Source organism: Janthinobacterium sp. ROICE36, assembly GCF_002869965.1.
Lineage (GTDB): Bacteria > Pseudomonadota > Gammaproteobacteria > Burkholderiales > Burkholderiaceae_D > Janthinobacterium.
In genome coordinates, this window is record NZ_PEBS01000014.1 from 1 (window position 1) to 56990 (window position 56990).

The 56990-nt window shown below is 63.1% G+C and carries 46 protein-coding genes, 5 tRNA genes and 1 pseudogene (1 of these 52 running past the window's edge); 32 read left to right on the forward strand and 20 right to left on the reverse strand.

The window, feature by feature from the left end:
- Positions 1-103: 103 nt before the first annotated feature.
- The gene (locus CSZ94_RS27575) at positions 104-472 is read right to left on the reverse strand and encodes a hypothetical protein (protein ID WP_146009766.1); all 369 of its coding nucleotides are present in this window, start codon (positions 470-472) and stop codon (positions 104-106) included.
- 473 nt (positions 473-945) lie between these two features.
- On the opposite strand from CSZ94_RS27575, the gene CSZ94_RS07995 reads away from it, so the two are divergent.
- The 10 genes from CSZ94_RS07995 (at position 946) to aqpZ (ending at position 6962) form a co-directional block, all read left to right on the forward strand.
- Positions 946-1021: transfer RNA gene (locus CSZ94_RS07995), tRNA-Glu, on the forward strand.
- A 120-nt stretch (positions 1022-1141) separates the two neighbouring features.
- Positions 1142-1217: transfer RNA gene (locus CSZ94_RS08000), tRNA-Glu, on the forward strand.
- Positions 1218-1272: 55 nt separating this feature from the next.
- Positions 1273-1348: transfer RNA gene (locus CSZ94_RS08005), tRNA-Glu, on the forward strand.
- Positions 1349-1449: 101 nt separating this feature from the next.
- Positions 1450-2619: an elongation factor P maturation arginine rhamnosyltransferase EarP gene (earP, locus tag CSZ94_RS08010; RefSeq protein WP_102121090.1), complete on the forward strand. Its 1170-nt coding sequence runs from the start codon at positions 1450-1452 to the stop codon at positions 2617-2619.
- 135 nt (positions 2620-2754) lie between these two features.
- Positions 2755-3330: an elongation factor P gene (locus CSZ94_RS08015; protein ID WP_100876390.1), complete on the forward strand. Its 576-nt coding sequence runs from the start codon at positions 2755-2757 to the stop codon at positions 3328-3330.
- A gap of 203 nt (positions 3331-3533) precedes the next feature.
- The gene (locus tag CSZ94_RS08020; protein WP_258000838.1) at positions 3534-4676 is read left to right on the forward strand and encodes an amidase family protein; all 1143 of its coding nucleotides are present in this window, start codon (positions 3534-3536) and stop codon (positions 4674-4676) included.
- Between the two features lie 31 nt (positions 4677-4707).
- Positions 4708-5118: a hypothetical protein gene (locus CSZ94_RS08025; protein WP_146009767.1), complete on the forward strand. Its 411-nt coding sequence runs from the start codon at positions 4708-4710 to the stop codon at positions 5116-5118.
- Positions 5119-5183: 65 nt separating this feature from the next.
- Positions 5184-5642, forward strand: coding sequence for an Ivy family c-type lysozyme inhibitor (locus CSZ94_RS08030; protein WP_180977396.1), 459 nt, complete (start codon positions 5184-5186; stop codon positions 5640-5642).
- Positions 5642-6052 carry a GNAT family N-acetyltransferase gene (locus tag CSZ94_RS08035; protein WP_102121033.1) on the forward strand — a complete coding sequence of 137 codons (411 nt, stop codon included), beginning with the start codon at positions 5642-5644 and terminating at the stop codon, positions 6050-6052. The genes CSZ94_RS08030 and CSZ94_RS08035 overlap by 1 nt, the downstream gene beginning before the upstream one ends.
- 220 nt (positions 6053-6272) lie before the next feature.
- Positions 6273-6962 (forward strand): aquaporin Z, encoded by a 690-nt coding sequence (aqpZ, locus tag CSZ94_RS08040; protein ID WP_102121034.1) that lies wholly within the window; start codon positions 6273-6275, stop codon positions 6960-6962.
- Positions 6963-7006: 44 nt separating this feature from the next.
- On the opposite strand, the gene CSZ94_RS08045 is transcribed toward aqpZ, so the two are convergent.
- A complete protein-coding gene (locus CSZ94_RS08045; protein WP_102121035.1) occupies positions 7007-7837 on the reverse strand; it encodes an AraC family transcriptional regulator in 831 nt (276 codons plus the stop codon).
- Positions 7838-7975: 138 nt separating this feature from the next.
- Between CSZ94_RS08045 and CSZ94_RS08050 the strand changes: the two genes are divergently transcribed.
- The 4 genes from CSZ94_RS08050 (at position 7976) to CSZ94_RS08065 (ending at position 11564) form a co-directional block, all read left to right on the forward strand.
- Positions 7976-9217 (forward strand): MFS transporter, encoded by a 1242-nt coding sequence (locus CSZ94_RS08050; protein WP_102121036.1) that lies wholly within the window; start codon positions 7976-7978, stop codon positions 9215-9217.
- A gap of 235 nt (positions 9218-9452) precedes the next feature.
- Positions 9453-10829, forward strand: coding sequence for a cysteine--tRNA ligase (cysS, locus tag CSZ94_RS08055; RefSeq protein WP_102121037.1), 1377 nt, complete (start codon positions 9453-9455; stop codon positions 10827-10829).
- Positions 10826-11326 carry a hypothetical protein gene (locus CSZ94_RS08060; RefSeq protein ID WP_146009768.1) on the forward strand — a complete coding sequence of 167 codons (501 nt, stop codon included), beginning with the start codon at positions 10826-10828 and terminating at the stop codon, positions 11324-11326. Before cysS ends, CSZ94_RS08060 begins: the two co-directional genes overlap by 4 nt.
- Entirely contained in the window at positions 11319-11564 is a 246-nt protein-coding gene (locus CSZ94_RS08065; RefSeq protein ID WP_102121039.1) for a hypothetical protein, read from the forward strand. Before CSZ94_RS08060 ends, CSZ94_RS08065 begins: the two co-directional genes overlap by 8 nt.
- Here CSZ94_RS08065 and dbpA read toward each other — a convergent pair.
- From dbpA to CSZ94_RS08095, 6 genes are all read right to left on the reverse strand, one after another.
- Complete coding sequence (dbpA, locus tag CSZ94_RS08070; protein ID WP_102121040.1) at positions 11551-12978, reverse strand: ATP-dependent RNA helicase DbpA; 1428 nt, start codon at positions 12976-12978, stop codon at positions 11551-11553. The two genes, CSZ94_RS08065 and dbpA, sit on opposite strands and share 14 nt — an antisense overlap.
- 112 nt (positions 12979-13090) lie before the next feature.
- Complete coding sequence (locus CSZ94_RS08075) at positions 13091-13327, reverse strand: hypothetical protein (protein WP_102121041.1); 237 nt, start codon at positions 13325-13327, stop codon at positions 13091-13093.
- Positions 13328-13532: 205 nt separating this feature from the next.
- Positions 13533-15197, reverse strand: coding sequence for an acid phosphatase (locus CSZ94_RS08080; RefSeq protein ID WP_102121042.1), 1665 nt, complete (start codon positions 15195-15197; stop codon positions 13533-13535).
- A 123-nt stretch (positions 15198-15320) separates the two neighbouring features.
- Positions 15321-17810 carry a TonB-dependent siderophore receptor gene (locus CSZ94_RS08085; protein ID WP_180977397.1) on the reverse strand — a complete coding sequence of 830 codons (2490 nt, stop codon included), beginning with the start codon at positions 17808-17810 and terminating at the stop codon, positions 15321-15323.
- A gap of 101 nt (positions 17811-17911) precedes the next feature.
- On the reverse strand, positions 17912-18916 hold the full coding sequence (locus CSZ94_RS08090) for a FecR domain-containing protein (RefSeq protein ID WP_146009769.1): 1005 nt from the start codon (positions 18914-18916) through the stop codon (positions 17912-17914).
- Between the two features lies 1 nt (position 18917).
- Complete coding sequence (locus CSZ94_RS08095; protein WP_102121044.1) at positions 18918-19436, reverse strand: sigma-70 family RNA polymerase sigma factor; 519 nt, start codon at positions 19434-19436, stop codon at positions 18918-18920.
- A gap of 319 nt (positions 19437-19755) precedes the next feature.
- Here CSZ94_RS08095 and CSZ94_RS08100 point away from each other — a divergent pair, with 319 nt between their 5' ends.
- Positions 19756-20316, forward strand: a complete 561-nt coding sequence (locus CSZ94_RS08100) for a hypothetical protein (RefSeq protein WP_146009770.1) — start codon at positions 19756-19758, stop codon at positions 20314-20316.
- A gap of 65 nt (positions 20317-20381) precedes the next feature.
- Here the strand turns inward: CSZ94_RS08100 and CSZ94_RS08105 are convergent.
- From CSZ94_RS08105 to CSZ94_RS08125, 5 genes are all read right to left on the reverse strand, one after another.
- Positions 20382-20458, reverse strand: a tRNA-Met gene (locus CSZ94_RS08105).
- Between the two features lie 134 nt (positions 20459-20592).
- Positions 20593-20669, reverse strand: a tRNA-Met gene (locus tag CSZ94_RS08110).
- Positions 20670-20725: 56 nt separating this feature from the next.
- Positions 20726-21904: a methyltransferase gene (locus CSZ94_RS08115; RefSeq protein WP_180977398.1), complete on the reverse strand. Its 1179-nt coding sequence runs from the start codon at positions 21902-21904 to the stop codon at positions 20726-20728.
- A gap of 58 nt (positions 21905-21962) precedes the next feature.
- Positions 21963-22811, reverse strand: a complete 849-nt coding sequence (locus CSZ94_RS08120; RefSeq protein ID WP_102121047.1) for a hypothetical protein — start codon at positions 22809-22811, stop codon at positions 21963-21965.
- A gap of 60 nt (positions 22812-22871) precedes the next feature.
- Positions 22872-23081, reverse strand: coding sequence for a hypothetical protein (locus tag CSZ94_RS08125; protein ID WP_102121048.1), 210 nt, complete (start codon positions 23079-23081; stop codon positions 22872-22874).
- A gap of 178 nt (positions 23082-23259) precedes the next feature.
- Here CSZ94_RS08125 and CSZ94_RS27955 point away from each other — a divergent pair, with 178 nt between their 5' ends.
- A complete protein-coding gene (locus tag CSZ94_RS27955; protein ID WP_180977399.1) occupies positions 23260-23427 on the forward strand; it encodes a hypothetical protein in 168 nt (55 codons plus the stop codon).
- On the opposite strand, the gene CSZ94_RS08130 is transcribed toward CSZ94_RS27955, so the two are convergent.
- From CSZ94_RS08130 to CSZ94_RS08140, 3 genes are all read right to left on the reverse strand, one after another.
- Positions 23424-27182: an AAA family ATPase gene (locus tag CSZ94_RS08130; RefSeq protein WP_102121049.1), complete on the reverse strand. Its 3759-nt coding sequence runs from the start codon at positions 27180-27182 to the stop codon at positions 23424-23426. The genes CSZ94_RS27955 and CSZ94_RS08130 overlap by 4 nt on opposite strands.
- Positions 27183-27198: 16 nt before the next feature.
- Positions 27199-28425, reverse strand: coding sequence for an exonuclease SbcCD subunit D C-terminal domain-containing protein (locus CSZ94_RS08135; protein WP_102121050.1), 1227 nt, complete (start codon positions 28423-28425; stop codon positions 27199-27201).
- Positions 28426-28492: 67 nt separating this feature from the next.
- The gene (locus tag CSZ94_RS08140) at positions 28493-31513 is read right to left on the reverse strand and encodes a PAS domain-containing protein (protein WP_258000840.1); all 3021 of its coding nucleotides are present in this window, start codon (positions 31511-31513) and stop codon (positions 28493-28495) included.
- Between the two features lie 281 nt (positions 31514-31794).
- On the opposite strand from CSZ94_RS08140, the gene CSZ94_RS08145 reads away from it, so the two are divergent.
- Both CSZ94_RS08145 and CSZ94_RS08150 read left to right on the forward strand, forming a co-directional pair.
- A complete protein-coding gene (locus tag CSZ94_RS08145) occupies positions 31795-32166 on the forward strand; it encodes a YajD family HNH nuclease (RefSeq protein ID WP_010396763.1) in 372 nt (123 codons plus the stop codon).
- A gap of 22 nt (positions 32167-32188) precedes the next feature.
- Complete coding sequence (locus CSZ94_RS08150) at positions 32189-32857, forward strand: response regulator (protein ID WP_102121052.1); 669 nt, start codon at positions 32189-32191, stop codon at positions 32855-32857.
- Positions 32858-32894: 37 nt separating this feature from the next.
- Here CSZ94_RS08150 and CSZ94_RS08155 read toward each other — a convergent pair whose 3' ends face one another.
- Positions 32895-35048 carry a TonB-dependent receptor domain-containing protein gene (locus tag CSZ94_RS08155; protein ID WP_102121053.1) on the reverse strand — a complete coding sequence of 718 codons (2154 nt, stop codon included), beginning with the start codon at positions 35046-35048 and terminating at the stop codon, positions 32895-32897.
- A 298-nt stretch (positions 35049-35346) separates the two neighbouring features.
- Here CSZ94_RS08155 and CSZ94_RS08160 point away from each other — a divergent pair.
- From CSZ94_RS08160 to CSZ94_RS08195, 8 genes and pseudogenes are all read left to right on the forward strand, one after another.
- A pseudogene (locus tag CSZ94_RS08160) lies at positions 35347-36629 on the forward strand (winged helix-turn-helix domain-containing protein).
- Complete coding sequence (locus CSZ94_RS08165; RefSeq protein WP_102121054.1) at positions 36626-37618, forward strand: DUF2804 domain-containing protein; 993 nt, start codon at positions 36626-36628, stop codon at positions 37616-37618. The pseudogene CSZ94_RS08160 and the gene CSZ94_RS08165 overlap by 4 nt, the downstream one beginning before the upstream one ends.
- Positions 37619-37727: 109 nt before the next feature.
- Positions 37728-40424, forward strand: a complete 2697-nt coding sequence (locus tag CSZ94_RS08170; RefSeq protein ID WP_180977400.1) for a bifunctional acetate--CoA ligase family protein/GNAT family N-acetyltransferase — start codon at positions 37728-37730, stop codon at positions 40422-40424.
- Positions 40425-40529: 105 nt separating this feature from the next.
- On the forward strand, positions 40530-41192 hold the full coding sequence (locus tag CSZ94_RS08175) for a hypothetical protein (protein WP_146009771.1): 663 nt from the start codon (positions 40530-40532) through the stop codon (positions 41190-41192).
- A 192-nt stretch (positions 41193-41384) separates the two neighbouring features.
- On the forward strand, positions 41385-43970 hold the full coding sequence (locus CSZ94_RS08180; RefSeq protein ID WP_102121093.1) for a DUF349 domain-containing protein: 2586 nt from the start codon (positions 41385-41387) through the stop codon (positions 43968-43970).
- Positions 43967-44434 carry a molybdopterin synthase catalytic subunit MoaE gene (gene moaE / locus CSZ94_RS08185; RefSeq protein ID WP_102121056.1) on the forward strand — a complete coding sequence of 156 codons (468 nt, stop codon included), beginning with the start codon at positions 43967-43969 and terminating at the stop codon, positions 44432-44434. The genes CSZ94_RS08180 and moaE overlap by 4 nt, the downstream gene beginning before the upstream one ends.
- A 121-nt stretch (positions 44435-44555) precedes the next feature.
- Positions 44556-47162: an ATP-dependent chaperone ClpB gene (clpB, locus tag CSZ94_RS08190; RefSeq protein WP_102121057.1), complete on the forward strand. Its 2607-nt coding sequence runs from the start codon at positions 44556-44558 to the stop codon at positions 47160-47162.
- 109 nt (positions 47163-47271) lie between these two features.
- Positions 47272-48387 (forward strand): polyamine ABC transporter substrate-binding protein, encoded by a 1116-nt coding sequence (locus CSZ94_RS08195; RefSeq protein ID WP_102121058.1) that lies wholly within the window; start codon positions 47272-47274, stop codon positions 48385-48387.
- 91 nt (positions 48388-48478) lie between these two features.
- Here the strand turns inward: CSZ94_RS08195 and CSZ94_RS28540 are convergent, their stop codons facing one another.
- The 3 genes from CSZ94_RS28540 to ppk1 form a co-directional block, all read right to left on the reverse strand.
- Positions 48479-48604 (reverse strand): hypothetical protein, encoded by a 126-nt coding sequence (locus CSZ94_RS28540; protein WP_254926692.1) that lies wholly within the window; start codon positions 48602-48604, stop codon positions 48479-48481.
- A 200-nt stretch (positions 48605-48804) separates the two neighbouring features.
- Positions 48805-49263: a phosphohistidine phosphatase SixA gene (gene sixA, locus CSZ94_RS08200; protein ID WP_102121059.1), complete on the reverse strand. Its 459-nt coding sequence runs from the start codon at positions 49261-49263 to the stop codon at positions 48805-48807.
- A 25-nt stretch (positions 49264-49288) separates the two neighbouring features.
- Entirely contained in the window at positions 49289-51382 is a 2094-nt protein-coding gene (gene ppk1 / locus CSZ94_RS08205; protein WP_102121060.1) for a polyphosphate kinase 1, read from the reverse strand.
- A gap of 286 nt (positions 51383-51668) precedes the next feature.
- On the opposite strand from ppk1, the gene pstS reads away from it, so the two are divergent.
- From pstS to CSZ94_RS08235, 6 genes are all read left to right on the forward strand, one after another.
- Complete coding sequence (pstS, locus tag CSZ94_RS08210) at positions 51669-52703, forward strand: phosphate ABC transporter substrate-binding protein PstS (RefSeq protein ID WP_374703568.1); 1035 nt, start codon at positions 51669-51671, stop codon at positions 52701-52703.
- A gap of 208 nt (positions 52704-52911) precedes the next feature.
- Complete coding sequence (pstC, locus tag CSZ94_RS08215; protein WP_180977401.1) at positions 52912-53883, forward strand: phosphate ABC transporter permease subunit PstC; 972 nt, start codon at positions 52912-52914, stop codon at positions 53881-53883.
- Positions 53880-54776 carry a phosphate ABC transporter permease PstA gene (gene pstA, locus CSZ94_RS08220; protein ID WP_102121063.1) on the forward strand — a complete coding sequence of 299 codons (897 nt, stop codon included), beginning with the start codon at positions 53880-53882 and terminating at the stop codon, positions 54774-54776. Before pstC ends, pstA begins: the two co-directional genes overlap by 4 nt.
- Before the next feature lie 38 nt (positions 54777-54814).
- Entirely contained in the window at positions 54815-55597 is a 783-nt protein-coding gene (gene pstB, locus CSZ94_RS08225) for a phosphate ABC transporter ATP-binding protein PstB (RefSeq protein ID WP_373629715.1), read from the forward strand.
- A gap of 48 nt (positions 55598-55645) precedes the next feature.
- A complete protein-coding gene (phoU, locus tag CSZ94_RS08230; RefSeq protein ID WP_034778131.1) occupies positions 55646-56356 on the forward strand; it encodes a phosphate signaling complex protein PhoU in 711 nt (236 codons plus the stop codon).
- 5 nt (positions 56357-56361) lie between these two features.
- Positions 56362-56990, forward strand: partial view of a response regulator gene (locus CSZ94_RS08235; RefSeq protein ID WP_034755074.1) — the 5' portion only. Its footprint extends 61 nt past the window's final position; only the first 629 of its 690 coding nucleotides appear in the window; its start codon is at positions 56362-56364; its stop codon lies off the right edge, out of view.

Below are 56990 nucleotides of genomic sequence, written 5' to 3' on the forward strand. Positions count from 1 at the left end.
TAGCAAGAAGTGGACGATGCCAATACGGGACTGGAAAGCGGCACTGAACCGCTTCGCCATCCAGTTTGAAGACCGGGTACCGCAGACTTAAACGAAAAACCGTTTACACAGAATTCAGTACACCCCCGATGTAGCCTCCATTGGGGTTTATAAATCTATATCCCCTGGAGCCTGGCTGAATTTTTGCCACATCTTGGATGGAGTGATTGTCAGCGTCACGTGCCTGTTTTAGGTAGCGGAGGAGCATATCTTTTTTTCGCAAGCCATGGTATGTGCCCTGCCATGGTTCGAACTTGTTTCGCATTGGTTGGCAGCTTCGTTCTACCTTTTGCCATATCTTCTCTAGGCAATTTAGAAATCCGCGCCAGTCCGACTCGAACTCATCCATTGTTTTTGCGTTTTGCATTGAAACAATTGCTCTCGATGCGGCTGCTAGTTCCGCGCGAGGGTGTTTCAGCGGGTCGTTGGTCATTTGCCTGATTCCTGGTTATTTGATGGGCTGGATCGGTAACGTAGAAAACTGTATTTGGAATTTATATGCAGTAGGCAATGGTGTTAGCTTTGTGTTGGCGGCGTTTCAGTGATGATGGTGGGTATTGTGAGCCTTCTGAGTCTTATGAATTTTGTTTTAAGGCTTTGCATGTGCATCGTCAGACAGTGTTGATGCTTGCCCATCCCGCATAAGTGCTCCGGTCTGTCAAAAAAGAGGATGCCAGGATTGCTATTGTAGCAATGGATTCTCAGTTGTGAGTGGGTTTGTGAAGTGGTATCTCTGTTCTGTTGCCATTGTTCCTTGTTAGAGTGGCAATGATTGAAGTAAGGTGGAAAATAAGAAGGCCAGCAGTTGATTTCGTGAATCGCTTCGTGTTAAACTTCGCGCACGCTTTTTTGAGGGGCTAAGCAAAGCCTTCAACGAAGAGTCCGCTGAGAGTAAAGCCAGCACAGGTCCCCATCGTCTAGAGGCCTAGGACATCACCCTTTCACGGTGAGTACAGGGGTTCGAATCCCCTTGGGGACGCCAGGATTTAGTTGTAAAGTAAGTGCAGTGCTGAATGGGCCTGACAAGTCAGGCTTTTTTTGTTTCTGAAATTGCTGCGGTACCGGGTCAGGATGCAAAGTGGTGCATTCAGGACAGATTTCTGTCCCCATCGTCTAGAGGCCTAGGACATCACCCTTTCACGGTGAGTACAGGGGTTCGAATCCCCTTGGGGACGCCAGATTCGCGTAGTAACAGGTCGGGATGCAGGGTAGCGCATTCAGGACAGATTTTCTGTCCCCATCGTCTAGAGGCCTAGGACATCACCCTTTCACGGTGAGTACAGGGGTTCGAATCCCCTTGGGGACGCCAGACCGGCTGAATCAGCCAACAACAAAGCCGCCTGGTAACAGCGCGGCTTTTTTGTTATTTTGCGGCACGCCAACGTTTTTCCCTTCATTTTTTGCCTGCTCATGCCATTATCTAGCGATCGTGCACCATCTCTGGCTATCTTCTGTAAAGTCGTCGACAACTTCGGTGATATCGGCATTTGCTGGCGCCTGGCGCGGCAGTTGAACGGCGAGCACGCCGTGGCCGTGACCTTATGGGTCGACGATTTGCTGAGTTTTCAGCGCATTTGCCCCGCCATCGACGTGGATGCCGAGGCGCAGCAAGTGTCCGGCGTCATGATCCGTCACTGGCGCAGCCAGGATGGCGTGTTTTCAACTGCCGATATCGCCGATATCGTCATCGAGTTTTTTGCCTGTGACATTCCGCCTGGCTACATCGCCGCCATGGCGCAGTGCGCGCCGCAGCCGGTGTGGCTGAACCTGGAAGGCTTGACGGCGGAAGAGTGGGTCGAGGGCTGCCATGCATTGACGTCGCCGCGCCATGGCATGATCAAGCATTTCTTCTTTCCCGGCTTCACCAATAAAACGGGCGGCTTGCTGCGCGAAGCGGCGCTCGACGAGCAGCGGCTGGCGTTCCAGGCTGATGCGGCTGCCATGGGGGCATTCCTGGGGCGGTTCGGCGTGACGGCGGCGGAAATGTCTGCTTTGAAAGTATCGCTGTTCTGCTACCCGTCCGCGCCCGTCGCCGAGTTGTTTGGCGCGTGGCAGACGGGTAGCGAGCCCGTGACGTGCCTGGTGCCGGAAGGCGTCGCGTTCGATGCCGTTCAAGCGTTTATCGGCGACGATACAGCGATGGCTGGTGCGGCGCGCACGCGTGGCGTGCTGACCGTGCGCGTGCTGCCTTTCGTGCCGCAAGACGATTACGACCGCCTGCTGTGGGCCTGCGATGTCAATCTCGTGCGCGGCGAGGATTCCTTCGTGCGGGCGCAATGGGCCGGCCGGCCTTTTCTCTGGCATATCTACTTGCAGGATGAAAACTTGCACCACCTGAAATTGCGCGCCTTCTTGCAGCGCTATGCGGCAGACGCGGATGGGCCGATAGCCGGCCTGGTGCAGGCAGCGCTGGCCTGGAATGGCGCCAGCGCGGACGCTTTGCCGTGGACGCAGCTGTGGCCCGCCTTGCAGGCCGATCTGCCGCGCATCAGCGCGCGCGCGCAGGCCTGGCAGCGGCAGATGCAGTCCAATGGCGATCTGGCAAGTAACTTGCTGGCATTCGCAGGCGCGACGAGATAGGCGCTTGCCAAAAATTAAGGTAAAATGCCCGGTTATTTCTAACGTATTTTTAACCGATCAAACGCAAGCTTGCGGCGCTGATGGCGCACAGGCGGCAGATGGTCTTCATGCAACCCACTTTTTACGTACATTCCTATGAAACCCGCAAAAGAAATTCGTGTTGGCAATATCATCATGGTCGACAGCAAGCCTATGATCGTGTTGCGTTCTGATGTCAACGGTTCGAGCCGCACGGGCTTCACCTATAAATGGAAGATGAAAAATCTTCTGACGAACACCCCGATGGAAAACGTGTTCCGCGGCGACGACAAGTTTGACGTTGTTGTTCTGGATAAAAAGCCAGTGACGTATTCGTACTTCGCCGACCCGCTGTTCGTCTTCATGGACACCGAGTACAACCAGTATGAAATCGAAGAAGAGAACCTGGGCGATGCACTGCATTACCTGAAGGATGGCATGGAATGCGAAGCCATTTTCTACGACGGCAAAGCCATCTCCGTTGAACTGCCTACGACCATCGCCCGTCAAGTGGTGTACTCGGAGCCTGCAGTCAAGGGCAACACTTCGGGCAACGTCCTGAAAGAAGCCAAGATCGAAAACGCCATCGACGCGCACCGCCACATCGTGCAAGTGCCGCTGTTCGTGGCACAGGACGACGTCATCGAAATCGACACCCGTACCAACGAATACAAGCGTGTCGTACGCAACTGATAGATCGTCACGCTGCGCTGCTCGCACGGCCCGGCAAACGCCGGCCTGGCTTGCCCCAGTGCTTGACCATCAAGAAACGCTGCCTTCGGGCGGCGTTTTTTTTGCTTAAAAAATTCCCTTCAACAACAATTGTGTTGCAAGGACTGCTATGCTGTGGATAGAGCATTATTACGGTAGAAACATTGAAGTTTCTTGGAGATACCATGCAGCGCAGTCAGATGTTACGCAATGGCGCGCCTCGGGGCGTGACGCGTCCCGTATTGGCCCGTGCCACGGCGCCAGCCAGCCCCATGGCCCATTTGCTCGATGCCGGCGTCTTGCCGCAACAGCAGATGATGCAGGCAGGCAAACTCAGTTCGCATGCGCTGACGTCGCAGTACCTGGGGCGCATCCGTTCCCTGTGCAGCATCGGCGCGCGCGCCTATCCCGGCATTGAAATCAATCCAGATGCGCTGAAAATTGCCCTGGAAATGGATCGAGAAAGGCAAGTGCACAAGGTGCGCGGCCCCTTGCATGGCATCCCCGTCGTCTTGCGCGACAATATCGCCACGGGCGACCGCATGAAGACGCGCACGCAGGCGCCGTTGGCCACGCATGCCAGCTGTGATTCCTTTGTCGCGGCGCGCTTGCGCGCGGCCGGCGCCGTCATCATCGGCAAAAGCAATTTGCGCCAATGGGCCGCCGTCAGCGTGCCGCATGCCAGTGCCAGCTGGGCCGGCCTGACCATCCTGGCCGTGGACAGCGCGGCGGACGGCTCCATTGTCGCGCCCGCCTCGACGTGCGGCCTGGTTGCCATCAAACCCACGGGCAGGGTTGCCAGTGGGCAGGGCAGCGAGCCAGCCACGGCAGGACCGATGGCGCCCAGCGTGCGCGAGGCTGCCTGGCTGCTCGCGGCCCTGACCGGCGAGCGCCTGGCCGATGGCATGGTGCTCGATGTTGCCGGCTTGCATGGGCGCCGCATCGGCGTGGCGCGCCACCTGTTCGGCCAGTGTGCCGGGACCGATGCCGTGATCGAGCAGGCATTGCTGGTGCTGCGCGAACAGGGTGCGGAGCTGATCGAGCCGCCGCCCGCGTCCGAGCCTGGCGGCATCGCAGCGTTGCTGTGCTTGCATGGGCTCGATGCGCTGGTGGGGCCCACATGCCATGGGGTAGCGCAGGGGCAGTCCACCTTGCCGCATATCACGGTGCCCGCCGGCATGGTTGGGGGCTTGCCCATCGGTTTGTCCTTCATCGGCCCTGCCCACGGCGAAATGCCGCTCATTGCGATGGCCTATGCCTATGAGCAGGCGACCTTGCACCGGCGCACACCCGCATTGCCGTCCAGCATCACGCAGGCGCTGCGTTGACCATGATGATACTTTTTTCTTTCGATAAACTATGCTTGCAACCTTGCTGTTGAGTGCGGCCGTGGCCGCCACCCCGACTCCTTTTGATGCCGCGCAACTGTCCGGCAGCTGGTCCGACAGCGTGAATACCAGTAGTGTTTGCGAAGAAGCGCGGCATTTTACGCGCATGCAGCTGTCTGACGACCATCAGCGGCTGGCGATCTTCAATGACCGCACCTGGAAAAGCAAGCTGGGTGAAACCAACCGCTTTGCCGCGATGGTGGTGGCAGAGACGGAGCGCAGCCTGACTTTGCGCTATGACAATGAAACTCGCCTCAATGACGCTGGCAAGCTGGTGGAATGGCAGTTGATCATCGTCGCGCCCGGCGTGTACCGCTGGCGCGAGACGGGCTGGCCGGAAGGCAAGGTCAACGGGGTCGTCGGCATCCGTTGCTCTCCTTGATGCCGGTGTGCAAGCACGCCATTCTGCTATGCTGCCGCCATTACTGAATGCTTTTAGGAGATTGCATGTCCGCACGTTTGCTCTTCCCCCTGTTCCTGGCCGCCGCCGTGGCGCTGGCCGCCATGCCGGCGCAAGCGCGAACGCCCAGGCTGTCGCTCATTGAACAGGCGCAAAGCTGCGACGGTGGCCACACCTGCCCGTATTTCCCCGACGTCTACAAGGCGGACTACGCCTTTCGCAAGGCCTTCAATGTGGGCTTGAAAAAGGCCGGCCTGAAGCGCCAGCGCTGGGTGCCCGATGGCGTGGCCAGCCCGCTCAAGCCCGTCGAGATCGACGGCAAGGCGCGCCTGCTCAGCAGTGTTTGCGAACCGCACAATTGCGGCCACCACTACACCATCCTGTACGACCCGGTCGCGCGCAGCATGACGGGCGTGTATATGGGCAGCGATGCCAAGGGCGGCTTGCGCACCGTGTACTTCGGCGAGCCCAGCATCGCCGAAGCCGACCTGCTGTTCAAGAACTGATGCGCGCGCCACTGCACATTTCCAGCGAGCGCGACGAACTGGACGTGCCCATGATCCACCGCTACCTGAGCGAGCAGTCGTACTGGAAGCGCGGCGTGGCGATGGAAACGGTGCACAAGGGAATCGCCAACGCGCTGTGTTTCGGCGGCTATGTGGATGACCAACAAGTGGCGTTCGCCAGGGGCGTCACCGATTACACGGATTTTGCCTACCTGCGCGACGTGTTTGTGCTGCCGCAATACCAGGGGCGCGGCTATGGCAAGCAGTTGCTGGCCGCCGTACTCGGCGATGCACGCTTGCGCGATGTCGGCTGGATGCTGGCGACCGATGACGCGCATGCGCTGTATGCGAGCTTTGGTTTTGCAGCTCTGGAGGGGCCGCAAAAATACATGCGCCGCCCCGCGCCGTAGAAATTGTCAAAAAAACCTTTTAGTGTCAAGAGAACTATTTATATATTTGCACGTAATAGTGTTGCATTGATAATGAAGCCATGTCATTATTCGCGCTCTGCAGATTGTGCTGCGTTGCTGGTGCTGTACTTTGCCGTCGCCCCTGGACGAAGGCAAAGGTGGTGAGCGGTCCGATTGGTCGTCCCTGGCACGTTTTCTTGTCACTGAAAAGGAATACATCATGAAACAATATGGAGCCGAGTTCCTCGGCACGTTCTGGTTGGTGCTGGGCGGTTGCGGCAGCGCCGTACTCGCCGCTGCCTTTCCTGGCCTTGGCATCGGTTTTGCGGGCGTGGCACTGGCGTTTGGCTTGACGGTGCTGACCATGGCCTACGCCATCGGCCATATCTCGGGTTGCCATTTGAATCCTGCAGTGTCGATCGGCCTGTGGGCCGGTGGCCGCTTTCCCGCCAATCAACTGTTGCCATACATCATCGCGCAAGTGCTGGGCGCCATCGTGGCCGGCGGCGTGCTGTACGTGATCGCCAGCGGGCAGGCCGGTTTCGATGTCAGCAAGGGCTTTGCCTCGAACGGCTATGGCGCGCATTCGCCGGGCGGATATTCGATGCTGTCGGCGCTGGTGATTGAAATCGTGCTGACGATGTTCTTCCTGATCGTCATCCTGGGTGCCACCGACAAGCGCGCCCCGGCCGGTTTTGCCCCGCTGCCTATCGGCCTGGCGCTGACCCTGATTCACCTGATCAGCATCCCCGTCACCAATACCTCCGTCAATCCGGCCCGCAGCACGGGCGTGGCCTTGTATGTGGGCGACTGGGCCACCAGCCAATTGTGGCTGTTCTGGCTGGCACCCATCATCGGTGCCTTGCTGGGCGCGCTGGCTTATCGCTTGATTGCTGGCGAAAAAGAGTAAGTTTGAGCATGTAAAGAAAGCAGCCTGCGGGCTGCTTTCTTCGTTTACTCGGCGGCGCGCCACTCACTCAGGTAGTGCTGCGGCGTGCGGCCCAAGATGCGGCGGAACATGGCGCTGAAGGCGCTGGGGCTGGCGTAGCCCAGCGCATAGGCGATGGTCGCCACGCCTTCGCCCCGGTCCAGCCGGCAGAATGCTTCGGCCAAGTGGACTTGCTGCAGCCATTGGCGGTAGTGCAAGCCCGTTTCCTTGGGAAATAAACGGATCAGGGTGCGCGCGCTGGCGCCCGCATCCTGCGCCCAGTCCTCGATGCTGCGCCGGCTGCCGGGGGCGCTCATGATGGCCGAGCAGACGGCCACCAGGCGGCGGTCGCGGGGCCAGGGTATGGCGATGGGCACGGTATCGGCCGCCGCCAGTTCCGACAGGATCAGGTGCGCCAGCCAGTCGCCGCGCCCCGCCAGCGCATATTCGATCGGTTCGGCCAGCAAGGCCAGGATCAGCTCGCGCAGCAGGCGGCTCACTTCCAGCACCTTGCAATCGGCGCCATACGGGACCGCCACTTGCGCATCGATATACACGGTGCGCATGCTCAGTTCGCTCAAGATATGGACTTCATGCACGACGCCCACGGGGATCAGCAGGGCGCGCCGGGGCGGCAAGATCCACACGCCATGCTCGGTGGAGACGCGCATCACGCCTTGTGTCGCATACAGCAGTTGTGCCCGCACATGGCTGTGCGGCGCCGTGTAGTCACCCGCCGCATATTGCCTGGACATGGCCGTCACGGGCCGCAGCACGTGCTGGTAATCGTGCGAGCTGGTGCTGCGGCTGAAGGGTACGCCGTCGGGGTGGGTCTGGGCGGGTTGGTGGGTGTACATGTGGGCCGTTGGATTGTGACTTAATTGTCACTTAGTTGTCACTTAGGCGACGATTATTGGAAGTCATCAGTTCAGTGACCATACTATACTGGCTTCTTTGCCGGGCCGCCCGCCGTGCCCGATTATTGCGGATGACACATGCACACAAGCACACCTGCCCCAGCACTGGCCAAGTCCGTGCCGGCGGCCCCCTCGCTTCATCGTTCCCAACAACAATCTGGCCTGGCCATGCACATCCTGGGCGCCGTCGCCTTCGTGCATTTGCTCAATGACTTGATCCAGGCCTTGTTGCCGTCGATTTATCCGATGCTGAAAGCCGAGTTTTCACTCAGTTTTACCCAGGTCGGCCTCATTACCCTGACGTTCCAGTGCACGGCATCGCTGCTGCAGCCCTGGATCGGCTTGTACACGGACCGCCGTCCGCTGCCATTCCTGTTGCCCATCGGCATGTGTTTTACGCTCGCCGGCGTGCTGATGCTGTCCATCGTCTCGACTTTCCCGACCCTCTTGATCGCCTCAGGCCTGATCGGTGTCGGTTCCTCGACCTTCCACCCGGAAGCGTCGCGCGTGGCGCGCATGGCCTCGGGCGGGCGCTACGGTTTTGCCCAGTCGCTGTTCCAGGTGGGCGGCAATGTGGGCTCTGCGCTGGGGCCGCTGCTGGCGGCCGCCGTCATCGTGAACCGCGGCCAGGGCAATATCGCCTGGTTCAGTCTGCTGGCCGTGCTGGCCATCGGCGTGCTGTACAAGGTCAGCCACTGGTACAGCGGCCATCTGGCCAGCTTCAAGCCGAAGGCGGGCGGCCATGGGCCTAACTTGTCGCGCAACAAGGTGTTGCAAGCGCTGGGCGTGCTGGCCCTGCTGGTGTTCTCGAAGTACATTTACATGGCCAGCTTGTCGAGCTATTACACCTTTTACCTGATCGACAAGTTCCACCTGTCCATCGGCGCGGCGCAGTTGTACCTGTTCCTGTTCCTCGCCGCCGTGGCCGCCGGCACCTTCATGGGCGGCCCCATCGGCGACCGCATCGGCCGCAAGCGTGTGATCTGGATTTCCATCCTGGGCGCCGCACCGTTCACCCTGCTGCTGCCGTATGTCGACCTGTTCTGGACGGCCGTATTGACGGTGATCATCGGTTTTGTCATTTCCTCCGCTTTTTCTGCCATCGTCGTCTTTGCGCAGGAATTGGTGCCGGGCAAGGTGGGCATGATCGCGGGGATATTCTTTGGCCTGATGTTCGGCGTGTCCGGCATCGCGGCCGCCGCCATGGGCCACCTGGCTGACGTGTCGGGCATCGCCTATGTGTATACAATCTGCTCTTTCCTGCCGTTGCTGGGTATCCTGACGGTGCTGCTGCCGCATATCGAGCAGGCGAAAAAATAAGCGTGCTGCGCGGGAGGGCTTGACGGCCTGCCCGCGCGCGTGCGATATTTGTCCCATGAGCACTTTCATCCTCCCTCCAGTTTTTGCATCCGGCGCCGCTGCTGCGCTGTGTCCGTGCGCCTGGCCCCGTGAGGATGCGGCTACGCGCCGGTAACGTTTTACTCCTCATTCGATGGCCACAGTGTTGAAAAACCTGTGGCCATTTTCTTTTTCCGCAGCGCTAATGAAAGTCCGCATGACACTCCATTTGTACGATACGTATAGCCGCAGCCTGCGGCCCTTCGAACCCATCGCTCCGGGCCAGGCGGGCCTGTACGTCTGCGGCCCCACCGTCTACGATTACGCGCACATCGGCAACCTGCGCACCTATCTGTTCGTCGACGGCTTGCGCCGCGCGCTTGAATTCAACGGCTTGCAGGTACGCCATGTGATGAATATCACGGACGTGGGCCACTTGACGTCGGATGCGGACAGCGGTGACGACAAGGTCGAAGCGCGCAGCCGGCGCAGCGGCGAGTCGGCCTGGGACATCGCCGCCGCCTTCACGCGCGCGTTTGAAGACGATTTGCGCCAGCTCAATATCCTGCCGCCCACCGTCTGGTGCCGCGCCACCGACCATATCGCGGAACAGATCGCGTTCATCGGCGACCTGGAAGCCAAGGGCGATACCTACCGCACGGACGACGGCATCTATTTCGACACCACGCGCCAGGACGATTATGGCAAGCTGGCGCGCCTGAAGCGCGATGGCCTGCAGGCGGGCAAGCGGGTGGATCTGGGCGAGAAGCGCGATATCTGCGACTTCGCACTGTGGAAGTTCAGCGGCGTGCCGGGCCAGCGCCAGATGGAGTGGGACAGCCCCTGGGGCCTGGGTTTTCCAGGGTGGCACATCGAATGCTCGGCCATGGCGGAAAAGCACCTGGGCACGTATTTCGACATCCATTGCGGCGGCGAAGACCACGTGGCTGTCCACCACAGCAACGAGATCGCGCAAACGCAGGCACGCCACGGCACGCGCCTGGCCAATTTCTGGCTGCACGGCGCTTTCCTCAAGACGCAGGATGCGAAGATGTCGAAATCCTCGGCTGATTTTTTGCGCCTGCAAAGCCTGGTGGAGCAGGGCCTCGATCCGCTCGCCTACCGCTACCTGTGCCTGGGCGCCCATTACCGCAGCAGCCTCAATTTTACGGACGACGCCCTGCGCGCCGCCGCCAGCGGCCTGGCGCGCCTGCGCGTGGCAGTGCAAGGCCTGGGTGAGGCGGACAGCGATGCCGATCCGGCGTGGCTGGCGCGTTTTACGGCGTGCATCAACGATGACCTCAATTATCCGCGCGCGCTGGCCGTGGCCTGGGAACTGCTGAAAAGCGGGCTGGCGGATGGCGTGAAAAAGGCGACCCTGGCCCGCTTCGATGCAGCGTTGGGACTCGATCTGCTGGCCTGGCAACCGGCGCAGGTGGACGTGCCGCAGCAGGTGCAGGCCTGGATGGCAGAAAGGGCGCTGGCCCGCGCGCAGCGGCAGTGGGCCGAGGCTGACCGCTTGCGCGCACTGGCGCGTGCGGCCGGCTATGACATCGACGATACGCCGCAGGGCCAGCAGGCGCGCGCCTTGTGAGTGCCTTATGCGTGCCGGCGGGGCATAATGTCCGCCTGATGAACGCGGGAGATGCCGTGAAGCGTAGCGTGCTGTTATTGAGTTTTTGTCTTGCCTTCTCGTCTGCCCAGGCGGCCAGTAAGTGTCCCGGCTTCCCCGTCCTGGCTACGTCGGGCGAGGCGCTGCAGGCGCAAGTGCGCGCGCTGCCGCCCATCGGCATCGACCGCGAGCGGCAGGCGTGCGCGCCTGCGACCATCATCGATTTCGCCTACAGCGGCGGCACCTTGTGCCGCTTTGGCGCTGAGGTCGATGCCGCGACGGCCGCCGTCACGCGCCTGGCTGATGGTGGTGCGCTGGTCGAATATCTGTACCTGTTTGCGCATGGCGGCTACTATATCTCGCTGGGCAAGCCGACCGAAGGCGATCCTGCTGAATGGTATTCGAATGTGATGTTTGAAAAGATGGATAAACCTGCATTCGGCGTGCGCAAGGTTTGCCAGGAGGGGCGCGATGGCTGAAGCGGATGCCTTACCGGCGGCATTGGCCGCCACCCTGGCGCAGCTGCTGCCGGCCTGGAATGCGCAAGCGCTGGCGCGCTACCTGCGGGAGAATTGCGCGTATCTCGCCACGCTGCGGCGGCGCGCCATCAGTTACTGGAACTGCTACTACCGCAGGCGCTATCGCGCATGGGAGGATTATCCGGGATGCAGGGCCATGGCGGCCCTGCGCACATTGGCGATGCTTACGCCTCGATAAAGCGCATCTTGAAGCTGCGGCCCTTGATGTTGCCGAAGTCGCGGCCCAAGGAGTTACCGGCGTTGAGGCGCTTGAAGGCTGCTTCTGCGACCTTGCGATCGAGTGCCACGTAGGTCATGAACTCGAATACGTTGATCTTGCCCACTTGCTCCTTGGTCAGGCCTGCGTCGCCCGTCAGCGCGCCCAGCAAGTCGCCCGGGCGCAGCTTGTCCTTCTTGCCGCCCATGATGCACAGGGTGACCATCGGCGCCGGCAGCGCTTCCATACCGTCATCTTCCGCCAGTTCCTTCAGGTCGTGCCATTCGGCGGCGCTGTTCTGGTACTGCTCGATCAGCTTGACCCATTTCTTTTCATTTGGCGCGCACAGCGACAGGGCCAGGCCCTTCTTGCTGCCGCGGCCAGTGCGGCCGATGCGGTGGATGTGCACTTCCGTGTCTTTCGACACGTCCACGTTGATCACGGCGCCCAGGTCGGAAATATCGAGCCCGCGCGCGGCCACGTCGGTGGCCACCAGCACGGAGCAGCTGCGGTTGGCAAACAGCACCAGGATTTCATCGCGCTCGCGCTGTTCCAGCTCGCCATACAGGGCCAGCGCGGAAAAGCCTTGCTGGCGCAGTTCCTCGGCCAGTTCGCGGCAATGCACCTTGGTGTTGCAGAAGGCCAGCGTGGATTCCGGCTTGAAGTGTTTCAATAGCTTGCCGACGGCGCTATTGCGTTCGTCGAAGCCGATTTCATAGAAGCGCTGCTCGATCTTGTCGTTGTCGTGCTGCGCCTCGACCGTCACTTCCAGCGGATTGACGAGGAACGATGCCGTGGCGCGGCGGATGTCTTCCGGATACGTGGCCGAGAACAGCAGGGTCTGGCGGCGCGCGGGGCAGGCGCTGACGATGCCGGCGATTTCCTCGTAAAAGCCCATGTCCGTCATGCGGTCCGCTTCATCGAGCACCAAGGTTTGCACGTGGTTCAGGTTGATGGTGCCGCGGCCCAGATGGTCGCGCATGCGGCCCGGCGTGCCGACGACGATGTGGGCGCCGTGTTCCAGCGAGGCGATTTGCGGGCGCATCGGCGCGCCGCCCGTCAGGGTCAGGATCTTGATGTTGCCGGCCGCGCGCGCCAGGCGGCGCAATTCATTGGCCACCTGGTCGGCCAGTTCGCGCGTGGGGCACAGCACCAGGCCCTGCACGGCAAACCAGGCCGGATTGAGCTTGTGCAGGATGCCGATGCCGAAGGCGGCGGTCTTGCCGCTGCCCGTTTTTGCCTGGGCGATCAGGTCGCGGCCATCGAGCACCGCCGGCAGGCTTTGCGCCTGGATGGTGGTCATCTCGTGATAGCCAAGCGAGTCCAGGTTGGCCAAAAAGGCGGGCGTCAGCGGCAGGCTGGAAAAAGAATTGGTGGTGGTAGTGGTGGTGTTCATAGGGGGCGGAGCCGGTAAAAAGCGGGTGGATGGGCACAGTCTACAGGCGTTCTACGCCCTTGTGCGGATGGTGGTGTGGAAGCTGGCGGCAAACGGCCGCCCGCGTGGTGTATTAATTGTCAGGCGCCCAGATGGGCAAGCCGGTGAGGTCAAGGCCGGCGTCGCGTGTCCACACGGGAAGGCCCGTGGCATCGGTCGGCTCCAGCAATTCGAGCTGCACCTGCTTCAGCGCCACCTTGCGCGCGCGCGCGCGGCGCTGTGGCTCCGGCGCCGGCTCGGGCGCTTCGTGCGCGGGCAACTGGCCGAAGCCGGGCAAGTCGATGGTGGCGTTGTCTTTTTTATCTCTCATTTACTAACCTCTGTCCTTGGCCTGCGAAAGCCAAGGGGCAGGCAAGGTGCTGCCAGCCAATGTCTATACGCTTTAACTTCATCCACAAAACAAAAGCCCGGCTACGGGAGTCGGGCTCATTGTTGGAACAACCGTCAGCAATACCTGACCTGCGGATTTAAGTGCGGCACGCAGTGTATCACAGGCGTGCCGCACTGTGGGAGGCTTAGCGGAAGCTCAAGGCGCCAGTCAAGTCGCCCGGCGGCAGCGCGCCGCGTGACGCGAACGCGTCATTGCGCACTTTCAGGCCTTCGAGCAGCGGCAAGTCGTGCAGGCGTGTGATCAGGCGCAGGATCGACGTGGTGTCGTAGAAGCTGTGGTCGACGGCGCCTTTTTTCGCGTACGGCGAGATGACGATGGCGGGAATGCGCGTGCCCGGACCCCAGCGGTCGCCCTTTGGCGGCGCCACGTGATCCCACCAGCCGCCGTTTTCGTCAAATGTGATCACCACGATCATGTCTTTCCACTGCGGCGATTCCTTCAGATGCTGGATGACGTTGGCCACGTGCTGGTCGCCCGATTCGATATCCGAGTAGCCAGCGTGCAGGTTCAGATTCCCTTGCGGCTTGTAGAAGGTCACGGCGGGCAACTTGCCTGCCACGGCGGCGGCCAGGAATTTGTTCGAGATCGGGCTGTCGCCCGTGCCGCCATCGCGCAGGTGCTCGGCGCGCGCCGCCGTGCCAGGGGCGAACTGCTTGAAGTAGTTCAGCGGCTGGTGGTGGAACTGGAAATTCGGCTTGCTGCCGCCGCCCTTCTGGTCGAGCGCCGCTTGCCAGCCGCCGCCATACCACGCCCAGCTGACGCCCTTGCGCGACAGCAGGTCGCCGATGGTGTCGTAGGTTTGCGGCGGCAGGGTATTCGCGTCGGCCGGGTCGGCATGCAGCGGGTCGCCGTCAAAGGCGGGGCGGACATAGCTGGGCTGGTACGGCGGCGCCATGGTGTTGACAGCATAGCCGTCCGGCGTGAGGGCGCCGTCGTTGACGTATTTTGGCTTGCCATCGAGCGCGGAAGGGGGGCACTCGGGCGAGATCGCCAGGCGCACGCCTTGCGGGCCGTCGGACAGCACGGCGATCTTTTTCTTCGCCGCCGTCTCGGAGGCGTTGAAATATTCGTTGGCGCGGCCCGTGACGAGGAACTGGTGGTTCATGTAGGAGCCGCCGAAGGCCGCCATGAAGAAGTTGTCGCACAAGGTGTATTGCTCGGCGATCTGCCACAGGTTCAGGTTTTTCGACGTTTCGCCGTAATGGCCCATTACCAGGCCGCCGCTGTCGGCCCACGCGGCAAAGCCGTCGTTCTTGCCGCCGTTGATCTGCATCTGGTTGTTATAGAAGCGGTGCACCAGGTCGCGCGTGATGATGCTCTCGGGCAGGGGCTTGCCGGCCGCGTCGCTCAATTTGTAGGGCGCGTTAGGCAGGCCGGAAATCTGCTCTTCCTTGATCAGGTAATCGATGCCGCCGATATTTTGCTGGTTCGGCACCAGGCCGCCCCAGATCTTCGGCAGGGTGGCCAGCGGCTTGCCGTTACGGTCCAGCTGCTGCGCCTGTTCTGCCGTGACGGCGGACAGGGGCGCGCTGGTGCCGGGGAAATTGGCAAACAGGTTGTTGAAGCTGCGGTTTTCCAGGTAGATCACGACCACGTTCTTGACGTGCGCCTTGAGTTTCGCGTCGAGCGAGCCCTTGGCGATGGTCTTTCTGGCTGGCGCGGCGTCGGCCAGCGCCGGCAGGCTGGCGGCCAGGCCGACTGCGGAAGCGGCCTGGAAAATGCGCCGGCGCGATGGATTGGCGGGTTGGTCGGCAGGGTCGGCTGGCAGGGCGGGGGCGAGGTCCTTCACACATTCTCCTTGGGTGTCTCTGTGGGCACGAGTGCCGGTGGCGCGGGCCATCGACACTCGTGAAGCGGGAAAATTGTATCACCGGCCCTGCGCCAGTGTGAAATATTCAGCCCGGCCCTGGACTTAGAACTGGTAGCGGACCTTCAGCGCCACCTTGCACGCCGGACCATACATGCCCGAGTACCACCAGTCCGACACGGAAGCCGTGTACTGCTTGTCGAACAGGTTGGCCACGTTGACGGTGGCCGACAGCTTGTCGTTGACGTCGTAGCGCGCCATCAGGCTGGCCACCGAGTACGCCTTCTGTTCCCAGTGCAGGGTACTGTTGATCTGCCACGCCTCGATGTCGGAATACACGCGGCTTTGCCAGTTCATGCCGCCGCCCACCGTCAGGCGATGCAGTTCGCCGGGCAGCCGATAAGTGGTCCACAGCTTCACCAGGTGGCGCGGGAAGGTGGTCTGGATCGCCTTGCCGGCATTGTTTTCCGTCTGGCTGTACGACCACGAGGCTGATATATTCCAACTTGGCGTGATGGCGCCCGTCGCTTCCAGGTCGATGCCCTTGGTATCGGCGCCCTTGATGGTGCGGAACGCCGGATCGTTGGAGCCGGGCAGGGTGTAGCCAGGATCGGTTTCAGCCAGGTTTTTCTGGCGGATCAGATACAGCGCGGCGGACGTGTTCAGGCGGCCATCGAACCAGCCGCTCTTGACTCCCGCTTCATAGGTCTTGCCTTCGCGCGGCGCCAGCAGCTTGCCGTAGCGGTCTTGCGAGGCTTGCGGCTGGTAGATGGTGGAGTAGCTGGCGTAGGCGCTATGCGTGGCGTCGATGTCGTACACCAGGCCGCCGTACGGCGTGAAGACGCTGCTGTCCGAGGCTGGCGATGCGCTATAAAATGGCACGGTGGGTGCGTCCGAGATGTAGTTTTCGCTGTAGCGCAGCACCTTGGCGCCGGCGATCAGTTTCAGGCGCTCTGAAAGGTTGAGGCGCGTGGCGGCATACGCGCTGGCCTGGCGGCGCGTGCTGTCGTAGGTGACGAAAGTATCGCCAAACACGGGCGTTGCCATGCGATTCCAGCGGTACAGGTTGACGGGCTGCCCCTGGATGTTCTTGTCGAAGCGGCCATCGGTCGTGCTTTGAAATTCGTTGTAGTCCATGCCCAGCACCAGTTCGTGCTGGCGGCCGAACGCGCTGAACGGGCCGCGCACGTTGACGTCCACGCTGTTGACCTGGAGCTGGTAATCGCGGTAGTCGGCGCTCATGCGCAGGCCAGCGCCCGTGGCCTGGTCGGGAAAGGCGCTACTCACGTTCATGAACACCGAGCGCTCTTCTTGCGAGGACTGCACGCGGTTGGCCGAGATTTTCAGCTTCCAGTCGTTTGCCAGCGCGTGTTCCAGGGTGGCGAAGAGGTCGGTCGAATTGCTGCCGAAGCGATTCGACGTGGCCGCCGGGCTGAAGGAGCGTGGCAGCTTCGTCATCACGCCATTGCTGTAGAACAGCGGGAAGCCCAGGTAGGACAGCGAGCCGTTCGAACGCTTGCGTTGGTGCGTGACGCCGGCTGTCAGCTTCGTGTCGCGTGACAGGTCCGCCTCGACCACGCCATACACGACTTTTTTTTCGTGGCTGTAGTTGTCGATGATGCTGTCGGCTTCTTCGTACAGCGCCACCAGGCGGCCACGCACGGTGCGCGCCTCGTTGAGCGGGCCGGCAATGTCGGCCATGCCGCGCCGTTCGTTGCGGGAAGCCAGTTCGCCCTCGACGGCCGCCTGGAACTGCGCGGTCGGCTTCTTGCGCACCATGTTGATGGCCCCCGAGGCATCGCCCGCGCCCGTCATCAGGCCCGAGGCGCCGCGCAGCACTTCGATGCGCTCGTACAGCGCCATGTCGGCCAGGCTTTGCGACGGTATCGCATTGAGGCCCAGGTTTTCCGAATGCGTGCTGACGCCATCGAGCTGGTAATTGGTGATCGCATAGCCACGCGAAGTAAAGCCGGAGCGCTCGCTGCCCAGCGAGAACAGGGTGATGCCCGGCGTTTGCGCCATCACTTGCGCGATGGTGTTCAAGCCCTGGTCCTGCATGCGCTGCTGGGTGATGACGCTGACCGACTGCGGCGTTTGCCGGATCGACAGGCCCAGCGGCGTGGCCGTGGCGATCGGCAGGGTGGAGACATACGCGTCCGTGCCTTCGGTGGCATCCTGCTGCGCCTTGACCGACACTTCCGGCATCATGGACAGCGCTTCGCCATCCGCCGCCGTATCGGCCGGGCGCAGGACAAAGCTGCCGTTGGCGCTGCGCTCGGCCTTCAGGCCCGTGCCGCGCAGCACGCCGTTCAGGGCGGCCAGCACATCGTGGCGGCCCGTGAGGCCCGCCGACGTCTTGCCGCGCGTCTGTTCGGGCGTGAAGCTGAGGATGACCCTGGACTGGCTGGCGACCTGGCGCAGCGCCGCCGCCAGGTCGCCGGCCGGCACCTGGAAGTCAAGGCTGGCCGCTGGCGCGCTTTCCTGCGCCATGGCTGGCGCCTGGGCGGCCAGCAGCAGGGCCGAACCGATGAAGACGAGTTCGATGGCATACGCCATGCGCTTGATGCGCGGCTTGGAATGAATGGCAAGAGACATGGTTACCTTGTGGTGTAGTCGTCAAAAAGAACGTTGCCTACACAGGTCACGCGAGAAATGGAAACGGGTACTTTTTTTTGCGCTGGCGTCAAAATAAATCTTCAGCGCTGCCGGCGCGCTTCCAGTTGCACCCAGTAGCGCGTGCGCAGGCGCACGTCCACCGGCAGGGAGTCGGGCAGCGACAGCAGCACGGCATCCAGGTCGGCCAGCGGGAAGACGCCGGAAATGCGCAGGCCGGCGACGGCGTCGTCGCAGCCCAGCAAGCCGTGGCGGTAGCGGCTCAATTCATGCAGGAAGTCGCGCAGCGGCATGGCGTCGGCCAGCAGCAAGCCCTGGCGCCAGGCCCAGATATCGGGCGAGACGGCGTGCGCGGGCAAGAGCTGCCGCGCCGTCATGCCGCCGCCCTGGCCCGCCTGGATCACGCGGTTGCCGTCGCCATGGCGCGGCGTCAGCCGCACGGCGCCTTCTTCGACGGCGACCAGGGTGTTGTCGTCCGCCCGGCGCACCGAGTAGCGCGTGCCCAGCGCCTGCGCCTGGCCTTGCGCGGTGTCGACCAGGAAGGGGCGGTAGGGCATGCCTGTTTCGCGGGCGGTGGCGATGAAGATTTCGCCCTGCACCAGTTGCAGCAGCCGTTGCGTGCCGCTGAAGCGGATGTTCACGGCGCTGCTGCCATTCAGGTGCAAACGGCTGCCGTCGGGCAGGGTCAGCTCGCGGCGCTCGCCCACGCCCGTGGCAATGTCGGCCAGTGCGGCGCGGGCCATGTCGGGGGCGTAGGGCGAGTGCGCGCCGAACCAGCCCGTGATGCCGATGGTCGATACCCATGCCAGCAGTTGCAAGCTGTTGCGCCGCGAGATGGACGCGGCAGGACGCCGTGCCAGCGCCGTGCGGCACGCTTGCGCATCGAGTTCCAGCAAGCCGCCGCTGGCGCTTTCGATGTGTTTCCACGCGCGTTCATGGTCGGGGTGCGCCTGGCGCCACTGCTGCCAGGCCGATTTTTCCGCCGGGGTCGTTTCGCCGCTCATCAGGGTAGTCAGCCATTCGGCTGCCTGCATGGCGATGGCCAGGTCGATGGGCTGGCCCAGCGCATACACGGTGGCGGTGCGCACGTCAGGCTGCGGCAAAATCGGGCACGGCAAAAAAGCACAGCAAATTGCCCTTGCTCAGGTATTTTTTGACGGAATGCGTGGTCGTGCCCAGTTCGGCGGCGATCTCGGCGTAGCTCATGCCGTCCAGGTGGGCCAGCAGGAAGGCGGCCCTGGCCTTGGCGGAGAGCTGGTCCAGCGCGCGGTCGATCCGTTGCAGCGATTCGAGCAGGATGGACATCGCTTCCGGCGAGGGCGCGCAGGCTTGCGGCTGATGCCGCAGGGCGTCGAGGTAGGCCCGTTCCAGCTCTTCGCGCCGGCAGTGATTGGCCAGCAGGCGCTTGGCGATGGTGGCCAGGAAGGGGCGCGGCTGCTTGATCCCGGCACTGCTGCGCGCAAGGAAGATATTGAGGAAGGTATCTTGCGCCAGGTCGCCTGCCAGCCCCGCGTCGTGCAGACGCCGCTTCAGCCAGTGCAACAGCCAAGCGTGGTGCTCGGCATACAGGGCCTGGAAATCGGACGGAGGGCAAGGGGAGGACAGCATGCGTACAGGAGGTCTTAATCTAAATGAGAATTGTTCTCATAATAACGCAGCGGCGCACGCCAGGCAATCAGGAAAACGTGGCGTTGTTGAAATGCGACTGTGGGCCCGGGCCGCGCGGCCGTGGCTTTGTGCCTGCGCACGGCAGATGTAAAAGTTTCCTTGGCGCAAGCTTTCATGTGAGAAAATGTGGGCTGTCGATGTGGTGCGGAGCGCAAAAATGATGTGGATGGTTGGCGGTGTCCTGGTTCTTTTGGTCGCCATATTTTTATGGTTGGCCTTTTTTCATCGGGTCAACGCGATGTCGCGCCAGGCGGAACTGATGAACTGGCTCGACATCGGCCGGGTCTCGAATGCCGATGGTGGCAAGGATATTTTGTTGGCGAGAAATGAGCGCGGCGCCCGGATTGACTGGCGCACCGGCGAGGTCTGGTTGATGAATCCCAAGGTGGCCGAGCCGTTTGCCGACTTTCTCGCCGTCGAGCGCTGGCTCACCCTGCGTGAGATGCCGATGGCGGACAAACCTGCGCATGCCGCTCCTGCGCCACCGGAGCCAGAAGTCGCGCCGGACGCCGGGCCCGTGCGCGATACCTTCCCGGCCTTCCAGCAAAAGGTCGACGCTTGCCTGGCCAAGGCGGAAGGTGGCCAGGAATTGCTGGAAACCAAGCAGGCCTTCGAGGCGGGCAGCGAGCCTTACCTCGAGGCGTCGACGGAATTGAGCCAGACCGCGCTGGAGTTTGAAGTGTCGCCGGCGATGGTGGCCACCTTTCATATCAGCGCCTTTGCCGCCCTGGCTGAAACGGCGGGCGCCGACAAGCTGGAAAGAGTGGCGGCCAGCCTGCATGCGGCGGCCAGGCAGATCAGGGCTAGTGTCGCCGCATAAAGCGGCTCAGGCCTGGAATGAAAAAACCGCTGAATCCCTTGCAGGAATCAGCGGTTTTCAGGTATTGGTTGCGGGGACAGGATTTGAACCTGTGACCTTCGGGTTATGAGCCCGACGAGCTGCCAGACTGCTCCACCCCGCAGGCGAATTATATACCAGTTTGCTGCATTGCGAAAGAGTGAATGGCATTTGGTCTGCACGATGGTCATTGACATGCTGCGACGCAATGGAAAAAGCCGCTGATTCCTTTGCAGGAATCAGCGGCTTTCATGTGTCTGGTTGCGGGGACAGGATTTGAACCTGTGACCTTCGGGTTATGAGCCCGACGAGCTGCCAGACTGCTCCACCCCGCAGGCGAATTATAGCCGGGTTTGCTGCAATGCGCAATGGCCTTGCAGCAGAGATGGGATCAGGCTGCCGCCAGGCGCCACAGCGACGTGATTTCCTTCGAGCGGGCCGCATGCAGGCTGTCCGTGGCATCTTGCGCGCGCGGGTGCGTGGGTTTCACGTCCAGGCGGTCGACCACTTTCAAGCCCGCTTGCGCTATCCATTCCAGCAATTGCGCGCGCGGGCGCAGGCCCAGGTGCTCGGCCAGGTCCGACAGGAGCAGCCAGCCTTCGCCGGCTGCTTCCAGGTGATCGGCCAGGCCGGCGAGGAAACCGCGCAGCATGCGGCTGTCCGGATCGTAGACGGCGTATTCGATGGGCGAGCTTGGGCGGGCCGGCAGCCATGGCGGATTGCACACGACCAGCGGCGCGCGTCCCGCAGGGAACAGGTCGGCCTGCACCACATCGACTTTGTCGAGGAGATCGAGGCGTGCCATGTTTTCGCGCGCGCAGGACAGGGCGCGCGGGTCCTGGTCGGTGGCGACGATGCGGTCGATGCCGCGCTGCGCCAGCACGGCGGCCAGCACGCCCGTGCCGGTGCCGATGTCGAAGGCCAGGTTGGCGCGCGGGGGCAGGGGCGCGTCGGCCACCAGACCCACGTATTCGCCGCGGATAGGCGCGAATACGCCGTAATGGGGGTGGATGCGCTGGCCCAGGGCCGGCAGTTCCACGCCCGTGCGGCGCCATTCGTGCGCGCCGATCAGGCCCAGCAGTTCGCGCAGGGAGGCGACGAACGGCTCTTCGCCGCGGCCATACGCTTCATTGCAAGCCAGTTTCACGTCCGGCGCGCGGCGCAACGGTATCGTGTAATCGGCATCGAAGGGCAGCAGCAGCATGGCCAGGGTGCGGGCGCGTTGCGACTGGGCCTGGCGGTGCAGGTGGAAGGCTTGCGTGGCCGATGGTTCCGGTTGCGCCAGCTTGGCGGCCTTGGCCTTTTTGCTGGGTTTGTCGTTTTTGTGGTCGGCGCGCCGCGCCAGCGCCTGCAGCAATTGGCGCGCGTTCTGGAAGTCGCCGCGCCACAGCATGGCCGTGCCTTCGCAGGCCAGGCGGTAAGCCTGGTCGGCCGTCGTGCGGTCATCGGCGATGACGACGCGCTTGGGCGGCGGCATGCCGCTTTCCGAGCGCCAGCGGGCCGAATGCTCGGCGCCGTTTTCGCTCCAGTGGATCTGCGGATGAACGGTGGGTGAAGAGGTGTCGGACATGGGATTCAATCGATAGAAGGGGGCGCGCGGCATGGTCGCCTGCGCAGGCCGTCTTCCATTATACGTCGCTGGCCGTGCTGTCAGCGGTGTCCGTGCCATAGGCGAGTGCCAGCGCGCGGGCGCGCGCTTGGTCTTCGGGCGTGGTTTCCACTGCTTTCTTGCCGGTCTCGGCGGTATTGTCAGGCTGCACCAGCTTGAGCAAACGCAAGCTCAGGCTGCCCGCCAGGTCGCCATCCTTGCCGTTGGCGCTGGCGCCATCGGATTGTTGATTGAAGATGCTGTTTTGCAATTGCTGGCCCAGCAGCTTGAACAGGTCGTGCAGATTGCCGGCGAAGTTTGTCGCGGGCAACTCTTTGGCGGGCAGGGCGGCGTCATCGGATGGCGCGACTTCCTGCGCATCGTCTTGCGTTTGCGCCAATGCACCCGCGCTGATGTTCGATTGATATTGCACTTCCAGCTCGAAGTCGAAGGTCTGGCCATCGGCCGTGGTGATCTTGCCCTTGCCGATGAAATGCGCGTTTTCATCGAGGCTGAAGGCGGCCGCGCGGCTGCTGCCTTTGGTGCCCGAGACGCTGGCGCTACCGCTGCTGAAGCTGGAGCCGGCCTGCAGGTCGACCGAATCGAAGGCGATGCTGGCGCCGTCGCCGAAGAGCTGGCGTGTCATATTGGTCAGAAAATCCTGCGCCACGTCGACGGTGGCGTTGCCCAGCGCATCTGTGCGCTGTTCCAGCCCCTTGGCCGACAGGTCCAGGCCGTTTTTCGACAGGGCCACCAGGTCTTGCGCCGTGCGCTGCATCAGGGGCGAGCCGGCCAGCCCCGTGGCGCCGCTGCCCGTGCGGGACGGATGCTGGCCCGCCAGCGTATTCGCTGCGGGTTGACGGCTGGCAAGGGCGGGAAGCTGGGACATGGTCGGTTCAAATGGGGAAGATATGCAAATTAACGGCAATATCTTCCCATTCTTTAACCATTAGTGGTGGTGTGCCCAGTTACCGTCTGCCGACTCCAGGTAGGACTGGACGGCATCGGCCTGGCCCGTGGCGTGGCGCTTGAGTTCGCCGCATGCGCAAATGCCCTGATAGGGCTGGATATGCGAGCAGGCGGAGACTTTTTGCAGGTAGACCTGCATGGATTTGTAACATTTTACGCACTTGAAGGTGAGGCTGCGGGCGGCTTTCATGGGTTTCCTTGAACTGTTGCGGGGCGTAGGCGGTACCTGCGCGAAGGCGGCGATTTTAACGCACTCCGGCCATCGTTACACCTTGTTGCATCTGCGCCACGCGCAGGTCAACTGTATCCGCGCCATGACGTTGAACGTATACAGGAGGTCGTCTGACCGCCATTGAAGAGGTAGCAGCATGGAAAAACATGACAAGGAAAGGTCTGTACTGCCGGCCAAGGAGCTGGTCAGGAAGTGGTTGAAAGCGGAGCTGGAACAGCGCCGGCCACCGCCCGACCCCGAGCAGATCCGCCGAGAACTGGGCTGGGATTTGCTCAGGCTGGGCCGCGAAGCTGTGCCACGCTAGCGCACCGTCACCACGCTCTTGCCGCCGGACCCCGGCTGCACGAGGATGCGGGTGGCGATGCGCTCCGTCATTTCCTGGACGTGCGAGATGACGCCCACCTTGCGGCCCATCGCTTGCAAGCCGTCCAGCGCATCCATGGCCACGCGCAGGGTTTCCGTGTCCAGGCTGCCGAAACCTTCGTCGATGAACAGCGATTCTACGCGCACCCGGTTCGACGATAGCGAGGCCAGGCCCAGCGCGAGGGCCAGCGAGACGAGGAACGATTCGCCGCCCGACAGCGAGTGCACGGAGCGCAGCTCGCCGCCCATGTCCTGGTCGCGCACCATCAGGCCGAGCGACGGATTGTTCGGGTTGTCGATGCGCTCCAGCTGATAGCGGCGCGCCAGGTGGTTCAAATGCGCGTTGGCATAGCCCAGCAGCACTTCCAGCGTGAATTGCTGCGCATAGTTGCGAAATTTCTTGCCGTCGGCCGAGCCGATCAATTCATTCAGGCTGGCCCAGCGCCGTTCGATGATGGCTTGCGCCTCGATTTGCGCCAGCATCGCGTGCGCGCTGTGGCGCCTGGCGTCGTCCTGCGCGATGGCCAGGCGTAAGCGCGTCGCTTCCTGGTTGGCCGCCTGGCGTTCCGCGCCAAGCGCGTCAAGCGCGGCCTGTAGCGCGGCGACGTCCGTTTCCAGTGCTTCCGGTGGCCGCTCCAGGTGATCCGCATGCTGCTGCCGGCGCTCGGCCAGCACGGAGAGCGCCGCCGTGTGGCGGTCGGCGATCACTTGCAGGGCGTCCCGTTCGGCGCGCATGGCTTCCGGCGCGATGGCCAGATGCGCGCGCAAATCGTCAAGCGTGGCGGGCGCGTGAGCGGGATGGACAAGCTGGAACTGGCGCAGCCAGTCCTCCAGCGCTGCCGCGGCATCGCTGTCTTGTTGGCGCAAGGTATCCAGACGCAGGGTCGCTTGCGCGCACGCTTCATCGAGCCGCGCGCGCGCCTGGCTGGCCGACTGCGCCGCCGCTTGCTGCTGCGCCAGCAGCTCCTTGCCTGCCGTGATGGCGGCTGCCAGTGCGCGCTCGACCTCGGCCACGCCCTGGCCCTGCCATAGCGCGTTGCGCTGCGCTTGCAGTGCCGTGCGCTGTTTGTCGGTGGCGGCAAAGGCGGCGTGGGCTTCCTGCGCCGTTTGCTGCGCCTTGCCGGCGGCCAGCAGCACCGCTTCCAGCTGCGCTGCCAGAGTCGCCAGCGCGTGGCCGCGGTTGTCCTGGTCTGCCTGCTGTTTCAGCCATTGCCGGCTTTCCGTTTCGCGCGCCGCGCGGAAGTCGGCCGGTCCTGCGCGCCAGCTGTCTTTCCAGTCCTCGGCGCCGTCGGCGTCGGCAAAGGCGGCATCGAGCTGCGCCAGCAAGGCATCGAGCGCGGCGCGCGCCGTCTCGCCCTTGTCGGCATTGCCGGCTTGCTGCGCTTGCAGCTGCGCCAGCCGCGCTTGCGCATCGGCGACGGTGCTTGTGCAGCGCGCGTGGTCGCTGGCCGCCAGTTCATGCGCCGCCTGCGCTTGTTCGCGCCGCGCGCTGGCCTGGCGCAGCGCCGCCTCCTGCTGCGCCAGCGCCTGCATGCCGGCCGCATTGGCTGCCAGCTGCTGCGTGAACCAGTCCGCGCGCTGGTTTTCCGGCGGCAGTTGCAGCTTGTCGCCATGCGGCCGCCACTGCGTTTCCAGGGTGGCGATGGCGGGCGGCAGAGCCGCCAGTTCGGTTTCTATTTGTGCCTGTTCGCGCGCATAGCCGGCCAGCGCCGACTTGTGCGTGGCCAGCTGCTCCAGATTGCTGCGCGATTGCGTGCGGCAGGCCAGTACTTCATCTTGCAAGCTGGCCAGCATCGCCTGCAAAGCGTGATCGGCGTGGCTGTACGGATGGTCGAGTGCGCCGCAGACGGGGCAGGGCTGCTCGTCCTGCAAGGTGGCGCGCAGCTGTTCGACGCTGGCCGCGCATGCCGCTTCGGCACCTTTCAAGGATTTTTCCGCCTGCGCCAAGCGGGCCTCCAGCAGCGCCGTCTGCGCCGCTTCCGTCGCCAATGCCGTACTTTCCGCTTGCGCTGCCTGCGCCAGCTGGGCTGCCCTGGCTTGCCAGTGCGCCAGCGCCTGCTGCTGGCGTGCCAGTTCGCTCCAGGTTTTTTCCGCGCTGGTCAAAATGCGCGCGTGCGCTTCCAGCTGGCCGCGCTGTTCCTGCAGCCCCTGGCCATCGATGGCATGCACGGCGGCTGTCGCTTCGCGCCGTTCGGCATCGCGCGCCGCCAGCACGGCTGCGGCGCTGGCCAGCGCCGCTTGCGCCGCCTGCGTGGCGTCAAAGGCCTGGTGCACCTGGCGTGCCGAATCGGCCATGCTGGCGTCGGCCGCATCGGCTTGCGCGGCCGCTTGCCCGGCCTGGGCGAACAATTGATCCCACAACTGCCACGCTTGCGCCAGCGCCTGCCACTGCTGGTGCGATGCCAGCCACTGGCGTCCCGCTTCCTGTTCCGCCTGCGCGGCGTGCTGGCGCTGCTGCAGCGCGTGCAGCGTGGCGCGCGCCGATTCGTTGGCCTGGTCGGCGGCCAGGGCGCCATCTTGCGCCTGGCGGTGCGCGGGCAAGTGGGCGGCAATGCCGGCGTCGAGCGCCTTGGCTTGATCGAGCTGGGGCGCGGCATCGCGCTGCGCCGCTTCACGGGCCAGCAAGGCTGTGGCCGCCAGCTGCAAGGCCTGCGCCAGTTGCGCTTCGCTGGCCACGGCGTGCGCCGCCTGCGCGCGCGACGCTTCCAGCGCGGCGCCGGTGCTGGCGATCTCGCCCGCCAGGCGCGCCACGTCGTCGATCAGGGGGCGCGCCGGTTGCAGCAATTCCCACTGCGCCAGCGCCGCGCGGCGTTCTTCGGCAGCGGCGCGTTCAAAGGCCGCGCTATCGAGCGCCTCTTGCGCGGCGCTGACCTGGGTTTGCAGCTTGTGCGTCTCCTGGTGCCAGCGCTGCTGCAGTTCCAGCACTGCCTTGCGCAAGTCGATCGTTTGCAAGGTGGTCTCGGCTGCGCCGCACAGCACCTCGGTCTCGGTGCGTGCTTCCGGCGACAAGGGCCGCTGGTCGGCCAGTTTTTCGCCCAGGCGTTCGAGGACCTGCTTTTCCTTTTTCGCCCGCTCGAAGGCGCGCATGGAAATATCGGTATAGATGCTGCTGCCCGTCAGGGTTTCCAGCAACTCTCCCCGTTCATTGTCTTCCGTCTTGAGGAAGGTGGAAAATTCGTTCTGCGCCAGCAGCACGGCGCGCGTAAACTGGTCGAACGACAGGCCGATGCGTTTTTCGATCTCTTCCTTGACTTCCGTCTTGGTGCCGCCGATGGGTTGCAGCGCGGGCAGCTGGTGCAAGCTCATGGCGGTCGCCTGCAGCGCCCCTTCGGCCCGGGTGCGCGAGCGGCGCACGCTCCAGCGCGCGCGGTAGCTCGCACCATCGTTGCCGACGAAATCGACTTGCGCGTAACCGTCCGGCGTGCCGCGGCGCAGCAGGGTGCGCGTATCCTGGGCGTTGACGGTTTCCTTGCCCACGTCAGGCAAGGCGCTGCCCCGGCCCAGCACTTTCAGCAGGCGCGGCGTGGCGTCGTACAGGGCCAGGCACAGCGCGTCGAGCAGGGTGCTCTTGCCCGCGCCCGTGGGGCCACTGATGGCAAACAGGCCGGAAGATGCCAGCGGCTCCTGCTGGAAGTCGACTTCAAATTCGCCAGCCAGCGAGGCCAGGTTCTTACCGCTGATTTTCAGGATTTTCATGTTTTTTCTGGTGCAGTCAGGCGCCGGGCAGCAGCAGTTCGGCCAGCGCCGAGAGGAGTTCTTGTGGCGCTTCCTTGGCGTATTTTTGCAAGTACAGGCGGCGGAAGATGTCGTCGGGCTGCAGCTGGCCCAATTGGTCGAGCGTCATGTTCTCGGGCGCGCTGCTGCGCGGGGCGCTTGAGGTTTCGATTTTCGCCAGGCGCACGCTCTTGCCGTCGAGTGCCGTTTCGATGCGCGTGCGCAGGCCCGGCTCGGGCGCATCCAGGCGCACGCGCACTTCCAGGAATGGCTGCGTTTCCGGTGGCGCCGCAGGCACGTCGAGGGCGGCCAGCTGCGCCAGCACTTCGGCAATCGGCGCCGGCGTGGCGGGCACGCGCAGCAGGGGCACGGCGCGCGGCACCTCGATGGCGCGCACCGACTGCAGCGTTTCGCCTTCGATGTCGAGGCACAGCACCTGGTGGCGGTAGTTCACTTCGGCAAACGACAGGGGAATCGGGCTGCCGCAGTAGCGGATATATTCTTGCCCGCCGACGGTTTGCGCCTTGTGCAAATGGCCCAGCGCCGCGTAGGCGATGGCGGCGTCGAAGATCCCCGATGGCAGCATCTCGGTGCCGCCGATGACGATGCGCCGTTCGGAGTCGTTCGACATCTCGCCTCCCACCATGTGGCAATGGCCCATGGCGAGGATGGCTTGCCCGGGCTGGCGGCGCGCCAGCGCCAGATCCGTCAACTGGCGGTACAGCAGGGCGATGCCGCCCAGGTAGGCATCCTGGATATCGCCGGCCGGCAGCTTCGGCACGTCGCCGGGGCGCAAGAAAGGCACGGCCAGGCACCAGGCCTGCACCTGCCCATCGGCGCCCGACAAGGGCAGCAGCAGGCGTTCCAGGTCGACGTCGCCATTCTCGCCGCGCAGCAAATGGCCGATGACGTGCGTGCCGTGCGCGGCCAGCAGGGGGGCTGGCGCTTCGAGCCGTCCGGCCGAATCGTGGTTGCCGGCGACGACGATCAACTGCAGTGCGGGCAGGCGCGCGCGCGCCTGCTGCAGGAACACGTACAGCTGCTTTTGCGAGGCGGCCGACGGGTTGGCGTTGTCGAACACGTCGCCCGCCACCAGCAGCACGTCGACGCGTTCGGCCACGAGCGTGTCGAGCAGCCAGTCGAGGAAGCGCTGGTGCTCGTAGCCCCGTTCATAATTATGCAGGGTCTGGCCCAGATGCCAGTCGGAAGTGTGCAGCAGGCGCATGGTGGGGCAAGGGTAGGGAAGACAGGCGCCAATATAGCAGGAATGGCGCCAGGCGCCAGCGGCTGGATCAAAGCACTGCAGCACCCACGCGATAAGTGTTCCTGCCTTCCTGCTTGGCCTGGTACAGCAGCACGTCGGCGCGCTGCAGCAGCACGGCAGGGGGAATGTCTTCGGCGCGGTAGAAGGCCAGGCCAATGCTGGCGGAAATGCGCACGGTGATGCCATCGAGTTCGAACGGCTGCTGCATGGCGGCGACGACCTTTTCCGCCAGCAGAGCCGCGTCGTCGGGCTTGGCGATCTGTTCCATGATGATGGTGAATTCGTCGCCGCCCAGGCGGGCGATGATGTCGGTGACGCGCATGGTTTGCGTCAGGCGCTGGGCGAAGGCGCGCAGCAGGGCGTCGCCGGTGCCGTGTCCATGCGTGTCGTTGACGGGCTTGAAACGGTCGATATCCATGTACATGACGGCCATCAGGTGCTGCTGCTGGCGGCTCGCGTGCATGGCATCGCTGAGTTTTTGCTGGAAGCCGGCGCGGTTCGACAAGCCGGTCAGCGCATCGACCTGGGCCAGCTTCAGCAAGCGCTGTTTTTCGCGCTTTTGCACGGTGATATCCTGGCGCATCACGTGAAAACCCGCCACCTGCAGCTTGTCTTCGCCGATCTGCGGGATGTAGATCACTTCCATGCAGCGTTCGATGCCTTCCTTTTCATCTTCTTCCTCGAAGCTCAAGGTTTCGCCCGCCAGCACGCGTTCGATATACGGCGCCACCGTGCGGTAGCGCGCTTCGCCCACCGTCTCGCGCACGCTGCTGCCCAGCGCCAGCCGGCCCGTCAGGCCGAATTCGCGTTCATAGGCGATGTTCAGGAAACGGTAGATCTGCTCGGCGTCGATGTAGGCGACCATTGCCGGCAAGGTGTCGGCAATGGTGCGCAGGCGCGCTTCGCTTTCCAGCAGCGCCACTTCCGATTCGCGCAAGGTGGTGATGTCGTCCAGGCTGCCCACGTAGCCTTCGATCTGGCCGTCGATGAGGATGGGGGCAATTTTAACGGAGACCCAGACCAGCCTGCCGTCGGGTTGCAGGCAGCGCAAGGTGGACTGGAAGGGCGCGTGGCTGCGCGTAAGCTGTTCCAGCGCCACGTGCATCAGCGGATAGTCGTCCGGGTGCAGGGCGCTGGTCCAGCCGGCGCCCAGGGCGGCGGCGCGCGGCAGGCCCGTGATCGATTCGAAGGTGCGGTTGACGTAGGTGCAGCGGCGCTGGCGGTCCAGGCGCACCAGTCCGAGCGGCGAGGCGTCGTTGACGGCGGCCAGTTCGGCCTGTTTCTGGCGCAGTTCCAGTTCCTGCTGGCGGCGCTGCGAGATATCCTCGGCGATGCACAGGATATGTTCGATCTGCTGGCGCTCGTCGAACACGGGCACGGAGACGGCGCGCAGGTAACGCAGGCTGCCATCGCGCAGGCGCAAGGGCTTTTCCGTATGCTCGATGACGCCGCGCTCGGCCAGGATGGCGCGGTCGTCTTCGGCATCGTGCAGGCCGAAGCCGGGCGGAAAGGCCTGGCAATCGGTCTTGCCGATGACGTCGGCGGCCAGGTGGCCGGTGATATCCTCGGCCGCCTTGTTCCACACCTCCATCTTGCCGAAATTTTCCGGACGCGCGCTTTTTACGTAGACCAGCACCGGCAAATGGTCGATCAGCGACTGCAGGAAGCTGCGGTTATCCTGCAGCGCCAGTTCGTCGTGCTTGCGCGCGCTGATGTCGCGCGAGGTGACGGCTACGCCGTCGGTGATGGGCACCACCTGGTGGCGCAGCCAGCGCGTGCCGCCCGAGGCCAGTGTCAGTTCGAATTCGTCCTCCAGCGGCTGGCCCGTTTCCATCACCAGCACGAAGCGCTTGAAAAAACGCTCGCCGCGCAGCAGCGGCACCTGCGGCAGTACGCGCTGGCCCAGCAGTTCGGAGCGTGGCTTGCCCAGCATGTCGGCGGCCCGCTCGTTGACGTCGGCGAAGATGAAGTCTTCCACCGGCTTGCCCGGCGCGGGGCGCCAGGCCTTCAGCAGCAGCACGGCATCGAGGCTGCCCTGGTGCGCTGCGCGCAGCAAGGCTTGCGTTTCCTTGGCCTGGCGGATGCTGCGGCGCAGGCGTGCACTCTGACGCATCAGCAGAGCAGTAAAGCCGGCAATGAGCACGCTGGCAGCGAGCAGCGCGCCGACATACGCCAGGCGGCGATGTTCGAAGCGCGTCAGGGCAACGGCACGGCTGACGCCCACCACGGCCAGCAGCGGGTAGCGCGACAGTTCGCGGTAGCTGTAGATGCGCGCCGTCGCGTCGACGGGCGGCTCGATCAGCAGTTCTTCGGGCGCGTGCCGGGGCGCACCAGGCATGCGGAAGTCGATGCGGTCGCTGAGGATCAATTGCTCGCCGATGCGCCCCACCGTCAGGCCGCTGTCGCGCGCCACCAGCATCAGCGCGCCCTGTGCGTCGAGGTTCAGGCGGTCGTAGTCGTCGACAAAATACGTGGGGTCGACGTGGATGATGATGGCGCCGGCAAAGCCGCCCTGCGCATCGTTCAGGCGGCGTGCCAGGCGGATGGTCCAGTGCTTGCTGCCAGCGTCGAGCATGGGCGTGTCGACCAGGGCCGTGTCGGACGTATTCGCGGCCAGTGCCCTGAAAAATGCCTGCTTGGCCAGGTTTTCCGGAAAATACGCGTTGGCGCTGTCGGTCACATTGCCTTGCGCGTCGATGAGGGCGATCGGCAGTGCCAGCTTCGACGGCAGCACGCTGTCGAGCAGGCCCTGGCGGCGCGTGAATTCATTCAGGCGCAGCCCGCCGTCCGTTTCCTCGTATTTGAGCTTGAACAGTTGGGTGGCGTGGTCCGTCTGGCGCAGAGTGAAACTGGTATGGTCGGCCAGAGTGCGCGCCAGCGACTGACTGACGGCCACGGCGTCGCGCACGGCGCTGGCGCGCTCCTGGCTCACCTGGTAAAAGACGGCCGCCCACAGCGCCAGCAGCAAGATAAGCGCAAACAGGGGCACCAGGCTGAGTCGGTACAGGCGGCGGGCAAGGCGTTGCAGGGATATTGTTATCGCTATCACGGGCGCTTGCAGGCTGGATTCATGGTAAAGGGGAGGGGCGGCGTGGCGCGCATGATAGCCGATTCGGCTGCCTTGCGGCTAACCCTGTTGCCGCCGCTGCCATCGTCTGTTCGCGGTCTGTCGCTGGGCTTATTCTGCGTTAAATCAAGTTTCTGTGGTGCCGCGCACGCAAAAAAAAGCACGCCGGCGGCGACACGGGCTGGTGCCGTGGCAGAAAAAGTACAATTGCGCCCCCATCCTCATTAAAATGAGCGCTTCTACCTCCCATATCGAAAGTTGTCATGCAGAGTAAAAAGCCCGACGCGGCAAGACTGGACAAGATCGTGGCCGAAGCGCGCCGCGCCGCCGACCAGCGCGAGAGCGGCTACCGCGAGCGCTCGCTGAAGATGTATCCGTGGGTGTGCGGTCGCTGCACGCGCGAATTTACGCGTGCCAACGTGCAGCAACTGACGGTGCACCACCGCGACCATAATCATGACAACAATCCGCCGGACGGCAGCAACTGGGAATTGCTGTGCCTGTATTGCCACGACAATGAGCACTCGCGCTACCTGGAAGCGGACCGCGGCGCCGGCCTGCTGTCGGCCGAGGTAGCGCCTGCCACCCACAATCCCTTCGCCGCGCTGGCCGGTCTGATCAAGAAGAAGGACTGAGCGGGCCGCCGGCCCCCACCCCATGCGCATCTTGCTGACCGAAGACGATCCGCAACTGGGTCGCGCCACGCAGATCGGCCTGGAACAGGGCGGCTATGCCGTCGACTGGGTCACGAGCGCTGAACAGGCGCACACGGCCGTGCGCCTGCACGACTATGGCTGCATCCTGCTCGACCTGGGTTTGCCGGGGCAGGACGGCATGCAGGCGCTGGGCGTGCTGCGCGACCAGGGCTACAGCGGCGCCGTGCTGATCGTCACGGCGCGTGACAAGGTGGGCGAGCGTATAGCGGGCCTGGACGCGGGCGCCGACGATTTTTTGGTGAAACCGTTTGACCTTGACGAGCTGGCCGCGCGCATCCGCAGCGCCTGCCGGCGCGCCGCCGGTCGCCTGCGCGAAAACCTCGTGCATGGCGAGCTGATGCTCGATATCGCGCACCGGCAGGTGACGCAAGGCGGCTTGCCCGTGACCTTGACGGTGAAGGAGTTCCGCATCCTGCAACTGCTGCTGGAACACGGTGGCCGGGTGCTGAGCCGGGAACAGCTGGAAAAAAACCTGTACAGCTGGGGTGGCGAAGTGGAGAGCAATGCCGTGCAAGTGCATATCCACCACCTGCGCAAGAAGCTGGGGCGGGACTTGATACGCACCGTGCATGCAATCGGTTATTGCATCGACAAGCCTAAAGCGGTTTGACGAAAAAAAACGGGCGGCCCGGAGGCCGCCCGCCTGATTAGAAATCGACAGTCGCCGACAGCCACAGACGGCGTCCGTCCAGGCTGTTGACATAGCGGTTGGCGTAGGTCAGTGCCGGGCCTGACCCTTGGCGGTAAGGCTGGTAGTCGATGAAGTCCTTGTTGAGCAGGTTGTATACGGCCGCGGTCAGGGTGACGCGCTGGTTCAGCTGGTAGCTGCTGCCCAGGTGCAACATGGTGTAACCCTGGTAGTCGCCCAGCGCGGCCTTGGCGGCGCGCGTGGAAGCCGAGGTACCGGGATCGCGGAAGCGTTCGCTGCGGTACTCGGCGCGCAGCCAGCCGTTCCACTCGCGCGAGATATCCCAGCTCAGGCGCGCATCGACGGCGTGCTTGGGCGTATCGCTCAGGGGCTTGCCGGCGTTGCTGCCGCTCTTCTGTTCGCTTTCCGTGTACGTATAGTTGGCGCTGGCCGACAAGGTCTTGCCCAGCGGGAAGCGCGTGTTCAGCTCGACGCCCCGCGTGACGGCCTCATCCACATTGACCGACTGGCCAAACGCATCCACATTGGGCCAGTTGCCGAAGCTGACGCAGTCGGGACGGTTCGGCGATGGACGGTAATCGCAGTTGACGAGGCCCGTGCCCGTGGTGATCTTGTCCTTGAATGTATTGTTGAACAGGGAGCCGCTGGCGGTCCAGCCGGCCAGGTTGTCGAAATACGCGCCGATTTCCGTTGTCGTGCTCGTTTCCGGCTTCAGGTTCGGGCTGCCGACGAGGGGAATCGTGCCCTGGCCGCCGAAACCGTTGATGCCTGGCGACAATTGTTCCACGCGCGGCGTCTTGTAGCCCTTGCTGACGCCGCCCTTGACGGTCCAGCTTGGCGTCGCATTCCACACGGCATAGGCGCGCGGGCTGGTCTGGCCGCCAAAGATGCTGTGATCGTCATAGCGGGCGCCGAAGGTCAGCGCGAGATGCTCCAGCACCTGCCATTCGTCTTCCACGAACAGGGCTTTTTGCGTGAATTCGAATTTTTTTGGCGCCACGCCATCCGTCATTTCCGCCCTCCACCATTGTGCGCCGATGGTGGCCATGTGTTTGCCCAAAGGCATGACCAATTTGGTATCGAAGACCTGGCTTTCCACTTCCAGCGTGCGCGCGCTGCCGGCGACGGCGCCCGGCGTGCCTGGCGGAATCGTGCGGCCCAGGGTTTCCGTCTTGTTCACCATGTAGCTGCTGTCGAGGGTGCCGAAGCCGAAGCGGCCCGTGTGCGACAGGGTCCACTGGTCGCGCTTGTATTTTTGCTCGGGACCGTAGCCGCCCTGCACCGTCTTGGTGCCGAGTTGGCCGTTCGAATTGTCGTAGGTCTGGCGGCCCGCGTCGGCGTCGAGGATGACGGTGTGGTAGCGGTTCGGCGTAAAGGCCAGGCGCGCGCCGAAGTTGGCTATGTCCGCACGCACGGGGTTGGCGCCCATGTTCGGCACGATTTCCGCACCGGCCGCGTCGTTGTAGCCGATGTTGGCCGCATCGCGGCGCTGCTTGCTGCCGCGCAGGGATAGGCCCAGCAGGTCGGTGGCGATGGGGCCGCTCAGGTAGAAGCGGCCGTTTTTCACGTCGCCGAAGTCCGATTCCTGCTGCAAGGTGTAATCGGCCGAGACGGAGCCCATCCACTGCTTGCCCACCTTGCGCGTGATGATGTTGATCACGCCGCCCATGGCGTCCGAGCCGTACAGGGTCGACATGGGGCCGCGGATGATCTCGATGCGCTCGATGGCGGCCAGCGGCGGCATGAAGCTGGTCTGCGTGCCGCCGAAGCCGTTCGGCGTGACATTGCCGGCCGCGTTCTGGCGCCGTCCGTCGATCAGCACCAGCGTGTAGTCGCTGGGCATGCCGCGGATGCTGATGTTCATGCCGCCCGTCTTGTCGCCCGCCGCGCCCACGTCGATGCCTTCCACGCTTTCCAGCGCCTGCGTCAGGTTGCCGAAGCGCTCTTTCGACAGCTCGGCGCGCGTCAGCACGGTGATCGAGGCGGGCGCCTGTTTGATGTCCTGTTCGAAACCGGAGGCGGACACGACCACTTCCGGCATGCTGGCAGGCGTACCCGTCTGGGCGTAAGCCGGCAGGCAGGACAGGGTGGCCAAGGCCAGGGCCAGGGTGGTGGGGCGCGGCAGGCGCGGGCGGCGGGTGCTGTTGGACATGCAAACTCCTGGAGGGTTGATCAGTTATTGGTCTGTATTGTTTAAGTAATGGGAATCATGGAGGCAATAAGAATCATTTACAGTTGCGGACCTGGCTTCCCAAAAAATATTTTGCTCCGAAGCATGCGCAGAAGTTCTTAAGAGATTCTTAACAAGCTGACCGGGAATGCGCGGCACTGTGTCGTCGTCGTCGTCGTCGTCGGCTGCGGCGTCGTGCGCCTGGGTTGCGTGCCGTTGCCGGGCAAGCCGATAGCGATAAAACGTGCAAGTGTCACGCGGAATGCGGTATCTTTCAGCTATGCACAGCCCAGACAAGCAGATTTCTCCCGACCTCCCCCCTTTATCGCTGGCTGCCGCGCGCGCCTTGCACCTGGCCGCGCAGGGATTGCTGCAGGCGCGCCGCAAGAAGGCCGTCAGGCCGACGTGCTGGCCGCCGTGCGCCAGATGGGCGTGCTGCAGATCGACACCATCCACGTGGTGGCGCGCAGCCCGTATCTGGTGCTCTGGAGCCGGCTGGGCGACTATCCGCAGCCTTGGCTGGAGCAATTGCTGGCCGAGGGCGCGCTGTTCGAATACTGGGCGCATGAAGCCTGCTTCGTGCCCATCGAAGACTATGGCTTGTACCGCCACCGCATGCTCGATCCGGCCGCCATGGGCTGGAAATATTCGGTCAAGTGGATGTCCGAGCAGGGCGACGCCGTGGCTACGGTGCTCGAACATATCCGCGTCAACGGCGCCGCGCGCTCGGCCGACTTTGAACGCACGGATGGCCAGGCGGGCGGCTGGTGGAGCTGGAAGCCGGAAAAACGCGCGCTCGAAGTGCTATTTACGTCAGGCGTGCTGATGATCGCCAAACGCCATCAGTTCCAGCGCTATTACGACCTGGCCGAACGCGTGCTGCCAGGCTGGCACGACGGCTTGCTGCCGCCCGAAGAGCAAGTGCGGCGCCGCCTGCTGCTGGCCAGCGTGAAGGCCCTGGGTCTGGCACGCGCCGGCTGGATCAGCGATTACTTCCGCACGAAACAAGCGCGCGCCAGCCTGGCGCAGGATCTGCAGGCGCTGGCGGACGAGGGCGCGTTGCTGCGCTGCGCCGTGGCTGGCTGGGAGGATGCCGTGTATGTGCATGCCGAACATGGCGAATTGCTGCGCGCGGCGATGGCCGGCAAGCTGGCGCCCACCCTGACGACGATATTGTCGCCCTTCGACCCCGTCGTCTGGGACCGGCGCCGCGCGCTGGAATTGTTCGGCTTTGACTACCGGCTCGAATGCTACACACCAGCCGAGAAGCGCCGCTATGGCTACTTTACCTTGCCGATTTTGCGCCGCGGCGCGCTGGTGGGGCGCCTGGACGCCAAGGCGCACCGCGCGCAGGGGCGCTTCGAGATCAAGTCGCTGGCGCTGGAAGAGGGCGTGCGCCTCAGTGCCCGCCTGGTGCGGGACGTGGCCGGCGCCGTGCAGCGCCTGGCGCTCTGGCATGCGTGCCCGGAGATTGATATTGCGCGAGCACAACCGGAGGCCTTCGGCGCGCAGTTGGCGGCCGCCCTGCAGGATGGTCGCGACGCGGCAAGGCGGGCCGCATGACGCTGCCATCGGCCCCGCCCGCGCTGCTCGACGCCGACGGCCAGCCCCGTTTTGGCCGCTACACGGGGCAATTGAACGCATTCGACTGGGCTGCGCTGGCGCCGCCGCACGCGCGCGGCGCCCTCTGGCGCTTGTTCCACCACAAGCGCTGGCACTATGTGGCCCTGTCCACGCCCGCCCTGTTCTGCGGCGTGGCCATCGTCGACCTGGGCTGGACCAGCACGGCGTTTGCCTATGCCTTCGACCGCCACAAGGGCAAGATCGTGGCCGCCTTTTCGCAGGATGGCATTCCCGGCCTGTGCGCATCGGTGGCGCCGCATGCGGGCGCCAGCAGCCGCTTCCGCTTCCTCTGGCAAGTGATCGCCATCGAGGCCCAGCCGCAGCAGCGCTACCGTTTGCAGCTCGATTGCGGCCATTTCGGCATCGATGCGGAATTCGGCCCGCCCGTGGCGCCGACCCTGCTGGCCGTGGGGCCCGTGGGCGAGGGCGGCTCCGTGCACGCCACGCAAAAGTCAGGCGGTTTGCCCTTGTGGGGCAGCGTGCGCTGCGGCGCCATGGGCTACAGTCTCGATGACGGCGTGGCCAGCTTCGATTATTCGAACGGCTTGCTGGCGCGCGAGACGGAATGGCGCTGGGCCTCGGCGCACAGCCTGGACCTGGGCTTCAATCTGCAGGCCGGTTATTTCGGCGCGCATGAAAACGCACTGTGGCTCGATGGCCAGCTGTATCCGCTGGGCCGCGCGCATTTCGACTTCAATCCCGACAACCCGCTGGCGCCATGGCATGTGTGGACGGATGACGATCTGCTGGACTTGCATTTCAAGCCCGAGGGCGCGCGGCGCGAAGATAAAAACCTGTGGCTCGCCGCCAGCCGCTACATCCAGCCCATCGGCACTTTCAGCGGCTGGGTGCGTACCAGCGCGGAGTCTCCCAAGCGCATCGTGGCACAGCTGGCGGGCGTGACGGAAAGCCACCGCTCGCGCTGGTAGGTGCGCGCGGATTTTTTGCGAAACGCGCCACAAGGTCAAGTTTTTTTGGCAGCGCATCCTATACACTGGGGTGTTACCAAGCCACTGCGGCAATCCATGAGGCCAGAACATGAGTATCCGTAATCTCGACAAGCTGTTCAAGCCGGCCTCGGTGGCCCTGATCGGCGCCACGGCGCGCGAACACAAGCTGGGTGCCATCGCCCTCTCTAATCTGCTGGGCGGCGGGCAGCAAGGCGCGCAGGACAAAGGGGCGCAGTACAGAGGTGACATCTGGCCCGTCAATCCCAAGTACGACGAGTTGATGGGCCTGAAATGCTACCGCAAGCTGTCCCAGTTGCCCAAGGCGCCGGACCTGGCCATCATCTGCACGCCGCCCGCCAGCATCACGGCCCTGATCCGCGAACTGGGCGCGCTGGGCACGCGCGCCGCCATCGTCATGACGTCCGGTCTCGATCCCGTGCGCGAGCAGTCGCTGCGCCTGGCCATGCTGAAAGCAGCCAAGCCGCATCTGCTGCGTATCCTGGGGCCCAACAGCATGGGCTTGCTGGTGCCGAAGCTGGGGCTGAACGCCAGCTTTGCCCACCTTGGCGCGACCAGCGGCAAGATCGCCTTCGTTTCGCAATCGGGCGCGCTGGTGTCGGGCGTGCTCGATTGGGCCAATGCGCATGGCGTGGGCTTTTCCAAGTTCATTTCCCTCGGTGGCAGCTATGACATCGATTTCGGCGACCTGCTCGACTACCTGGCCGGCGACATCGACACGGCCGCCATCCTGCTGTACATGGAAGACATCCAGGCGGCGCGCAAATTCATGTCGGCGGCGCGCGCGGCCGCGCGCAGCAAGCCCGTCATCGTCTTGAAGGCGGGACGCGAGGCGGAAGGCGCGGCCGTGGCGGCCTGGCATACGGGCGCGCTGGCCGGCTCCGACGCCGTGTATGACGCGGCCATCCGCCGCGCAGGCATGCTGCGCGTGTATTCGGCCGAGGAACTGTTCGACGCCGTGGAAACGCTTACGCATATCCGTTCGCAGCGCGGCGAGCGCATGGCGATTTTATGCAATGGCGGCGGCCTGGGCGTGATGGCCACCGATGCGCTGGTGGGCAGCGGCGGCAAGCTGGCTGATTTGTCGCCCGATACCGTGATCGCCCTGGAAAAGGCCTTGCCACGGGGCTGGTCGCACGACAACCCCGTGGGCTTGCCCGGCGACGCGCCCGTGCAGCGTTATGTCGACGCCATCAAGCCCCTGCTCGACGAGCCGCAGGCGGACGCCTTGCTGTTGCTGCACGCGCCCACGGCCATGATCTCGTCGATCGACATCGCCGAAGCCGTCACGCCGCTGATCAAGGCCACGTCGCGCACGGTGCTGTCGTGCCTGCTGGGCGGCACCACCGTGGCACCCGCGCGCCAGGTCTTTAATCGGGCCGGCATTCCCACCTACGACACGCCGGAAAAAGCCGTGCATGGCTTCATGCAGATCGTGCAATACCGGCGCAACCAGGAAACCCTGATGCAGGTGCCGGCGCAGCTGCCCATGTCGGCCACGCCGCGCCGCGCGCGCGTGCGCGAAATCGTCGCCGCCGCGCTGGCGGCCGGCCAGACAGTGCTGGGCGAATGCCGCGCGAAGGAAATCCTGGCCGCCTACGGCATCCCGGTGGCCACCACGCGCATGGCGGCCGACGTGGAAGAGGCGCTGGCCGTGGCGGCGGACATCGGCTACCCGGTGGCGCTGAAAATCCATTCGCCCGACATCGCCCACAAATCCGACGTGGGCGGCGTGGCGCTCGATCTCGACACGCCCGACATCCTGCGCGCGGCCGCTGCCGCCATGCTCAAGCGCGTGCGCCGCATGCGCCCCGATGCGCTGATCGACGGCTTCACGGTGCAGCAGATGGCGCGCCGGCCGCAATCGCATGAACTGATCGTCGGCGTCACCACGGACGCCGCCTTCGGTCCCGTCATCCTGGTGGGGCAGGGCGGCATCGCCGTGGAAGTGACGGCCGACCACTCCATCGGCCTGCCGCCGCTGAACATGGTGCTGGCGCGCGACATGCTGGCGCGCACGCGCGTGTCGAAACTGCTGGCCGGCTACCGCAACCAGCCGCCGGCCGACATCGATGCCATCTGCTACACCCTGATCCAGGTGGCCGAGCTGGTGGCCGATATCGGCGAACTGGCCGAACTCGACATCAACCCCCTGGTGGCCGACGCCGACGGCGTGATCGCCCTCGACGCGCGCATCCGTTTGCAGCCGGGCCAGAAGAGCGACCGCCTGGCCATCCGCCCGTATCCGCAGGAGCTGGAAGAGCATGTGACGTGGATGGGGCTACCCCTGCTGCTGCGCCCCATACGCCCTGAAGACGCGCCGCAGCACATGGATCTGTTCCACGCGCTGGACCCGGACGACGTGCGCCTGCGCTTTTTCACTTCCATGCGCGAGCTGCCCGTGTCGCAACTGGCGCGCCTGACGCAGATCGATTACGACCGCGCCATGGCCTTCATCGCCACGCACACGGGCCCTGACGGCAAGCCGGAAACCCTGGGCGTGGTGCGCGCCGTGGCCGATCCGGACAATATCCACGCCGATTTCGCCATCGCCGTGCGCTCGGCCCTGAAAGGCAAGGGCCTGGGCCATATCCTGTTTGAAAAGCTGGTCGACTACTTCCGCAGCCGCGGCACGGAAGCGCTCGTGGGCGAGGCGATGGCGCGCAACAAGGGCATGCAGCGGCTGGTGAAAAGCTTTGGCGGCGAAGTCTCGCCGTCGGAAGAGCCGGGCGTCGTCAACCTGCATATCGGCTTGCGCGCGCCTTGAAAAAAGCCGCTGCGGGTTTGTGCAGGATCAAACCCGTCCCTGTCGGTAGTCTTTACACTTTCACTTCCAGGATGACATATCCAGCGCGTTTTCGGGAGTGAGTGCATGCTTACGGCAACATATATATTGGTTTCCCTGTCGGTGGAACAGGCCAGCATCCGCGTGAGCTTGTTAGCTTTTCAAAAATACATGCATGTGCAGTTGCGCCACCAGAACCAGCTCAGCCTGGCGCAGCTGCAGTATGCTGGTGACTGGCTGAACCGGCTGTACCAGGGCGGGTATTGGCGCAAGGTGGAAATGTATCTGATCCCCGCCATCCGCCAGGCCGCGCCGCATGCCGATGGTCTGTTGAATGAAATCAACGGCTTGAACCACGCTGCGCTGGAAAGCATCAATGTCGTGCAGCAGCGCGCGGGCGCCGCCATCGACCATTCCGAATTGCAGGCCGAGCAGCTGTGCGCCGCCATCGACGCCTTTTGCGCAGCCTTGCTGCAGCGCCTGGAAAAAGAAGAACGCGAACTGTTCGCCCTGGCGCGCAAGGTCATCGTGGGCGAAGCGTGGTTTGCCATCGCCTACCAGTTCCTCGCCCACGATGCGCGCGCGCAGGAAGCGCGTCGTGGCAAGGCGCAGGTGTTGCCCTTTGTTTTGCCAGTGCCTTTGCCGTCGCCGGATACGCCTGGCGGTGCCGCTGACGCCAGCGACAATGCGGCCGCTGCCCCTGTGGACGCCGCGCCTGCCATGCCGCTGGCGCGGCGCGCGCAGGCTTGAACGGGTTAGCGAGCGCACACCCCCGTCCGCGCGTCTGCGCCGGCTCCAGGCCCCTGATTTTCTGCTGGCGCTCCCGTGGGGGAAATGCGATGTGGCTCACCACCTTACTCATTTGGTAACTTGTACAGACCTGTCCGATGCAATGCCCCGGGCTTTGTTATGATGGTGGTTTTGATCCACGCGAAACCCGTCATGTTCGAATTTCTTTTCAAGCTTTCTGCCAGCAAGCCTTCCGCACCAGACCCTGTCGTGGCAGAACAGGCCGCCGCCTCGGCGCAGAGCGCATCGCGCCGCGCCGAACAGGTTGCGCGCGCCCATGCCGTGGCGGGCGACGAAGCCGCCGCCTTTGAATGCATTGTCTCCAGCGAATTTGCCGATGCCCGTCTGATCGCGGCCGAACACGTCCATTCCTTGCCGCTGCTGGAAAAAGTCCACCAGGCCATGCGCAACACGGACCGCCGCGTCGCCAAGCTGATGCAGGGCCGCATCGACCTGATCCGCCACCAGGCGGCAGAAACCCAGCGCGCCCAGGCCAGCATCGATACGGCCCAACGCCTGCTGAACGATGACAAGCTGAGCCCGAATCAAGTAGCCGAGCTGGACCGCCAATGGCAAGTCATCAAGGCCACGCCCGAACTGGCGAGCGCCTTTATCGTTGCGCGTGCCGCGCTGGCCGCCCGCCTGGAAGCGCAAGTGGTGTTACAGCGCGCCGTGATCGATGCCGTCGCCGCCGCGCGCGCGTCGGTGAGCAATGGCCAGTCCGCAGGCGAACTGGCGCAGACGCTGGCCCGCCTGGATGCGCAACATGCGCAGCATGCGCAATCGCCCGAGCGCGCTTCGCTGCCGAAACACCTGGAAAGCGATTTCATCCAGGCGCGCGAACAGGCCCAGTCCGCCTTGCAAGCGCTGCAGCAGCACCAGGCCGTGTTCGACGCGCGTCAGGCCGCGCTGACCGAATGGCAGGCGCAGGACGCCGCCACACTCGACGCTGACACCTTGAAGCGCGCTTGGCAAGCCCTGCCGCGCCTGCCCGAGTCGCCGCTGTCCGACAGCCTGCAGCAGCAATTTGCGGCCGTGCTGGCCAGCGCCCCGGCGCCCGTGCAGACGACGGAAACAGAGGCCACACCGGCGCATGCCGCACCTGTACTTGCGCCGCGCAAGCCGCGCCAGGAGCTCGCTCCCGTGTCGAAAGAAGCGACGCAGCAGTTGTTCAAGGTGCTCGACGCCATGGAAGCGGCGCTGCAGGATGGCTTATTGCACGTGGCTTCCGAGCATGACAAGACTTTGCGCGACAGCAAACACGGCCGCCTGACACCTGCGCAAGCGGATCGCCTGGCCCATGTGCGCGGGCAATTCAAACAACTGGCCGACTGGGCGCGCTGGGGCGGCAACGTGTCGCGCGAGGAACTGGTCAAGGCGGGCGAGGAATTGCCGGCACAGGAACTGCCAATGGCCGAGCTGGCCAAGAAAGTGGGCAGCTTGCGCGAGCGCTGGAAGTCGCTCGATACCTTGTCCGGCCCCGCGCCCAAGTCGTTGTGGGAGCGTTTCGACGCCGCCTGCAGCCTGGCGTACGCGCCAGCGGCCCAGCATTTCAAGCTACTGGCCGATGAGCGCCACGGCAACGCGGCCAAGGCCCAGGAATTGATCGCGGAAACGGCGGCCCTGGCGGCCGAAGAGAGTACCGACTGGAAACACGTCGCCTCCGCCTCGCAGCGTTTGCGCCAGGCCTGGACGCGCCTGGGCACCATCGACCGCAAGGAAAAGAAACGCCTGGATACGGAATTTGGCGCCGCGCTGGATGCCCTGTCGAAGCCGCTGGACACGCAGCGCCAGATCGAGACGGCGCGGCGCGAACAATTGATCGTCGAAGTGGGCTTGCTCAAGCCGTCCGAGCGCAACACGGTCGACATGCTGAAAGCCTTGCAAGACAAATGGCAGGAACTGGCGAAAGCCTTGCCGCTGGAGCGCCGCGCGGAACAGGCGCTGTGGCAGCGTTTCCGCGCCGCCTGCGACGACATCTTTGCCCAGCGCAAGGAAACGGCCCATGCGGCTGACCACGAGCGCCGCGAACACCTGCATGCACGCGTAGCCCTGTGCGTCAGCCTGGAAACGGCCGTCGTGCCCGAGGGTGATGACAAGGCCCGCGCGACCTCCATCCAGCACTTGTTGCGCGACACGCGTGCCGCCTGGAACGCCACCGGCCCCGTGCCGCGCGCCAACGAAGCGAAGATCGAGCAGCGTTACCAGGAGGCTGTTGCTGGCGTGCAAGCGCAAGCGGATGCCATCGCCGAGCGCGCCGGTGCGGCCCAGGCCAACGCCCTGCGCGACAAGCTGCGCCTGGTGCAGGCATTGGAAACGGCCTTGCTGGAAGGCGATGCCGGTGCGGATGCGGCCGCTTGGCTTCAGCGCTGGAGCGCCTTGCCACCGCTCGACACCCAGTATGAACGCAGCTTGCAGCAGCGCTTTGCCGCCGCTCAGGCCGCACTGGGCGAGGGCAACGCCGCTTACGTGCAGCAATTGCAGGCCAACCAGCAGCGCTTGCGTGATGAAGTGTTGCGCCTGGAAATCGTCGCCGGCGTCGACAGCGGTGCTGAATTTGCCCGCGATCGCCTGAAAATGCAAGTGGAAGTGTTGCAGTCGTCGCTGAAGTCGGGCCAGAAGCCGCTCACGCAAGTGTCGCAGCTGATGCAGCTGTGCGCGATTGCCGCCGCCACCGATGCGCGCACGGCCAGCCGCATCGAAACCTTGCTGCGCCGCATCGGCGGCCACGCCAAATGAGCACTTCCGTTCGCGTCCAGCACGCTGATTTTGACCTCAGTCAAGAAATTGCACAATTGCGTGCAGGCAACCCCAAGGTAGGCGCCGTCGTTGGCTTTGTCGGCACGGTGCGCGACATGAACGAAGGGCAGGACGTGGCCGCCATGGAACTCGAGCACTATCCGGGCATGACGGAAAAGTCCATCGAGGCCATCGTCGAGCAGGCGCGGGGTCGCTGGCCCTTGTCCGGCGCGTTGGTGATTCATCGTGTAGGGCCCCTGCTGCCGCAGGAACAGATCGTACTGGTGGCCGTCTCGTCCGCCCACCGGGGCGAGGCCTTCGCCGCTTGCGAGTTCATCATCGATTACCTGAAGACGGAAGCGCCGTTCTGGAAGAAGGAAGACACGCCGGAAGGCGCGCGCTGGGTCGATGCGCGCGACAGCGACGAGACGGCGCTGGACAAATGGACGGCACGCCCCAAGTGAGGCGGCTGCGCCGCACACGTTAGCATTAGCCTGAATGCGGCGGTTTTCTGCTTTGTGTATGCTTGAAAAGTACTGCCTCACCCCAATTTGGTTAACAACTAATTAACCGGGAGCGCTTTTCATGCGACAAGACAAACTCACTACCAAATTACAGGAAGCCCTGGCCGATGCGCAAAGCTTGGCCGTGGGCAACGACAACCCGTATATCGAACCAGTCCACCTGCTAACGGCCCTGTTGAACCAGGACGACGGCGCTGCCCGCTCGCTCTTGCAGCGAGCCGGCGTCAACGTGGGCGGCCTGACCAAGGCCCTGGGCGCCTCGATCGAACGCTTGCCGAAAGTATCCGGTACGGGCGGCGACGTGCAGGTCAGCCGCGAATTCGTGGCCTTGCTGAACCTGGCCGACAAGGAATCGCAAAAGGCGGGCGACCAGTTCGTGTCCAGCGAAATGGTCTTGCTGGCCATGACGGACGACAAGTCCGACTGCGGCAAGCTGGCGCGCGAAAACGGCCTGACCCGCAAAGCTTTGGCGTCGGCCATCGGCGCCGTGCGCGGCGGCAACAAGGTGGACTCGCAAGAAGCCGAAGGCCAGCGCGAAGCCTTGAAAAAATACACCCTGGACCTGACGGAGCGGGCGCGCAAGGGCAAGCTCGACCCTGTGATCGGGCGCGACGATGAAATCCGCCGTACCATCCAGATCCTGCAGCGCCGCACCAAGAACAACCCTGTGCTGATCGGCGAACCGGGCGTGGGCAAGACCGCCATCGTCGAAGGCCTGGCGCAGCGCATCGTCAACGGCGAAGTGCCCGAATCGCTGAAAGGCAAGCGCGTACTGTCGCTGGACATGGCTGCCTTGCTGGCCGGCGCGAAATACCGCGGCGAGTTTGAGGAACGCCTGAAATCCGTGCTGAAGGAACTGGCCATGGATGAAGGGCAAACCATCGTCTTTATCGACGAGATGCACACCATGGTGGGCGCGGGCAAGGCCGAAGGCGCGATGGACGCCGGCAATATGCTGAAACCGGCGCTGGCGCGCGGCGAGCTCCATTGCGTGGGCGCCACCACCCTCGACGAGTACCGCAAGTACATCGAGAAAGATGCGGCGCTGGAACGCCGCTTCCAGAAAGTCCTGGTCGACGAGCCAACCGTGGAAGCGACGATCGCCATCTTGCGCGGCTTGCAGGACAAGTACGAGCTGCATCACAAGGTGGAAATCACGGACGCCGCCATCATCGCGGCGGCCGAGCTGTCGCATCGCTACATCACGGACCGTTTCCTGCCCGACAAGGCGATCGACCTGATCGATGAGGCGGCGGCGAAGATCAAGATCGAGATCGATTCGAAGCCGGAAGTGATGGACAAGCTGGAACGCCGTTTGATCCAGCTCAAGATCGAGCGCGAAGCCGTGAAGAAGGAAAAAGACGAAGCGTCCTTGCGCCGCCTGGGCTTGATCGAGGAAGAAATCGTCAAGCTGCAGCGTGAATACAATGACTTCGAGGAAATCCTGAAGGCGGAAAAGGCCGTGGTGCAGGGCAGTACGCACATCAAGGAAGAGATCGAGAACGTCAAGCTGCAGATGGAGCAGGCCACGCGCGAGAGCAACTGGCAGAAGGTGTCGGAGCTGCAATATGGCAAGCTGCCGCAGCTCGAAGCCCAGCTCAAGCAAGCCGACAGCGGCATGGCGAAGGCCGAATCGGGCCAGCCGAAGCTGTTGCGCACGCAAGTGGGCGCCGAGGAAATCGCCGAAGTGGTGTCGCGCGCGACGGGCATCCCCGTGTCGCGCATGATGCAGGGCGAGCGCGAGAAGCTGCTGCACATCGAAGAGAAGCTGCATGAGCGCGTCGTGGGCCAGGATGAAGCGATCACGGCCGTGGCTGACGCTATCCGCCGTTCGCGCGCCGGCTTGAGCGATCCGAACCGTCCCTATGGTTCCTTCATGTTCCTGGGGCCGACGGGCGTGGGCAAGACCGAGCTGAGCAAGGCGCTGGCGACCTTCCTGTTCGATACGGAAGAATCGATGATACGCATCGACATGAGCGAGTTCATGGAGAAGCATTCCGTGGCCCGCCTGATCGGCGCGCCGCCCGGCTATGTGGGTTACGACGAGGGCGGCTACCTGACGGAAGCCGTGCGCCGCAAGCCGTACAGCGTGATCTTGCTCGACGAAGTGGAAAAGGCGCATGCCGATGTCTTCAACGTGCTGCTGCAAGTGCTCGACGATGGACGCATGACGGACGGCCAGGGCCGCACTGTGGACTTCAAGAATACTGTCATCATCATGACCTCGAACCTGGGTTCGCATAAGATCCAGGCCATGGAAAGCGATGATCCCGGTGTCGTGAAGCTGGCCGTGATGGCCGAAGTACGCTCGCACTTCCGTCCCGAATTCGTCAACCGTATCGACGAAATCGTCGTGTTCCACGGCCTTGACGAGAAAAACATCGGCGCCATCGCGAAGATCCAGCTGAAGATCCTCGAAGAACGCCTGGCGCGCATGGACATGCAGCTGAGCATGACGGACGCGGCCTTGCAGCAAATCGCCGAAGCGGGCTACGACCCGGTGTATGGTGCCCGTCCGCTGAAGCGGGCGATCCAGCAGCAGATCGAAAATCCGCTGTCGAAGTTGATCCTGGAAGGCAAGTTTGGCCCGAAAGACGAGATCCGCATCGATGCCCGCAACGGCAACCTGGTGTTTTCGGGCGCGCAAGTGGGGCTGGACAAGGTGTAAGCTGCCGCGCTCATAGTGCGCGATAGGCAAGGGCGCGATCAGAGTAGACCTGATCGCGCCCTTCTTGCTATGATCGTCACTATTTTCTGATTCTTCTGGAGGCGGTACGATGGCAAACACATGGCAAGCAGGGCGGCGCATTGGAGTGGGATTGACCTTGGCGGCGGCCGTGCTGGCCTTGCCTGCCCAGGCCCAGGAAGAAAAAATACTGAACATCTATAACTGGTCGGACTATATCGGCGACGATACGATCAAGAATTTTGAGAAGGAAACGGGCATCAAGGTACGTTACGACGTTTTCGACAATAACGAAATCCTCAATGCGAAACTGGTGGCGGGCAAGTCCGGCTACGATATCGTCGTGCCGACGGCCCAGTGGGCGCGCCTGCAGATCGACGCGGGCCTGCTGCGCAAACTCGACAAGAGCAAGCTGACGAATCTGGGCAACCTGGACCAGAACCTGCAGGCCAAGCTGTCGAAGATCGACCCGAACAACGATTACCTGGTCGACTGGCTGTGGGGTTACACGACGGTGGGCATCAACGTCAACAAGGTCAAGGCCGCGCTGGGCGGCATGCCCATGCCTGACAACGCCTGGGACCTGATCTTCGACCCGAAATACGCGGCCAAGCTGAAATCGTGCGGCGTGTCCTTCCTCGACTCGCCGTCCGAAGTGCTGCCGGCCGCCCTGCAATACCTGGGCAAGCCCGCGTACTCGAAAACGGCTGGCGACTATCAGGAAGCGGGCAAGGTACTGCAAGCGATCCGCCCCTACGTAACCCTGTTCAGCTCGTCAGGCTACATCAACGACATGGCCAACGGCTCCGTTTGCGTCGCGCTGGGCTGGTCGGGCGACATCAATATCGCGCGCCAGCGCGCCATCGATGCGAAAAACGGCAATGTGATCCAGGTGCTGGTGCCGAAGACGGCCGCGCTGATGTTCGATACCATGGCCATCCCCGCCGACGCGCCGCACCCGAACAATGCGCACCTGTTCATCAACTACATTTTGCGTCCGCAAGTGCATGCCAGCCTGAGCAACAAGGTGTTTTACGCGAATCCGAATCCGGCCAGCATCAAGTATGTACGCAAGGATATCGGCGAGAACAAGGCCATCTTCCTGTCGGACGCCGACAAGCAGCGCATGGCGGCGCCAGAAGCGACCACGGCCGATATCCGCCGCTTGATGACGCGCATCTATACGAAGTTCAAGACGGGAGTTTGAGGTAATAGCTCCCGTAGGGAGATACAAGGATGGCGCGAGGGACGGGCCGGTAGGCCGTCACTGGCGCCATGCGATATTGCCGAGGTGAACACTACTCGTGGTAGCGGTCCATCAGCTTGTGGTGGCTGCCGCGCATTTCTTCGATCAGTTCAAAGGCGACGAAGCCGATGATGGCGGCGAAGATGGCGATAAAGAGAAAAACGAGGAAGGTTAACATGGTCTTTCAGCCGCCGTTGGACGGCTGTCCGCTGGGTTGCTCAAGGTGCCAGAGCAGCGCTCCAACACGTAGTTGATGCCATTAAACTCTAGCAGATCGGCAGCGCTTTGCAAGGCTGCTGAGTTGTAATTCCTGCCAGTATTTGTCCCAGCGCACTTTTTGCGCATTACCCTTATTTCACCACCCTTATTTCACCACCCTTATTTCACCACCAGATCATGCGCCATCACGGCTTTCAAATAGACGCTGATCGGGTCGCCCGGTTCGCGCTGCGAAAACCACCAGGCGCTGGCCTTGCGCATTTCCCATTCCTGCTCCTCGCCCGTCAGCAGCAGGGCCGCCGCCTGGCCCAGCGTTGGCTGGTGGCCGACGATGAGCACGGTTTCCTTGCCGGCTGGCCAGTTGGCCGCCTTGAGGATGTCTTCCGCCTCGGCGCCGGGCGCCAGTTCCGGCATCAGCTTGAACTTGCGTCCCAGCGCTTCCGCCGTTTGCAAGGTGCGCAGGGCGGGGCTGACGAGGATGCGGCAATTTTCCGGTAGTTGCGAAGCCAGCCATTCGCCCATGCGTCGCGCCTGTTTCTGGCCTTTGACGGTCAGGGCGCGTTCGAGGTCGGGCAGGCCCGGCTCGGCTTCTGCGTGTCGCCACAAGATGATATCCATGCTGTGCTCCTGTGTGTAAAATTGCCTATTCGCCGACCTCCGCGCCCGGCGTGCCCAAGGTGTGCATCAAATACTGCTGGGCGCTGAACGGCGTTTGCTTGCCGCGCGGCTTGCGGCGCGCGTAGTGGCCTGTCGGCTCCAGTTCCCATGCATTCGTATTATCCTTCAAATACGGATTCAGGCCCTCGGCGATCACGCGCCGCTTCAGCGCCCGGTCCAGCACGGGGAAGGCCACTTCCACGCGGCGGAACAGGTTGCGGCTCATCCAGTCGGCGCTGGCCAGGTAGACATCGTGCGCCAGGTCGTTGCGGAAGTAATAAATGCGACTGTGCTCAAGGAAACGGCCGATCACGGAGCGCACCTTGATGTTTTCCGACAAGCCCGGCACGCCCGGCTTCAGGGTGCAGGCGCCGCGCACGATCAGGTCGATCTTCACGCCATCGGTCGAGGCCGCATACAGGGCGCGGATCACGGATTCATCGACGAGCGCGTTGACTTTCACGATGATGCGTCCGCGCCGGCCGGAGCGGGCGATCTTCGCCTCGTTGCGGATGGCCTTGATGATTTCGCTTTGCAGGCCGAACGGCGCCAGCCACAGGTGGTTCAGGTTGTGCGGCTTGGTCAGGCTGGTCAGGTGGATGAAGACTTCGTTCACTTCCACGGCCAGGTCCTGGTTGGCCGTCAGCAAGCCGAAGTCCGTGTACAGTTTGGTGGTGGTGGGGTGGTAGTTGCCGGTACCCAAGTGGGCATAGAAGCGCAGCGCGCCTTCTTCGCGGCGGATGACGAGCGCCACCTTGGCATGGGTTTTCAAGCCCACCACGCCGTACACGACTTGCGCGCCCGCTTGCTCCAGCTTGTCGGCCCAGTTGATATTGGCTTCCTCGTCGAAGCGCGCCATCAATTCCACGATGACCGTCACTTCCTTGCCCATTTTCGCCGCCGTGATCAGTGACTCCATCAGGTCCGAATTCATGCCTGTGCGGTAGATCGTTTGCTTGATGGCGACGACGGATGGGTCGTAAGCGGCGCTGCGCACGAAATCGATCACCGTCTGGAACGACTGGTAGGGGTGGTGCAGCAGGATGTCGTGCTTGTTCAGCGCGGCAAAGATGTCGTTGCCGATGGCTTTATGCGCCAGACCGGGGAAGAAGGGCGGGAAGCGCAATTCCGGCAGCTTGACGTGGTCGATCATTTCCGACAGGCGCACCAGGTTGACGGGGCCGTTGACGCGGTACAGCCGGCTTTGATCCAGGCTGAACTGGTCGAGCAGGAACTGTGACAGTTCTGGCGGGCAATTGCGCGCCACTTCCAGGCGCACGGAGGTGCCGAACTGGCGCCCCACCAGTTCGCCCTTCAAGGCCTGGCGCAGGTTCTTGACTTCGTCTTCGTCCACCCACAGGTCGCTGTCGCGCGTGACGCGAAATTGCGAATAGGCAATCACTTCGCGCCCGGCGAACAGATCCGAGATGTGGGCGTGGATGACGGAGGACAATAAACAGAAGGACACGCCATCGCCGGATATCTCGTCCGGCAACTTGATGACACGCGGCAAGACACGGGGCGCCTTGACGATGGCGATCGCCGTGCCGCGCCCGAAGGCATCCTTGCCGCTCAGCGAAACGATGAAATTGAGGCTTTTATTGATTACTTGCGGGAATGGGTGAGCCGGGTCGAGGCCGATGGGCGTGAGCAGGGGGCGCACTTCGCGGTCGAAATACTTCTTGACCCAGGCGCGCTGCGCCTCGTTGCGGTCGCTGTCACGCAGCAAATGCACGCCCGCTTCGCGCAAGGCCGGCAGGACTTCGCTATTTAATATCTCGTACTGGCGTTCCACCAGCGCATGGCATTCCTTGCCGATGCGTTCCAGGTTGGCCGCCAGGGCAGGGTGGCCGGCCAGCGAACCGCCGATGCTGCCGGCCGCCAGCAGGCTGGCCACGCGCACCTCGAAGAACTCATCCATATTGCTGCTGACGATGCACAGGTAGCGCAGGCGCTCGAGCAGCGGAATGTTCGGGTCTTCCGCCTGGGCCATCACGCGCCGGTTGAAAGTCAGTTGCGACAGTTCGCGGTCAAGCAGGATGCCCGATTTGGTCACTTCCGTGTGCAGTTCAGGTTTCATATTCTTTTGTCTTTGCAGATAGTTAATTCTAGCCGTATTTCATCATGTATGACGCGTTGTGAGTGTAATCATGAAATATGACGTAAGCGTGACATAAGCGGTCATAAAGCGTCGTCCATTCTGTCATTTTTCGCGCCGGAAATGACGCTTCCCCGGGCGTAGGCAAATATTTCATGAAATTTTGCGCATGTCATAAAGCTGTCATATTCGCTTGCTAGACTGCGCAGCATTCAACCGGGACTTTGTGTCCTAACAACCCTGAGGACTTGATATGCAAATGAAGCAAATGTTCAAATTTATCGTCGTGGGTGCTTCGGCAGCGATGGCATTTTCTTCCGCTTCCGTCATGGCGGCAGATATGACAGGTGCTGGTGCGACCTTCCCGTACCCGATCTACGCCAAATGGGCTGAAACTTACAAAGCCAATACGGGCAACGGCCTGAACTACCAGTCCGTCGGCTCCGGCGCCGGCATCAAGCAAATCAAGGCCAAGACTGTTGAATTCGGTGCCTCGGACATGCCGTTGAAGGCAGAAGAGCTGGAAGAAGCAGGCCTGATGCAGTTCCCTGCCATCATGGGCGGCGTGGTCACCATCGTCAACCTCGACGGCGTGAAACCTGGCCAGCTGAAGATGACTGGCAAGGTCGTTGCCGACATCTACCTGGGCAAGATCACCAAATGGAGCGCTCCTGAGATCGCTGCTTTGAACAGCGGCGTCAAGCTGCCGGACACGGAAATCACCGTGGTGCACCGCGCCGACGGTTCGGGTACGTCTTTCCTGTTCACCGACTTCCTGTCGAAAACCAACCCGGAATTCAAATCGAAAATCGGTGCTGGCTCGGCTGTGAAATGGGCAGTGGGCGTGGGCGGCAAGGGTAACGAAGGCGTCGCCGCCAACGTACAGCGTATCAAGGGTTCGATCGGCTACGTCGAGTGGGCTTACGCCAAGAAAAACCATATGTCGCACACCCAGCTGCAAAACAAGGACGGCAACTACCTGCAGCCTGATGACGAAAACTTCAAGGCAGCAGCCGCTTCGGCACCATGGACGCAAACCCCAGGCTTCGGCGTGGTCCTGACCGACCAGGCTGGCAAGAACAGCTGGCCTATCACCGGCGTGTCGTTCATCCTGATGCACAAAGTCCAGCCTGACGCAGCCAAGGCAAAAGAAGTCCTGAAATTCTTCGACTGGGCCTACAAGAACGGCGGCGCCGCTGCTGTTGAACTGGACTACGTGCCGATGCCGGCATCGGTCGTGAAACTGGTGCAGGAATCGTGGAAAGCCAACCTGAAAGATGCTTCGGGCAAAGCCATCTATTAATTCGATAGCTTGACCACAGCAGTACCATCCTTGCCCCTCCGCCAGCAACACGGCGGGGCAGGGAGTTAGCCAGGACCGCCCGCAAGCCCTTGCAGGCGGTCCTGGCTAAAAGAGCAAGATAAAAATAGCAATACCTGCAGTACCACCCACATGGCACATTATGAGCGCACAATCTACCTCCTCCACGATCCCCATGCCAGGCGGCACCATGACCGATTCCATCAGTCACGCGCAAATGCTTACCACCATGCGCAAGCAGCGTATCCAGGATTTCCTGTTCCACAAGGTGACGATGCTGTTCGCCCTGTCGGTGCTGGTCGTCCTGGTCGGCATCATCATTTCGCTGATCATGGAATCGATACCGGCCTTCAAGACCTTCGGCCTGCATTTCATCGTGTCGGCCGAGTGGGACCCCGTCAATGACCAGTACGGCGCCCTGATCCCCATCATCGGCACCCTGGTGACGTCGGTGATTGCCCTGCTGATCGCCTTTCCCGTCAGCTTCGGCATCGCCCTGTTCCTCACGGAAATCTGCCCGGCCTGGCTACGCCGCCCGCTGGGCACGGCTGTCGAGCTGCTGGCCGGCGTGCCATCGATCATCTACGGCATCTGGGGTTTGTTTGTCTTCGCCCCCCTGTTTGCCGATCACGTCCAGCCTATCCTGAAAGCCACGCTGGGCAACGTGCCCGTCATCGGCCAGCTGTTCAGCGGCCCCATGATGGGCATCGGCTTGCTGACGGCCGGCCTGGTGCTGGCCATCATGATCATCCCCTTCATCGCCTCCGTGATGCGCGACGTGTTTGAAATCGTCCCCGCCGTGCTGAAGGAATCGGCCTACGGCCTGGGTTGCACGCGCTGGGAAGTGGTGCGCAAGATCGTCTTGCCATACACCAAGACTGGCGTCGTCGGCGGCGTCATGCTGGGCCTGGGCCGCGCGCTGGGCGAAACCATGGCCGTCACCTTCGTCATCGGTAACGCCAACAAGCTGTCGTGGTCGCTGTTTGCCGCCGGTAACAGTATTACATCCCTGCTGGCCAATGAATTCGGCGAAGCGCAATCCGAGTTGCACGTGGCTTCGCTGTTTTCGCTGGCGCTGATCCTGTTTGTCATCACCTTTATCGTCTTATCCGCCGCCAAGCTGATGCTGGCTGGCATGTCCCGCAAGGAAGGCACGAAATGAGCCAGCTCAGCCAAGTTAGCACCCACGACGTTCCGGCCAAGCCGGCCATGAACCCCGTCTACCGCAAGCGTTTGCTGATGCACCGCATCGGCATCGCCCTGTCGGTGGCTGCCATGGCCCTGGGCCTGGCCGTGCTGGTGTGGATTTTGTTCACGCTGGTGATCAAGGGTTTCGGCGCCCTGTCCGTCGACCTGTTCACGCAAACGACGCCGGCGCCCGGCAGCGAAGGCGGCGGCCTGATCAATGCCATCGTCGGCAGCGCCCTGATGGTGGGCCTGGCAACTGTCGTCAGCACCCCGATCGGCATTCTGGCCGGCATCTACCTGGCCGAATACGGCGAGGAAAACAAGCTGGCGCACGTGACGCGCTTTGTCACGGACATCATGTTGTCGGCACCATCGATCGTCATCGGCCTGTTCGTGTATGCGCTGTATGTTTCGCAGGTAAAACATTTTTCGGGTTATGCAGGCGCCATCGCCCTGTCGCTGATCGCCGTGCCCGTGGTGGTGCGCACGACGGACAATATGCTGCGCCTGGTACCGAACAGCCTGCTGGAAGCTGCGTTTGCCCTGGGTGCGCCGCGCTGGAAGGTGGCCACCCTGGTGCGCTTGCGCGCCGTCAAGGCGGGCGTCATCACCGGCGTGCTGCTGGCATTGGCCCGCATCGCCGGCGAAACGGCGCCGCTGCTGTTCACGGCCCTGAATAACCAGTTCCAAAGCTTCAACATGAATGCGCCGATGGCCAACTTGCCGTCCGTCATCGCTTCGTTTGCGATGAGCCCGTACGACAACTGGCGCTCGCTGGCCTGGGGTGGCGCACTGCTGATCACCTTCAGCGTGCTGGCCTTGAATATCCTGTCGCGCACCGTGTTCAGCCAAAAAGTCCCTAATTAAACAGATATTGAGCGAAGCGAACCCACATGAATACGCAAATGAATCCAGCACAAGACCTGGCACCAAAGAAAAAAACCATCGAGATTTCGGGCCTGAACTTTTTTTACGGCAAAACGCAAAGCTTGCATAACGTCAACCTGGACATCCACGAGAAAAAGGTGACGGCCTTCATCGGCCCGTCCGGTTGCGGCAAATCAACCCTGCTGCGCACCCTGAACCGCATGTACGACCTGTACCCTGGCCAGCGCGCGGAAGGCTCGATCCTTTACCGCGGCCGCAACGTGCTCGACGCCGACCAGGACGTCAACATGCTGCGCGCCAAGGTCGGCATGGTGTTCCAGAAGCCGACGCCGTTCCCCATGTCCGTCTACGACAATATCGCCTTCGGCGTGCGCCTGTATGAAGACCTGTCGAAGGGCGAAATGGATGAGCGCGTCGAGTGGGCCCTGAAAAAGGCCGCGCTGTGGGGCGAAGTCAAGGATAAGCTGAACAAGAGCGGCCTGTCGCTGTCGGGCGGCCAGCAGCAGCGTTTGTGCATCGCGCGCGGCGTGGCCGTGAAGCCGGATGTGCTGCTGCTCGACGAGCCGACCTCGGCGCTGGACCCGATTTCGACCTCGAAAGTGGAAGAGCTGATCAGCGAGCTGAAACAGGATTACACGATCGCCATCGTGACGCACAATATGCAGCAGGCGGCGCGCTGCTCCGACTACACGGCGTATATGTATCTGGGCGAACTGGTGGAATTCGGCGAAACGGACCAGATTTTCATGAATCCTGCCCGCAAGGAGACGCAGGATTACATCACCGGCCGCTTCGGCTGATCCGCCGCGCATCGCTATACACAAGACAACTGAATACGGAGAGACAGCATGATAGGCGAACATTCATCCAAGCAATACGACAACGAACTCGAAGCGATCCGCTCGAAAGTGCTACTGATGGGTGGCATCGTTGAAACCCAGTTCCTCGACGCGATGACGTGCTTTCGCATCGGCAATCCGGAACGCGCCGACCGCGTGATGCGCGAAGACGACGTCGTCAACCAGCTGGAAGTGTCGCTGGACGACGCCTGCAGCCACTTGATCGTGCGCCGCCAGCCGGCCGCCAACGATTTGCGCACCATCATGGCTACCATCAAGGTGATTACCGACCTCGAGCGCGTAGGCGACGAGGCGACCAAAATCGCCCGCGTGGCGAAGAACTTGCACAAGCGGGGCAACGGCGTCGTCAACCATTACGAGATGGTGCGCGGCATTGCCAACACGGCCACCGACATGCTGCACGATGCGCTCGATGCATTCGCGCGCAACGATGGCAAGCAGGCCTTACAATTAATTGCACAAGATGCCATCATCGACCATGAGTTTCGGTCTATCATGCGCAATTTGATCACCTTTATGATGGAAGACCCGCGCACGATTTCGGCGGCGCTCGATACCCTGTGGGTGGCCAAGGCCATCGAACGGATCGGCGACCATGCGAAAAACATCGCCGAATACGTGATTTACGTGGTTGAAGGCAAGGACATCCGCCACACCAAGGTGGCTGCTCCCGCCATTTCCGAGGAGCTCCCTGAGTAAGCTTTATGGCATCTGATAAAACCACGGTATTGATTGTTGAAGATGAGCCGGCCATCGTTGAACTGGTGACCTATTCGCTGCGCGAATCCGGCTGGAATTGCTGTTCTGTACAAAACGTTGCCGATGCCTGGGAATTCATCCAGCACCGCACGCCGCACCTGATCCTGCTGGACTGGATGCTGCCGGACCAGACGGGCTTGCGCCTGCTGTCGCGCATCCGCGCCGACCGCAATTTCGCCGCCATCCCCGTCATCATGCTCACCGCCAAGAGCATGGAAGAAGACAAGCTGGCTGGCCTGAACAGCGGGGCCGACGATTACGTCACCAAACCGTTCTCGCCGCGCGAGCTGCTGGCGCGCGCCAAAGCGCTGTTGCGACGCAAGAGTCCGGAACACGCGCAGGCGCCCATGCGCGCCGGCAACGTGGCACTGGACCCTGTCAGCTGCACCGTGATGATGGATGAACAGAAGATCGATATCGGCCATGCCGAATACAAGCTGCTGAAATTCCTGCTGGCCCATCCGGAGCGCGTGTTTTCGCGCAGCCAGTTGCTCGACAAGGTGTGGGGCGACCATGTGGTGATCGAGGAGCGCACGGTCGATGTCCACGTATTGCGCTTGCGCAAAGCCTTGAA

Excerpts from the sequence above, each read along its gene's own strand:
- CSZ94_RS27955 (WP_180977399.1), top strand. The coding sequence starts at position 23,260 with ATGGAAAAACATGACAAGGAAAGGTCTGTACTGCCGGCCAAGGAGCTG.
- CSZ94_RS08045 (WP_102121035.1), bottom strand. The coding sequence starts at position 7,837 with ATGTACACCCACCAACCCGCCCAGACCCACCCCGACGGCGTACCCTTC.
- CSZ94_RS08120 (WP_102121047.1), bottom strand. The coding sequence starts at position 22,811 with ATGTCCCAGCTTCCCGCCCTTGCCAGCCGTCAACCCGCAGCGAATACG.
- CSZ94_RS08075 (WP_102121041.1), bottom strand. The coding sequence starts at position 13,327 with ATGAGAGATAAAAAAGACAACGCCACCATCGACTTGCCCGGCTTCGGC.
- CSZ94_RS08015 (WP_100876390.1), top strand. The coding sequence starts at position 2,755 with ATGAAACCCGCAAAAGAAATTCGTGTTGGCAATATCATCATGGTCGAC.
- CSZ94_RS08115 (WP_180977398.1), bottom strand. The coding sequence starts at position 21,904 with ATGTCCGACACCTCTTCACCCACCGTTCATCCGCAGATCCACTGGAGC.
- pstC (WP_180977401.1), top strand. The coding sequence starts at position 52,912 with ATGACCGATTCCATCAGTCACGCGCAAATGCTTACCACCATGCGCAAG.
- CSZ94_RS28540 (WP_254926692.1), bottom strand. The coding sequence starts at position 48,604 with ATGTTAACCTTCCTCGTTTTTCTCTTTATCGCCATCTTCGCCGCCATC.
- CSZ94_RS08195 (WP_102121058.1), top strand. The coding sequence starts at position 47,272 with ATGGCAAACACATGGCAAGCAGGGCGGCGCATTGGAGTGGGATTGACC.
- CSZ94_RS08025 (WP_146009767.1), top strand. The coding sequence starts at position 4,708 with ATGCTTGCAACCTTGCTGTTGAGTGCGGCCGTGGCCGCCACCCCGACT.
- CSZ94_RS08125 (WP_102121048.1), bottom strand. The coding sequence starts at position 23,081 with ATGAAAGCCGCCCGCAGCCTCACCTTCAAGTGCGTAAAATGTTACAAA.
- CSZ94_RS08155 (WP_102121053.1), bottom strand. The coding sequence starts at position 35,048 with ATGTCCAACAGCACCCGCCGCCCGCGCCTGCCGCGCCCCACCACCCTG.
- clpB (WP_102121057.1), top strand. The coding sequence starts at position 44,556 with ATGCGACAAGACAAACTCACTACCAAATTACAGGAAGCCCTGGCCGAT.
- ppk1 (WP_102121060.1), bottom strand. The coding sequence starts at position 51,382 with ATGAAACCTGAACTGCACACGGAAGTGACCAAATCGGGCATCCTGCTT.
- CSZ94_RS08020 (WP_258000838.1), top strand. The coding sequence starts at position 3,534 with ATGCAGCGCAGTCAGATGTTACGCAATGGCGCGCCTCGGGGCGTGACG.
- CSZ94_RS08050 (WP_102121036.1), top strand. The coding sequence starts at position 7,976 with ATGCACACAAGCACACCTGCCCCAGCACTGGCCAAGTCCGTGCCGGCG.
- sixA (WP_102121059.1), bottom strand. The coding sequence starts at position 49,263 with ATGGATATCATCTTGTGGCGACACGCAGAAGCCGAGCCGGGCCTGCCC.
- CSZ94_RS08085 (WP_180977397.1), bottom strand. The coding sequence starts at position 17,810 with ATGTCTCTTGCCATTCATTCCAAGCCGCGCATCAAGCGCATGGCGTAT.
- CSZ94_RS27575 (WP_146009766.1), bottom strand. The coding sequence starts at position 472 with ATGACCAACGACCCGCTGAAACACCCTCGCGCGGAACTAGCAGCCGCA.
- earP (WP_102121090.1), top strand. The coding sequence starts at position 1,450 with ATGCCATTATCTAGCGATCGTGCACCATCTCTGGCTATCTTCTGTAAA.
- CSZ94_RS08035 (WP_102121033.1), top strand. The coding sequence starts at position 5,642 with ATGCGCGCGCCACTGCACATTTCCAGCGAGCGCGACGAACTGGACGTG.
- CSZ94_RS08150 (WP_102121052.1), top strand. The coding sequence starts at position 32,189 with ATGCGCATCTTGCTGACCGAAGACGATCCGCAACTGGGTCGCGCCACG.
- pstA (WP_102121063.1), top strand. The coding sequence starts at position 53,880 with ATGAGCCAGCTCAGCCAAGTTAGCACCCACGACGTTCCGGCCAAGCCG.
- CSZ94_RS08030 (WP_180977396.1), top strand. The coding sequence starts at position 5,184 with ATGTCCGCACGTTTGCTCTTCCCCCTGTTCCTGGCCGCCGCCGTGGCG.
- pstS (WP_374703568.1), top strand. The coding sequence starts at position 51,669 with ATGTTCAAATTTATCGTCGTGGGTGCTTCGGCAGCGATGGCATTTTCT.
- moaE (WP_102121056.1), top strand. The coding sequence starts at position 43,967 with ATGAGCACTTCCGTTCGCGTCCAGCACGCTGATTTTGACCTCAGTCAA.
- CSZ94_RS08135 (WP_102121050.1), bottom strand. The coding sequence starts at position 28,425 with ATGCGCCTGCTGCACACTTCCGACTGGCATCTGGGCCAGACCCTGCAT.
- pstB (WP_373629715.1), top strand. The coding sequence starts at position 54,815 with ATGAATCCAGCACAAGACCTGGCACCAAAGAAAAAAACCATCGAGATT.
- CSZ94_RS08065 (WP_102121039.1), top strand. The coding sequence starts at position 11,319 with ATGGCTGAAGCGGATGCCTTACCGGCGGCATTGGCCGCCACCCTGGCG.
- dbpA (WP_102121040.1), bottom strand. The coding sequence starts at position 12,978 with ATGAACACCACCACTACCACCACCAATTCTTTTTCCAGCCTGCCGCTG.
- aqpZ (WP_102121034.1), top strand. The coding sequence starts at position 6,273 with ATGAAACAATATGGAGCCGAGTTCCTCGGCACGTTCTGGTTGGTGCTG.
- CSZ94_RS08100 (WP_146009770.1), top strand. The coding sequence starts at position 19,756 with ATGAACTGGCTCGACATCGGCCGGGTCTCGAATGCCGATGGTGGCAAG.
- CSZ94_RS08180 (WP_102121093.1), top strand. The coding sequence starts at position 41,385 with ATGTTCGAATTTCTTTTCAAGCTTTCTGCCAGCAAGCCTTCCGCACCA.
- CSZ94_RS08095 (WP_102121044.1), bottom strand. The coding sequence starts at position 19,436 with ATGCTGTCCTCCCCTTGCCCTCCGTCCGATTTCCAGGCCCTGTATGCC.
- CSZ94_RS08170 (WP_180977400.1), top strand. The coding sequence starts at position 37,728 with ATGAGTATCCGTAATCTCGACAAGCTGTTCAAGCCGGCCTCGGTGGCC.
- CSZ94_RS08165 (WP_102121054.1), top strand. The coding sequence starts at position 36,626 with ATGACGCTGCCATCGGCCCCGCCCGCGCTGCTCGACGCCGACGGCCAG.
- CSZ94_RS08130 (WP_102121049.1), bottom strand. The coding sequence starts at position 27,182 with ATGAAAATCCTGAAAATCAGCGGTAAGAACCTGGCCTCGCTGGCTGGC.
- phoU (WP_034778131.1), top strand. The coding sequence starts at position 55,646 with ATGATAGGCGAACATTCATCCAAGCAATACGACAACGAACTCGAAGCG.
- cysS (WP_102121037.1), top strand. The coding sequence starts at position 9,453 with ATGACACTCCATTTGTACGATACGTATAGCCGCAGCCTGCGGCCCTTC.
- CSZ94_RS08175 (WP_146009771.1), top strand. The coding sequence starts at position 40,530 with ATGCTTACGGCAACATATATATTGGTTTCCCTGTCGGTGGAACAGGCC.
- CSZ94_RS08145 (WP_010396763.1), top strand. The coding sequence starts at position 31,795 with ATGCAGAGTAAAAAGCCCGACGCGGCAAGACTGGACAAGATCGTGGCC.